53 protein-coding genes and 2 tRNA genes are annotated in these 55,502 nt (G+C 67.6%); 18 read left to right on the plus strand and 37 right to left on the minus strand.

Translation table 11 applies throughout. The annotated features are described in order from the left end of the window. Nucleotides 1–1,367: 1,367 nt before the first annotated feature. The 3 genes from AC07PF_RS28275 to AC07PF_RS28285 all read right to left on the minus strand — a co-directional run bounded on the left by AC07PF_RS28275 (nucleotide 1,368) and on the right by AC07PF_RS28285 (nucleotide 3,163). The gene (locus tag AC07PF_RS28275) at nucleotides 1,368–1,958 is read right to left on the minus strand and encodes a hypothetical protein (protein ID WP_494614107.1); all 591 of its coding nucleotides are present in this window, start codon (nucleotides 1,956–1,958) and stop codon (nucleotides 1,368–1,370) included. A gap of 139 nt (nucleotides 1,959–2,097) precedes the next feature. Next, the gene (locus AC07PF_RS28280; RefSeq protein WP_494614108.1) at nucleotides 2,098–2,376 is read right to left on the minus strand and encodes a hypothetical protein; all 279 of its coding nucleotides are present in this window, start codon (nucleotides 2,374–2,376) and stop codon (nucleotides 2,098–2,100) included. Nucleotides 2,377–2,401: 25 nt separating this feature from the next. After that, on the minus strand, nucleotides 2,402–3,163 hold the full coding sequence (locus AC07PF_RS28285) for a hypothetical protein (protein ID WP_494614109.1): 762 nt from the start codon (nucleotides 3,161–3,163) through the stop codon (nucleotides 2,402–2,404). Between the two features lie 159 nt (nucleotides 3,164–3,322). On the opposite strand from AC07PF_RS28285, the gene AC07PF_RS28290 reads away from it, so the two are divergent. Beyond that, complete coding sequence (locus AC07PF_RS28290) at nucleotides 3,323–4,825, plus strand: MATE family efflux transporter (protein WP_494614110.1); 1,503 nt, start codon at nucleotides 3,323–3,325, stop codon at nucleotides 4,823–4,825. Nucleotides 4,826–4,828: 3 nt separating this feature from the next. Here AC07PF_RS28290 and AC07PF_RS28295 read toward each other — a convergent pair whose 3' ends face one another. The 15 genes from AC07PF_RS28295 to AC07PF_RS28365 form a co-directional block, all read right to left on the minus strand. Continuing rightward, on the minus strand, nucleotides 4,829–5,398 hold the full coding sequence (locus AC07PF_RS28295; protein WP_494614111.1) for a hypothetical protein: 570 nt from the start codon (nucleotides 5,396–5,398) through the stop codon (nucleotides 4,829–4,831). Then, on the minus strand, nucleotides 5,379–6,374 hold the full coding sequence (locus AC07PF_RS28300; protein ID WP_494614112.1) for an aldo/keto reductase: 996 nt from the start codon (nucleotides 6,372–6,374) through the stop codon (nucleotides 5,379–5,381). Before AC07PF_RS28300 ends, AC07PF_RS28295 begins: the two co-directional genes overlap by 20 nt. Before the next feature lie 147 nt (nucleotides 6,375–6,521). After that, entirely contained in the window at nucleotides 6,522–7,361 is an 840-nt protein-coding gene (locus AC07PF_RS28305; RefSeq protein WP_494614113.1) for an SDR family oxidoreductase, read from the minus strand. A 17-nt stretch (nucleotides 7,362–7,378) separates the two neighbouring features. Continuing rightward, nucleotides 7,379–9,040, minus strand: coding sequence for an AMP-binding protein (locus AC07PF_RS28310; RefSeq protein WP_494614114.1), 1,662 nt, complete (start codon nucleotides 9,038–9,040; stop codon nucleotides 7,379–7,381). A gap of 39 nt (nucleotides 9,041–9,079) precedes the next feature. Continuing rightward, entirely contained in the window at nucleotides 9,080–9,781 is a 702-nt protein-coding gene (locus tag AC07PF_RS28315; RefSeq protein WP_494614115.1) for an ABC transporter ATP-binding protein, read from the minus strand. Then, nucleotides 9,782–10,594 carry an ABC transporter ATP-binding protein gene (locus AC07PF_RS28320; protein WP_494614116.1) on the minus strand — a complete coding sequence of 271 codons (813 nt, stop codon included), beginning with the start codon at nucleotides 10,592–10,594 and terminating at the stop codon, nucleotides 9,782–9,784. Continuing rightward, complete coding sequence (locus AC07PF_RS28325) at nucleotides 10,591–11,919, minus strand: branched-chain amino acid ABC transporter permease (RefSeq protein ID WP_494614117.1); 1,329 nt, start codon at nucleotides 11,917–11,919, stop codon at nucleotides 10,591–10,593. Before AC07PF_RS28325 ends, AC07PF_RS28320 begins: the two co-directional genes overlap by 4 nt. A gap of 15 nt (nucleotides 11,920–11,934) precedes the next feature. Then, on the minus strand, nucleotides 11,935–12,825 hold the full coding sequence (locus tag AC07PF_RS28330; RefSeq protein WP_238541935.1) for a branched-chain amino acid ABC transporter permease: 891 nt from the start codon (nucleotides 12,823–12,825) through the stop codon (nucleotides 11,935–11,937). A 94-nt stretch (nucleotides 12,826–12,919) separates the two neighbouring features. Continuing rightward, the gene (locus tag AC07PF_RS28335) at nucleotides 12,920–14,173 is read right to left on the minus strand and encodes a branched-chain amino acid ABC transporter substrate-binding protein (RefSeq protein WP_494614118.1); all 1,254 of its coding nucleotides are present in this window, start codon (nucleotides 14,171–14,173) and stop codon (nucleotides 12,920–12,922) included. Nucleotides 14,174–14,238: 65 nt separating this feature from the next. Beyond that, nucleotides 14,239–15,426, minus strand: a complete 1,188-nt coding sequence (locus AC07PF_RS28340) for a fumarylacetoacetate hydrolase family protein (RefSeq protein ID WP_494614119.1) — start codon at nucleotides 15,424–15,426, stop codon at nucleotides 14,239–14,241. Between the two features lie 116 nt (nucleotides 15,427–15,542). Then, nucleotides 15,543–16,784, minus strand: a complete 1,242-nt coding sequence (locus AC07PF_RS28345; protein WP_494614120.1) for a sensor histidine kinase — start codon at nucleotides 16,782–16,784, stop codon at nucleotides 15,543–15,545. Next, nucleotides 16,775–17,482, minus strand: a complete 708-nt coding sequence (locus AC07PF_RS28350) for a response regulator transcription factor (RefSeq protein ID WP_007861198.1) — start codon at nucleotides 17,480–17,482, stop codon at nucleotides 16,775–16,777. Before AC07PF_RS28350 ends, AC07PF_RS28345 begins: the two co-directional genes overlap by 10 nt. A gap of 224 nt (nucleotides 17,483–17,706) precedes the next feature. After that, entirely contained in the window at nucleotides 17,707–18,324 is a 618-nt protein-coding gene (locus AC07PF_RS28355; RefSeq protein WP_494614121.1) for a TetR/AcrR family transcriptional regulator, read from the minus strand. Nucleotides 18,325–18,338: 14 nt separating this feature from the next. Then, entirely contained in the window at nucleotides 18,339–18,947 is a 609-nt protein-coding gene (locus AC07PF_RS28360; RefSeq protein ID WP_494614122.1) for an NAD(P)H-dependent oxidoreductase, read from the minus strand. Between the two features lie 121 nt (nucleotides 18,948–19,068). Further along, nucleotides 19,069–19,332: a DUF2024 family protein gene (locus AC07PF_RS28365; protein ID WP_145698808.1), complete on the minus strand. Its 264-nt coding sequence runs from the start codon at nucleotides 19,330–19,332 to the stop codon at nucleotides 19,069–19,071. Between the two features lie 208 nt (nucleotides 19,333–19,540). On the opposite strand from AC07PF_RS28365, the gene AC07PF_RS28370 reads away from it, so the two are divergent. Further along, nucleotides 19,541–19,891: a hypothetical protein gene (locus AC07PF_RS28370; RefSeq protein ID WP_494614123.1), complete on the plus strand. Its 351-nt coding sequence runs from the start codon at nucleotides 19,541–19,543 to the stop codon at nucleotides 19,889–19,891. Between the two features lie 18 nt (nucleotides 19,892–19,909). Here AC07PF_RS28370 and AC07PF_RS28375 read toward each other — a convergent pair whose 3' ends face one another. Continuing rightward, complete coding sequence (locus tag AC07PF_RS28375) at nucleotides 19,910–20,263, minus strand: hypothetical protein (protein WP_494614124.1); 354 nt, start codon at nucleotides 20,261–20,263, stop codon at nucleotides 19,910–19,912. 213 nt (nucleotides 20,264–20,476) lie between these two features. Between AC07PF_RS28375 and AC07PF_RS28380 the strand changes: the two genes are divergently transcribed. Continuing rightward, the gene (locus AC07PF_RS28380) at nucleotides 20,477–21,283 is read left to right on the plus strand and encodes a flagellar brake protein (RefSeq protein WP_494614125.1); all 807 of its coding nucleotides are present in this window, start codon (nucleotides 20,477–20,479) and stop codon (nucleotides 21,281–21,283) included. A 138-nt stretch (nucleotides 21,284–21,421) separates the two neighbouring features. Here AC07PF_RS28380 and AC07PF_RS28385 read toward each other — a convergent pair. The 6 genes from AC07PF_RS28385 to uvrC form a co-directional block, all read right to left on the minus strand. Next, nucleotides 21,422–21,497, minus strand: a tRNA-His gene (locus AC07PF_RS28385). 51 nt (nucleotides 21,498–21,548) lie between these two features. After that, a complete protein-coding gene (locus AC07PF_RS28390) occupies nucleotides 21,549–23,477 on the minus strand; it encodes a SurA N-terminal domain-containing protein (RefSeq protein ID WP_494614126.1) in 1,929 nt (642 codons plus the stop codon). A gap of 62 nt (nucleotides 23,478–23,539) precedes the next feature. Further along, a tRNA-Val gene (locus AC07PF_RS28395) sits at nucleotides 23,540–23,615 on the minus strand. A 22-nt stretch (nucleotides 23,616–23,637) separates the two neighbouring features. Then, nucleotides 23,638–23,910 carry an HU family DNA-binding protein gene (locus tag AC07PF_RS28400; RefSeq protein ID WP_007858657.1) on the minus strand — a complete coding sequence of 91 codons (273 nt, stop codon included), beginning with the start codon at nucleotides 23,908–23,910 and terminating at the stop codon, nucleotides 23,638–23,640. Between the two features lie 390 nt (nucleotides 23,911–24,300). Continuing rightward, entirely contained in the window at nucleotides 24,301–24,867 is a 567-nt protein-coding gene (gene pgsA, locus AC07PF_RS28405) for a CDP-diacylglycerol--glycerol-3-phosphate 3-phosphatidyltransferase (protein ID WP_007858658.1), read from the minus strand. A gap of 267 nt (nucleotides 24,868–25,134) precedes the next feature. After that, nucleotides 25,135–27,171 carry an excinuclease ABC subunit UvrC gene (gene uvrC, locus AC07PF_RS28410; protein WP_494614127.1) on the minus strand — a complete coding sequence of 679 codons (2,037 nt, stop codon included), beginning with the start codon at nucleotides 27,169–27,171 and terminating at the stop codon, nucleotides 25,135–25,137. A 195-nt stretch (nucleotides 27,172–27,366) separates the two neighbouring features. On the opposite strand from uvrC, the gene AC07PF_RS28415 reads away from it, so the two are divergent. Both AC07PF_RS28415 and AC07PF_RS28420 read left to right on the plus strand, forming a co-directional pair. Continuing rightward, nucleotides 27,367–28,188, plus strand: a complete 822-nt coding sequence (locus tag AC07PF_RS28415) for an NADPH-dependent oxidoreductase (RefSeq protein ID WP_494614128.1) — start codon at nucleotides 27,367–27,369, stop codon at nucleotides 28,186–28,188. Nucleotides 28,189–28,466: 278 nt separating this feature from the next. After that, entirely contained in the window at nucleotides 28,467–29,480 is a 1,014-nt protein-coding gene (locus AC07PF_RS28420; RefSeq protein ID WP_494606369.1) for a hypothetical protein, read from the plus strand. 133 nt (nucleotides 29,481–29,613) lie between these two features. On the opposite strand, the gene AC07PF_RS28425 is transcribed toward AC07PF_RS28420, so the two are convergent. Then, nucleotides 29,614–30,570: a LysR family transcriptional regulator gene (locus AC07PF_RS28425; protein ID WP_494614129.1), complete on the minus strand. Its 957-nt coding sequence runs from the start codon at nucleotides 30,568–30,570 to the stop codon at nucleotides 29,614–29,616. Nucleotides 30,571–30,692: 122 nt separating this feature from the next. Here AC07PF_RS28425 and wrbA point away from each other — a divergent pair, with 122 nt between their 5' ends. Continuing rightward, nucleotides 30,693–31,319 carry an NAD(P)H:quinone oxidoreductase gene (gene wrbA, locus AC07PF_RS28430; protein WP_494614130.1) on the plus strand — a complete coding sequence of 209 codons (627 nt, stop codon included), beginning with the start codon at nucleotides 30,693–30,695 and terminating at the stop codon, nucleotides 31,317–31,319. Further along, on the plus strand, nucleotides 31,319–32,497 hold the full coding sequence (locus AC07PF_RS28435) for an MFS transporter (RefSeq protein ID WP_494614131.1): 1,179 nt from the start codon (nucleotides 31,319–31,321) through the stop codon (nucleotides 32,495–32,497). The genes wrbA and AC07PF_RS28435 overlap by 1 nt, the downstream gene beginning before the upstream one ends. Nucleotides 32,498–32,504: 7 nt before the next feature. On the opposite strand, the gene AC07PF_RS28440 is transcribed toward AC07PF_RS28435, so the two are convergent. Together AC07PF_RS28440 and AC07PF_RS28445 are read right to left on the minus strand one after the other, a co-directional pair. Then, entirely contained in the window at nucleotides 32,505–33,215 is a 711-nt protein-coding gene (locus AC07PF_RS28440; RefSeq protein WP_494614132.1) for an alpha/beta fold hydrolase, read from the minus strand. Between the two features lie 2 nt (nucleotides 33,216–33,217). Then, nucleotides 33,218–33,646 carry an SPRY domain-containing protein gene (locus tag AC07PF_RS28445; protein ID WP_494614133.1) on the minus strand — a complete coding sequence of 143 codons (429 nt, stop codon included), beginning with the start codon at nucleotides 33,644–33,646 and terminating at the stop codon, nucleotides 33,218–33,220. 206 nt (nucleotides 33,647–33,852) lie between these two features. Here AC07PF_RS28445 and AC07PF_RS28450 point away from each other — a divergent pair, with 206 nt between their 5' ends. From AC07PF_RS28450 to AC07PF_RS28470, 5 genes are all read left to right on the plus strand, one after another. Beyond that, entirely contained in the window at nucleotides 33,853–34,728 is an 876-nt protein-coding gene (locus tag AC07PF_RS28450; RefSeq protein WP_494614134.1) for an IclR family transcriptional regulator, read from the plus strand. After that, nucleotides 34,725–35,885 (plus strand): thiolase family protein, encoded by a 1,161-nt coding sequence (locus tag AC07PF_RS28455; RefSeq protein WP_494614135.1) that lies wholly within the window; start codon nucleotides 34,725–34,727, stop codon nucleotides 35,883–35,885. Before AC07PF_RS28450 ends, AC07PF_RS28455 begins: the two co-directional genes overlap by 4 nt. After that, nucleotides 35,882–36,259 carry a Zn-ribbon domain-containing OB-fold protein gene (locus AC07PF_RS28460; protein ID WP_494614136.1) on the plus strand — a complete coding sequence of 126 codons (378 nt, stop codon included), beginning with the start codon at nucleotides 35,882–35,884 and terminating at the stop codon, nucleotides 36,257–36,259. Before AC07PF_RS28455 ends, AC07PF_RS28460 begins: the two co-directional genes overlap by 4 nt. A 61-nt stretch (nucleotides 36,260–36,320) precedes the next feature. After that, on the plus strand, nucleotides 36,321–37,313 hold the full coding sequence (locus AC07PF_RS28465) for a tripartite tricarboxylate transporter substrate binding protein (RefSeq protein WP_494614137.1): 993 nt from the start codon (nucleotides 36,321–36,323) through the stop codon (nucleotides 37,311–37,313). Nucleotides 37,314–37,351: 38 nt separating this feature from the next. Further along, entirely contained in the window at nucleotides 37,352–39,466 is a 2,115-nt protein-coding gene (locus AC07PF_RS28470; RefSeq protein ID WP_494614138.1) for an acetate--CoA ligase family protein, read from the plus strand. A 44-nt stretch (nucleotides 39,467–39,510) separates the two neighbouring features. Here AC07PF_RS28470 and AC07PF_RS28475 read toward each other — a convergent pair whose 3' ends face one another. Further along, nucleotides 39,511–39,786, minus strand: coding sequence for a hypothetical protein (locus AC07PF_RS28475; protein WP_494614139.1), 276 nt, complete (start codon nucleotides 39,784–39,786; stop codon nucleotides 39,511–39,513). 52 nt (nucleotides 39,787–39,838) lie between these two features. Beyond that, nucleotides 39,839–40,669, minus strand: a complete 831-nt coding sequence (locus AC07PF_RS28480; protein ID WP_494614140.1) for an RNA polymerase sigma factor — start codon at nucleotides 40,667–40,669, stop codon at nucleotides 39,839–39,841. A 108-nt stretch (nucleotides 40,670–40,777) separates the two neighbouring features. Here AC07PF_RS28480 and AC07PF_RS28485 point away from each other — a divergent pair, with 108 nt between their 5' ends. From AC07PF_RS28485 to AC07PF_RS28505, 5 genes are all read left to right on the plus strand, one after another. Next, nucleotides 40,778–41,386, plus strand: coding sequence for an ATP-dependent Clp protease proteolytic subunit (locus AC07PF_RS28485; protein WP_007848369.1), 609 nt, complete (start codon nucleotides 40,778–40,780; stop codon nucleotides 41,384–41,386). 220 nt (nucleotides 41,387–41,606) lie between these two features. Further along, the gene (locus AC07PF_RS28490; protein ID WP_007848367.1) at nucleotides 41,607–42,242 is read left to right on the plus strand and encodes a hypothetical protein; all 636 of its coding nucleotides are present in this window, start codon (nucleotides 41,607–41,609) and stop codon (nucleotides 42,240–42,242) included. 45 nt (nucleotides 42,243–42,287) lie between these two features. Continuing rightward, the gene (locus tag AC07PF_RS28495) at nucleotides 42,288–43,328 is read left to right on the plus strand and encodes an RNA polymerase subunit sigma-70 (RefSeq protein ID WP_494614141.1); all 1,041 of its coding nucleotides are present in this window, start codon (nucleotides 42,288–42,290) and stop codon (nucleotides 43,326–43,328) included. A gap of 107 nt (nucleotides 43,329–43,435) precedes the next feature. Then, nucleotides 43,436–44,041 carry a dihydrofolate reductase family protein gene (locus tag AC07PF_RS28500; RefSeq protein WP_494614142.1) on the plus strand — a complete coding sequence of 202 codons (606 nt, stop codon included), beginning with the start codon at nucleotides 43,436–43,438 and terminating at the stop codon, nucleotides 44,039–44,041. Nucleotides 44,042–44,472: 431 nt separating this feature from the next. Then, entirely contained in the window at nucleotides 44,473–45,069 is a 597-nt protein-coding gene (locus tag AC07PF_RS28505) for a GNAT family N-acetyltransferase (RefSeq protein WP_035201923.1), read from the plus strand. A gap of 98 nt (nucleotides 45,070–45,167) precedes the next feature. On the opposite strand, the gene AC07PF_RS28510 is transcribed toward AC07PF_RS28505, so the two are convergent. From AC07PF_RS28510 to AC07PF_RS28540, 7 genes are all read right to left on the minus strand, one after another. Beyond that, the gene (locus AC07PF_RS28510) at nucleotides 45,168–47,120 is read right to left on the minus strand and encodes a putative glycosyltransferase family protein (protein ID WP_494614143.1); all 1,953 of its coding nucleotides are present in this window, start codon (nucleotides 47,118–47,120) and stop codon (nucleotides 45,168–45,170) included. Between the two features lie 137 nt (nucleotides 47,121–47,257). Then, on the minus strand, nucleotides 47,258–48,367 hold the full coding sequence (locus tag AC07PF_RS28515) for a hypothetical protein (RefSeq protein WP_494614144.1): 1,110 nt from the start codon (nucleotides 48,365–48,367) through the stop codon (nucleotides 47,258–47,260). A 307-nt stretch (nucleotides 48,368–48,674) separates the two neighbouring features. Then, on the minus strand, nucleotides 48,675–49,769 hold the full coding sequence (locus AC07PF_RS28520; RefSeq protein WP_494614145.1) for an acyltransferase family protein: 1,095 nt from the start codon (nucleotides 49,767–49,769) through the stop codon (nucleotides 48,675–48,677). Between the two features lie 261 nt (nucleotides 49,770–50,030). Next, nucleotides 50,031–51,179, minus strand: coding sequence for a hypothetical protein (locus AC07PF_RS28525; protein ID WP_494614146.1), 1,149 nt, complete (start codon nucleotides 51,177–51,179; stop codon nucleotides 50,031–50,033). Between the two features lie 802 nt (nucleotides 51,180–51,981). Next, nucleotides 51,982–52,422, minus strand: a complete 441-nt coding sequence (locus AC07PF_RS28530) for a hypothetical protein (protein ID WP_494606406.1) — start codon at nucleotides 52,420–52,422, stop codon at nucleotides 51,982–51,984. A gap of 349 nt (nucleotides 52,423–52,771) precedes the next feature. Further along, entirely contained in the window at nucleotides 52,772–53,419 is a 648-nt protein-coding gene (locus AC07PF_RS28535) for a HEAT repeat domain-containing protein (protein WP_494606408.1), read from the minus strand. Between the two features lie 449 nt (nucleotides 53,420–53,868). After that, nucleotides 53,869–54,789 (minus strand): alpha/beta fold hydrolase, encoded by a 921-nt coding sequence (locus AC07PF_RS28540; RefSeq protein WP_494606409.1) that lies wholly within the window; start codon nucleotides 54,787–54,789, stop codon nucleotides 53,869–53,871. 161 nt (nucleotides 54,790–54,950) lie between these two features. Here AC07PF_RS28540 and AC07PF_RS28545 point away from each other — a divergent pair, with 161 nt between their 5' ends. Continuing rightward, nucleotides 54,951–55,397: a winged helix-turn-helix transcriptional regulator gene (locus AC07PF_RS28545; protein ID WP_494614147.1), complete on the plus strand. Its 447-nt coding sequence runs from the start codon at nucleotides 54,951–54,953 to the stop codon at nucleotides 55,395–55,397. The last annotated feature ends 105 nt before the right edge of the window (nucleotides 55,398–55,502 follow it).

A 55,502-nucleotide genomic window follows, 5' to 3' on the forward strand; every position in this document is an offset into this window, starting at 1 on the left:
CTAGTGGAAAATGAGGCTCAGTGCTGCGAGATGGGGCTGGCCCGTATGCTCGTGGGTGTTTCCACACAGCCTCGGCCCGAAGCGGACATTGGCTGCTCAATCAATCAACCCAACCGACCTTCGTACCAATCTGGCTCCACACACCACGCAGGACACTAGAGTCTTCCGATGTAATGACGATCAGCGATAACAGATGGTCTGAGTTAAAAACTGTCTTCACTCCACCTACCAGGTAGACGACCTCTACAAAGTCCTCACCCTCGACAAACGGAGGCGATGGCATCCCCTTAACGATGTGACCTTGATTCGCAACTTCGCCCACAAAATGCTCGACGCACGGGCGCCACTCAGAATTTGTGAACGAGTCTCCCCATTCGTACAAAAGCCATAGGGCATCAGGGTCGTGATGCACCGAGCCCAAGCGGTACAGCGCGTACATGTTTCCTAGCTTCAGGTGAGTTTAGAACTGTCGCCAGTGTCGCCTTCTGGCCGATAGCTGAAGTCTAGCTGCTCACGCCAATTTACTGTATCACCCAAGAAGGCGACGGCGAGGCTGACGGTACCTCAGATCAGGGGTCCGGGTGTCCGCGGCAGCAGAACTGTCTGTCCCGCTCTCGCCTTTTCCTGCGGTTCATGCCAGCTCGACACCAGTGTCCAGTAACGATCTTGTACGCAGCCTGTATTGCGCAGTCAGGAAACGTACCCCGCCTCTTTCAGGTAGTGGGCAATCAAAGCATCTATATCCTCATCGCACACTTCGTACTCCTTTCCCGGACTTAGCCATCTGCGGACAGTCATCGACGCTGCCGGGCTGATGTCCGGGTACTCAAGCGTAAGAACATTCCCAAGTTTTCTGGCATCCATCGAAGAGTCAATTTGCATCAAGGACCTAAACACCACCGATGCTCGCACTCCATTTGCACGATCTTCCATCATTGAGGCACCTTAGATTCTTCCATCGTAAGCTATCGAAAATTGGCCCAGATCATCGCAGTTGAGGCCGCACGAAAGAGGATGCGTGGCGCCTGAATGGCTGCTTCTGGCCGATAGCGGAAGTCTAGCTGGGCGCAGCAGTGCCCTGTATCACCCAAGAAGGCGACTAGACGAGCCGAACAGATGCTCATCGTCAGCGACCTGGAAATGCACACGAGAGCCGATCTCTGTGTCCAGTTCCCGCCGTTACCGCTGTCCAGGTCAATTCGCCCCCACTGTCCAGCAGCGACCGAAATACGCACCTGCCGGACTCCCATTGCGGGCCGTGCCATTGGCGCGCTCCTCCCCCACCACACCGGGCCTGGTGCCATCCATCACACGGCCTCGGCATTGGTTGGAGGGCATTCCAGGTAGCTGCCCATGCCCGCATGGGGTCAGAACGCCCTGGCCAACTCCAGGCCGCTGAACTTCTGCGACGACATCGCCTTGGCCACCGGCGCTGCACAGAGAAACATGGGGCGCACCCCCAGGATCGACTCGGACCAGACTGCGGGCGAAAAAATGGCCCGTTCATCCGGCGGCTTCTCGATGCTCTCGCACAGGGGCCCGACCGTGGTCTCCCGCCACCTTGCGCACAGAACACAGCGCTCGCCATGGGTCACCATGCCCGCCGTCGGCTCGTCCACGCTTGCACGAGCGGTTGGCAACACGACGAAGTAGCCCTGTGGCGAATCCAGAGGAAGATACGCCAGACCGGTGATGCCTGCGGCCTCGAGCCCATCGATGAATCGCTGGTTGCACAGCTTGAAGTCGTCCGAAGTGGAGACGACATTCCTGCCCGAGCTGAACTTCATCTGCGGCACCCCGGCCTGCGCCAGCGCATGGAGCTCATCGACTTTTCCACACCTCGGACAGACGAACGGCCTGTACTGCTGGCGCACCACGCGCCTGCCACGAGGGTCGTCCTCGGAGAACAGGGCGCAGCTCAACTGAGGATCTCTGGCGATGAGTTCGTAATAGACCATTTGCGATTGTCTTCACAGGGAATGGACGGGGATTGTGCGGCGACCCCATCGGATTGCTGCACCGATCAACATGGCTGCAGGCACCCGGCGGCCAGGCAGCGCAGCCCCCTGTCGGAATAGCAGCAAGCTGTGGCTTGCCTCACGTGGATGGAGGAGCCTCTTGAGCCCACTTGCTTGCCTTGAGCCGATGGCTTGCACCATCCGCGATGACGAACCGGGCCAGGCAGGATTTGCAGCGATGGATGCTGAAGGCTTCTTCCGCATGCAGACGGCCGTAGCGAAGGAAGTGCGACCTTCGGCTGTGACAGACAGGGCAGCGCTTGAACTGGAAGCCGGACCAGAAAGTGATGGCGATGGTGGCACAGTAGCCCAGCGCGAGCAGCGCGGCTGCAGCCAGTGTCCAGAGGAGCCATTGCATGGAAAGCATCGCAAACCACTGCGCACTAGGTGCGGGGCACCTGGACATCAACGGCCCCGGCCCTGGCGCGGGCGATCGCGTCTCGTCTGGCTTCGCCCAGCATGCGCCGGATCGCCTTGGCTGCTTCGGCTGCCGGCCGTGCGACCTGGCCATGGCCGTCCTCGGCCAGGCGGCTGGCCAGGGCTTCGTATGCAGGACGGGCGTGGCGCCTGAGGAACAGGGCCACGTACTCGCGGATGTAGAAATCGGTGTCCGAGGCGAGCGCTTGCAGCACAGGCAGGTTGTCAGGATTGAGCTGGGGCAGTAGCAGCTCCACCGTGGCGGCTGCGTCGGCGTACGCTTCCTGGTCCGCGCGGGGCGCCATTGCGCCCAGCAGGCGCGCCACGACTTCGGCCTGCCGCGCCGAAGGCGGAATGGTGGCCGGCACCAGGTCTTCGATGTGTGTGCCGCCTGCCAATGCCGCCCGCAGGGCCGATGCAAAGGCGGCAAGGCTCGGGTAGCGCAGTGATTGCCCGTCCACGCGATTGAACTGCAGCACCATGCCGGCCGCAGGGCCGCGCACCACATAGCAGTGCGGCATGGAGTTGTTGGCGTCTTCCAACGCGACCAGGCCCAGGGCTTCGCCCCACGCCGTGCCGCGCACGGCCCGCGAGTATTCACGGCAGGCGTCGCGGCCCAGCACCGCAATGCCCAGCGGTTGGGACTGCAGGCTGGCCGCCTGGTCCAGAAACGCCAACAGCTCCGCTGGCGCATCGGCCAGCGGGTCATCCAGGTTCGTTGGGGCCATGGGCTGCATCTCCTCCTCGTGGGCGCAATCTACCTCAGCCCGCGCGCGCCACCAAGAAGCCCCCGGGGCAGAGGCTTGCCTGTGAGCCATGGCGGCGCCGTCCTACCCAAGGTGGCGCGCCAGCACGTAGACTGCCCGAACGCCACACCACGCCCCGCCATGAACACCCCACCTCCCCGCCGAGCCCCGCAACGCGACCTGACCCAGGGCCCCATCGCCCGCACGCTGATCGCCTTTGCGCTGCCGGTGCTGGGCTCCAACGTGCTGCAGTCGCTCAACGGCTCGGTCAACGCGATCTGGATCGGCAACCTCCTGGGGGAGGAGGCGCTCACGGCCACCTCCAACGCCAACCTGGTGCTCTTTTTGCTGCTGGGTGCGGTGTTCGGCGTGTCCATGGCGGCCACCATCCTGATCGGGCAGGCCTATGGCGCGCGCGACATCGAGCGCGCCAAGTGCGTGGTGGGCACGGGCGCCACGTTCTTCCTGGCCGTATCGGCGCTGATCGCGGCGGCGGGTTGGGTCTGGACGCCCGAGATCCTGGGCCTGCTCAAGACGCCCGAAGCCGCCCTGCCCTCGGCCGTGGCCTACCTGCGCGTGATCTTCGTGGCGGTGCCGATCATGAACTCGTTTGCCTTCGCGATGGCCGTGCTGCGCGGCTCGGGCGACTCGCGCACGCCGTTCTGGTTCATGGCCCTGTCGGTGGCGATCGACGTGGCGCTCAACCCGCTGCTGATCCGCGGCGCGGGGCCGCTGCCGGCCATGGGCATCGCGGGCTCGGCCCTGGCCACGCTGCTGGCGCAGGGCATCAGCTTTGCCGGCCTGCTGGTGCTGCTGGCGCGGCGCCAGCACCCGCTGCTGCCGGGCCGGCACGAGCTTGCGCACTTTCGGCCCCGGCCGCAGCTGTTGCGCACCATCGTGGTCAAGGGCGTGCCCATGGGGCTGCAGATGATCGTGATCTCGTCGGCGGCCCTCGTCATGATGGGCCTGGTCAATGGCTACGGCGTGCACACTGCGGCGGCCTATGGCGTGGCTGCGCAGCTGTGGACCTATGTGCAGATGCCCGCGCTGGCCACGGGCGCCGCCGTGTCGTCCATGGCCGCGCAGAACGTGGGCGCGGGCCGCTGGGACCGGGTGGAGCAGATCGCGCGCGTGGGCGTGCTGTTCAACCTGCTGCTCACGGGTGCGCTGGTGCTGGCGCTCTACGCGGCCGACCGCGCCGCGTTGGGCCTGTTCCTGCCGGGCGACAGCGGCGCCGTGGCCGTGGCGGTGCACATCAACAATGTGGCGGCCTGGTCCTTCGTGCTGTTCGGCGTGACCATCGTGCTCTTCGGCGTGGTGCGGGCCACGGGCGCGGTGCTGCCGCCGCTCATCATCTTGTTCATCTCCATGCTGCTGGTGCGTGTGCCGTTCGCCAGCGCACTGCAGGGCACCTGGGGCGCCGAGGCGATCTGGTGGAGCTTTCCGCTGGGCTCCATCACCTCGGTTCTGCTGGCGGTGCTGTACTACCGCTACGGCGGCTGGCGCAAGGCCTCGCTGGCAGCGCGCAAGGAGCCATCGGAAGAACCCGCCACCGGCACCGCGGCCGACACCGGCGTGGCCATGCCGGCCATGGACCGTGAGGCGAACTACGACGGGCCGGCCGCTGTGGTCACCAAACCCTAGAGCTCAGAGCCCGCCCAGGCAGGCCTTCAGCGCCTGCGCATGCGCCGCCCTGCCCTCGGCGGGCGTCCTGTCCACCACCGGCAGGCCGGGGCGGTCGCGTTCACCCGTGACCAGCACCGCAGACACCCCGCGGAACACCCAGCGCCGGTCCTGCCAGGCAAAGTCCAACGTCTCGACGATGCGCGTGCCGAACTTGGCCTCCTCGGCCTGCGCCTGCGCATCCGCGGGTGGATCCTTGAGCACCAGGGCGTAGCGCAGCATCACCCGGCCCAGGAGGGGCCGCACCGGGTGCGAGGTCATCACCAGGTCGTGCGACATGCCCGCCAGCGCGTAGGTGGCGGGCGCGTCGTCGCCCTTGAGCAGCATCACCCGCTGCAGCGGCCGCAAGGGCTGTGTGTAGATGAACCGGCAGCGCGCCACGATGCGCTCGAACCCGGCGCTCACCACGGGGTCGATCCAGGGCCGGACCGGCTCGGCCGGCACGCCCCCATCGGCAGCGTGCGCGCCGCCGGTCACCATGGCCAGAAGCAGTGCCGCCGCATGGCGCACCACATCACCCCTCAATGCCGACAAAGCCGGCATCCGGGTAGCGCGCGCCAGCCACCTTGGAGGGGTCGAACAAGCGGTCCAGCTCGGCCACCTCGGCGGGGCTCAGTGCCACCTCGGCCGCATGGGCGTTGCTTTCCAGGTACGCAATGCGCCGCGTGCCCGGGATCGGCAGCACATGCGGGTGGCTGACCAGCAGCCACGCCAGCGCAATCTGCGAACTGGCCAGCCCACGCGCCCGTGCAAACGCATCGAGCGCCTGCACCAGCTGCCGGTTGGCGGCCGCGGCATCGCCCACGAAGCGCGGGTTGTTCTTGCGAAAATCGTTGTCCGCCAGCGCCTTCACGTCCACGGTGCCGGTGAGGAAGGCGCGGCCCAAAGGGCTATAGGCGACAAAGGCCGTGCCCAGCTCGGCGCACAGCGCCAGCATGCCGTCCTCGGGCCCGCGGCTCCACAGCGAATACTCGCTCTGCAGCGCTGCAATCGGGTGCACCGCATGGGCGCGGCGCAGGCTGTCGGCAGACACTTCCGACAGGCCGATGGCCCCGACCTTGCCGGCCGCCACCAGATCGGCCATGGCGCCCACCACCTCCTCGATGGGCACATCGGGGTTGCGCCGGTGGCAGTAGTACAGGTCGATGCGCTCCACGCCCAGGCGCTTGAGCGACGCCTCGCAGGCCGATCGCACATAGGCAGGCGAGTTGTCGATGCGCCGCTCGTACTGCCCGGCCTGGCGCACGATGCCGAACTTGGTGGCCACCTGCATGCGCGCGCGGGCTGCAGGGCCAGCATTCGTGATGAAGCGGCCCAGCAGCGATTCGTTGTGGCCCAGGCCATAGGTGTCGGCGGTATCGAAGTGGGTCACACCCAGCTCCAGCGCACGCGCCAGGGTGCGCAGCGAGCTCTCGTCGTCGCTCGCGCCGTAGAACTCGCTCATGCCCATGCAGCCCAGGCCGATGGCGGAGGTCAGGGGCCCATGGGCTCCCAGGTGGCGTTGTTGCATGGCAGGGGTCCTGTCGTCGGTGGGGGGTGCGGCCGCGCTCTGGCAAAGTCTGCCCGCGGCGCCCGCATGGTAACGGCAGGCGGGCTTTTCTGCAGGCCCTCTTTGCAAGCGCCTGCAACGCAGCGGCCAGGCCCTGCCCGGCACCCCCTACAGCGCCTGCTGCGCCTCACGCACCGAGTCGCGCAGCATCTGGCCGGAGGCCAGCGAGCCCAGGCAGCTGAATCCGCCGTCGATCGGGATGATCACCCCATTGATGTACTGGGCCGACGGGCTGGCCAGGAACAGCGCCAGGTCGGCGATCTCCTGGCGGCTGGCGCCCCGGCCTGCGGGAATGCCCTCGAGCAGCCGCGCCCAGCTGGCCTGGCCATGGGGCGCGAGCTTCTCCATGCCCACCGTATCGGCCACGGGCCCGGGGGCGATGCCCACGCAGCGGATGCCTTGCTCTCCCCACTCGACCGCCAGGGAGCGCACCAGCATGTCGATGCCCGCCTTGGCGGCACACACATGGGCCTGCGCATAGGTCGGCAGGGTCGATTGCACGGCAGAGATGGCCAGCACCAGCGCGCTGGGCTTGCGCAGGAAGTCGTGGGCCGCGCGCACCGTGTTGAAGGTGCCCACCAGGTCGGTGTCCACCACGGCGCGAAAGCCGTTGGCGCTCATGCCCGTGGCCGTGGCCACAAAGTTGCCTGCCGCGCCCGCCACCACGATGTCGAGCGGCCCGGCCCATGCGTGGGCCTGCTCGGCCACCGCACGCAAGGCATCGTAGTGGCGCACGTCGGCCGCCAGCCCGATGGCGCGGCCCCCTGCGGCCTCGATCTCGCGCGCGGCCCGGGCGGCCTTGTCGCCATCCCGGCCCACGATGGCCACGGCCGCGCCAGCGGCGGCATAGGTCGCGGCAATCTGCCGGTTGATGCCGCTGCCGCCCCCGGTGATCAGCGCGGTCTTGCCGCGCAGCAGGTGGGGCTGGAAAGTGGTGTTGTCGTGCATGGAAAAATCCTCTTGCGTCATTCAGGTTCTGCAGTGGGGTGCTTCAGCAGCAGGGCTGGTGGATCGGTCTGCGGATCGGTCTGCCATGGCGCCGCCCGCAGCCGTGCGCGCAGCACCTTGCCCACGGGCGACTTGGGCAGCGCCGGCACGAAGCGGATGCGCTTGGGCACCTTGTAGGCCGTGAGCCGTGCACGGCAGTGGGCGATGAGCTCGTCGGCGCCGGGCGCCGGGTTGCGCGCGACGACAAAGGCCTGCAAGGCTTCGCCCGTGGCCTCGTCCGGCACGCCGATCACCGCGACCTCGGCCACCGCGGGGTGCTCGGCCATGGCGTCCTCCACCTCGTTGGGGTAGACGTTGAACCCCGAGACCAGCACCATGTCCTTCTTGCGGTCGACGATGTGGATGTACCCGTCCTCCCCGATCACCGCGATGTCGCCGGTGCGCAGCCAGCCACCGGGGTCCAGCGCGCCCTGGGTCTCGGCGGGCGCATCGAGGTAGCCCTGCATCACGTGCGGGCCCCTCACCAGCAGCTCGCCGGGCTGGCCGGCCGGCAGCGCGCGGCCATCGGCATCCACGGCCATGACCTCGCTGCCCGGCAGCGCCAGCCCCACCGATCCCGCGCGGTAGGGCTCGGCCGGCGGGTTCATCGCCACGATGCAACTGGTCTCGGTGAGGCCATAGCCCTCCAGCACCGGGCAGACGCTGGCGCGCCAGGCCTCGCCCGTGGCCGGCCGCAGGGCCATGCCGCCCGACATGGCGTAGCGCAGCGTGTGACGGTGCGCGCGGAACCAGGGCTCGGCCAGCAGGCCGGCGTACAGCGTGTCGACGCCCGACATCCAGGTGATGGGAAAGCCCTCGAACGCCGGCCGCAGGTTCGCCAGCGGCCGCGGGCTGGCCACCAGCACGGCGTGCGCACCCGCGCGGTAGAAGCTCAGGAAGTTCATCACGAAGGCGAAGATGTGGTACATCGGCAGCACCGTGAGCACCGTGTCCGACGGGCGCAGCCCGATGCCCTGCGACTCCATGAAATCCCCGGTCATGCGCAGCACGGCCAGCAGGTTGGCATGGGTGAGCGCCGCCCCCTTGCTGCGCCCGGTGGTGCCGCCGGTGTACTGGTACAGCGCCACGCGGCTGCGCCGCCCGGTGCGCAGGCCGGCCGCGCGCCCCTGCTCCAGCGCAGCCACGAAGGAGCCGGGTGTCGGCGCCGCCGACGCCGCCGCGGGCGCGGCCACGAAGAAGTCGTGCGCACCCGCCACCAGCAGCTGCACGCCCAGCGCCTGGGCCACGGCAGTAGCACCGGCCAGGGCCGGCTCGCCGGCCACCAGCACCTTCGCCCGGCAGTTCTCCAGCTGGGCCTGCAGCTCGCGCGCGGTGTACAGCGGGTTGACATTGCTCACCACCATCGCGGCCTTCCAGGCCCCGAGCACGGCTACCGGGTAGTGCAGCAGGTTGGGCAGCTGGATCGCCACCACATCCCCCGCGCGCAGCAGCGGGTTGCCCAGCAGCCAGGAGGCAAACGCGTCCGACAGCGCCTGCACCTGCGCATAGGTCAGCCGGGCGCAGGCCCCGTCCGCCCGCAGTGCCGAAAACGCGGTCGCGCCGGCATGCGCCAGGCCCGCAGGTGCCAGGGCCTGGTCCACCGAGTCCGCTGCACTACCGCTGCTCCATTGTTCTGCCATGGTGTCTCCGTCGTGTAAATCGTGGATGCCGTGCATGCCCTAGACCTCCAGCCATTCCCTGCGCACCAGGGCGTTGGCCTGCAGTTCGGCGGGCGTGCCCTGGTAGACGATGGCGCCGTGCCCCATCACGCAGACGCGCGTGGCGATGCGCAGCGCAATGGCCAGCTTCTGCTCCACCAGCAGCACGGCCAGGCCGCGCTCCTGCAGGCGCCGCAGGTAGCCGGCCACCTGCTCGACCACCTGGGGCGCCAGCCCCTCGGTGGGCTCGTCGATCATGATCAGCGCCGGGTCGCCCATCAGCGTGCGGCACAGGGTCAGCATCTGCTGCTCGCCGCCGGAGAGCACGCCGGCCGGCGTGGCCCGGCGCTCGTGCAGGCGGGGGAACATGCCGTACATGTCCTCCAGCGACCAGCGCTCCGATGGCCGGCCGCGCTTGCAGCCCAGCAGCAGGTTCTCCTGCACGCTGAGGCTGGCAGAGACGTCGCGCGTCTCGGGCACGTAGCCGATGCCCAGGTGCGCGATGCGGTGCGGTGCCAGGCCCCGCACCTCGGCTCCGCGAAAGCGCACCGACCCCGTGGCCCGCACCTGGCCCATGACGGCCTTGACCAGGGTGGAGCGCCCCACCCCATTGCGCCCGAGCAGGCCGACGATCTCGCCCGGCGCCACGCACAGGTCCACGCCGTGCAGCACATGGCTCTTGCCGTAGTAGGCGTGCAGCGATTCGATCTCAAGCAGCGGCATTCAGGCCTCCGTCGCGATGGTGGTTGCCGCGGCGCCCGCGGCAGCGGTGGCAGGCGTGCCCAGGTAGGCCTCCTGCACGCGGGGGTTGTCGCGGATCTCAGCCGGGCTGCCACAGGCGATCACCTCGCCATACACCAGCACGGCAATGCGGTCGGCCAGGCCGTAGACCACGGCCATGTCGTGCTCCACCATCAGCAGGGTGCGCCCACGCGTGACCTCGCGGATCAGCTCCACCGCGGCTTCGGACTCCCAGCGGCTCATGCCGGCCGTGGGCTCGTCCAGCAGGATCACCTGGGCGCCCCCGGCCACGGTGAGCCCGATCTCCAGCGCGCGCTGCCCGGCATAGGTCAGCTCGCCTGCCAGGGTGTGGCGCTGCGGCGCCATGCGTGTCAGCTCCAGCATCGCCTCGACGCGCTCGTGCACCTCGCGCAAGCGGTGGATGCTGCGCCAGAACGCATAGCCCTGGCCGCTGGACCACAGCACCGCGCAGCGCAGGTTCTCGTACACCGTCATGCGGTGGAACAGGTTCGACACCTGGAAGCTGCGGGCCAGCCCGCGGCGGTGGATCTCGAAGGGCGGCAGCTGCTGGATGGGCCGGCCATGCAGCAGGACTTGGCCCGACGAGGCGGCGAGCCGGCCGCTCACCAGGTTGAACAGGGTCGACTTGCCCGCACCGTTGGGGCCGATGATGGCAAAGCGCTCCCCTTCGTTCACCGCCAGCGACGCGCCGCGGATGATCTCGGTCTTGCCGAAGGCCTTGCGCAGGTCCCTGAGCTCCAGCACGCATTGGCTGTTGCTGTGGTTCGTGCTCATGCGCCCTCCCCGCTTGCGCGCGCCGCGCCGGCCGCCTCGCACGCCAGGGTTTCGCGCAGCGCCGCATGGGCACGCGCCACCGCGAGCAGGCCCAGGGCCAGCGCGGTGCCGATGGCGATCCAGCCGGCCGGCCCCTGCAGCGCCGCCAGGCCCCTGGGCAGCGCGCCCATCGGGCCCAGCGAGGCCTGGTACACCGTCTCCACCAGCGCCACGAAGGCCGTGGCCAGCCAGGCCAGTGCCGCCAGCAACAAGGCAAAGGCCGGCCCGGTGCGCCGCCAGCTGCCCCCCGCCAGATGCCGGCCCATGCCGGCCAGCAGCTCGGCCGCGCCCCCCGGCACGAACATCACCGTGAGGATGAAGAACACCCCCAGGTAGAGCTGCCAGGCCTGCGTGACCTCGGACAGCAGCACCGTGGCGGCCACGCCGATGACGGCGCCCAGCACCGGACCGAAGAAATAGCCCACCCCGCCGATGAAGGTGAACAGCAGGATCGCCCCCGAGCGTGCGGCGCCCACGTTCTCGGCCGTGACGATCTCGAAGTTGATGGCCGACAGCGCCCCCGAAACGCCTGCGAACAGGCTGGAGACCACCAGCGTGAGGTAGCGCGCCCAGCGCGGGTCGTAGCCGATGAAGGCCACGCGCTCGGGGTTGTCGCGCACCGCATTGATGATCTTGCCCAGCGGCGACTGGGTGAAGCCGTACATCGCGGCCGCGCACACGAACAGCCAGGCCCCCGCCAGGCCATACACCTGCAGCTGTGGCGCGAAATTGAGCCCCAGCGGCGCCGCGCCGTACACGCGGTTGGTGGAAACGCCGCCTTCGCCCCCGAAAAAGCCCGGGAACATCAGCGCGCAGGCGAACACCAGCTCCACGATGCCCAGCGTGATCATCGAGAAGGTGGTGCCCGCCTTCTTGGTCGACAGGTAGCCGAACAGCAGGCCGAACACCATGCCCGCCACGCCGCCGACCAGTGGCACGGCCACCACCGGCAGCGGGATGGTGCCAGCCGCGCCCAGGTTCATCGCATGCGCGGCGACATACGCGCCCAGGCCCGCATACACCGCATGGCCGAAGGAGAGCATGCCCCCCTGCCCCAGCAGCATGTTGTACGACAGGCCGAACAGCGCCACGGTGGCCATCTGCGTGAGCAGCGACAAGGCCACCGGGCCGCGCAGCAGCAGCGGCGCGCAGACCAGGGCGGCGGCAAACAGCAGCCAGGGCAGCGGCAGGCGCCATGGCAGCCTGGGGGGTGCACGCAGGGCGCCAGCGGCCACAGGGGAGACCGGCGGTGCGGTGGGGGTGATGGGGGTCGAAAACAAGGCCATGTGGAATCTCCCGGGTCACAGTTCGCGGGTGCCCAGCAGCCCCCGGGGCCGCACGACGAGCACCAACACCAGCAGCAGGTAGGGCAGCACGGGGGCCAGGTCGGACACGGTGGTGCGCAGCACGGCATGGGCCGGGGTGGAGGCCTGCACCGTGTAGCCCACCGCGGCCAGCAGCGTGGCCGGCGAATGGTCGATGGACACGGCAAAGGTCTGCACCACCCCGATGAGCAGCGACGCCAGCAGCGCGCCCGCCAGCGAGCCCAGCCCGCCCACGACGACGATCACGAAGATGATGCTGCCCACCGTGGCCGCCATGTGGGGCTCGGTGATGAAGGCATTGCCGGCGATGGCACCGGCCAGGCCGGCGAGCGCACAGCCGCCGGCAAAGGCCGCCATGAACACGCGTGGCACGTCGTGGCCCAGCGCCTGCAGCATCTGCGGCTGGGACAGCGCCGCCTGGATGACCAGACCGAAGCGCGTCCTGCGCAGCCCCAGCACCAGCGCCAGCATCATCAGCACGGCCACCAGCATCATGAAGGCCCGGTAGGCCGGGAAGCTGGTGTTGTAGACCTTGAACAGCGCGCCCTGCAACGCATCGGGTATGGCATAGGGCACGGCCGCGCGCCCCCAGACCAGTTGCACCGCCTCGACCACCACGAAGGACAGGCCGAAGGTCAGCAGCAGCTCGGCCACATGGCCAAAGCGGTGCACCGCGCGCAGGCCGAAGCGCTCGACCAGCGCCCCGAGTGCGCCGGCCAGCAGCGGCGCCAGGCCGAGGGCGGCCCAGAACCCGGCGCGCCGGCTGATCTCGTAGGCGAAGTAGGCCCCCAGCATGTAGAAGCTGGCGTGGGCGAAGTTGAGCACGCCCATCATGCTGAAGATGAGCGTGAAGCCGGCGGACAGCATGAACAGGATCAGGCCGTAGCTCAGGCCGTTGAGCAGGGTGACGAGTGCGAACTCCAAGGGACCTCCGGGCGGGTGCGGGGTTGGGCCGGCCGCGTCAGCCGGCACGGGCCGGGCGGCGCATCTGGCAGGAGTGCGGCTGCGAGGCGACGTAGGCGTCGAGCCGGGCATCCAGGCGCCAGCCGTGGCCGGTCTTCTCCTGCTCCACCTGCACCTTCTTGCCGTCCACCCTGGACCAGGTGGAGATGTACAGCGGCTGCAGCAGCTGGTGGTCGCCCGCGCGCATCTCCACCTCGCCATTGACGGCCTTGAACTTCATGCCCTCCAGCGCGTAGGCGATGCGCAGTGGCTCCAGGCTGTCTGCGCTGCTGATCGCCCGGGCCAGCATCTGCACCATGGTGTGGATGCCGATGGCGACCAGGTCGTCGCCGTGCTGGCGGCGAAAGGCCTCGGCTAGGTCCTTGCCGGCAAAGGTCTCGTTGTTCGGTGTCCAGTAGGAGATCTGCCGGGTGCTGCCCGCGGCCGCCGAGCCCATGGCCGTGGGCACACCCGAGGAGGCCGCGTAGTAGGTGTAGAGCTGCGCCTTCAGGTCCGACTCCAGCGCCGCCTTGATCAACAGCGCCAGGTCGGTGCCCCAGTTGCCGGTGATGATGGTGTCCGCCCCCGAGGCGCGGATCTTGGCCACGTAGGGCGAGAAATCCTTCACCGTGGCAATGGGGTGCAGGTCGTCACCGACGATCTGCACATCGGGCCGCTTGCGCTTGAGCAACTCCTTGGCGGCCTTGGTGACCTGGTGGCCGTGCGAGTAGTTCTGGTTGATCAGGTAGACCTTGCGGATGCCAGCGTCCCTGGCCATGTAGGAGGTCAGCGCCTCCATCTTCATGTCCGAGTTGGCATCGAAGCGAAAGTGCCAGAAGCTGCAGCGGCTGTTGGTCAGGTCCGGGTCGATGGCCTGGTAGTTCAGGAACACCACCTCCTTGCCCGGGTTGCGCTCGTTGTGCTTGTTGACCGCTTCGATCAGCGCCGCTGCCACGCCCGAGCCATTTCCCTGCGCGATGATGCGAAAGCCCTGGTCGATGGCCAGCTTGAGCTGCACCAGCGACTCCTGGGGGCTGCCCTTGCCGTCGAAGGGCGTCACCTCGAAGCTGTGCCTGCCCGCCCAGCGCTGGGCGTTGGCCATCTCGGTGGCCATGCGCAGGGTGCTCAGCTGGTTCTGCCCCAGGGGTGCAAAGGCCCCCGAGAAGGTTTCGATCATCGCAATGCGCACCGTCTCGGCGTGGGCGGTGGCACACATCAGCAGCCCGGCCAGGGTGGCGGCGGCGGCGCGGGTGATCCAGCGGCGAAAGTTCATGGTCTTGTCTCCTGCGTTGTTCTTGGATGGACCGGGGCAGCGGGCCCCGGAGTGCGCCCGGGGGCTCAGGGCACGATGGGGTTGGCCAGAAAGCCCAGGTAGTCGGCCCGCATCAGCACGGTGTCGCCGGGCTGCAGGTGGGTCTTGTCGTTGCGCGCCTCGGTCAGCGAGCGCTCGACCACCAGGCGCGGGTTGGCCCAGCGCAGGCTGGCCAGCCACTCCACCACGCCGATGAACAGCTGGCGGCCCGAGGGCGGGCGAAAGGCCACGCCGTCCGTGGTGCCCGACAGCACCAGGGTGCGCGCCGGGATGCCCTGCTCGCCGATGGGCAGCCGGGCCTGGCCCTCGCCGTAGCGGTACAGCCGGTTGCGGCGCGAGAACGACTCCTGCACCATCTGGTCGATGTCCCAGGTGAGGTCCTTGGGCAAGGCGATCTGCCGCAGCCGGCCGTTGACGTACAGGCGCATGTCCAGCTTCTTGTAGAAGCTGCGCAGGTCGCGCGGCACCACGAACAGCGCCCCCACGGGCATGGGCGCCAGCGACTTGGCGCGCGAGAAGCCTTCGCCCGAGTGCGTGTCCGACAGGTCGATCTCGCGCAGCATCACCGCGCGGTCGGTGTAGTCCGATGCCAGCACCAGCCCATAGCTCTCCTTGCTGGCCCCCTGCGCCACCGGGCGCAGCGCGACGAAGCCCAGCTCGATCTCGTAGTCCAGCAGCGCCCCCGCCACCGGCACGGGCGCATTCCAGGGCTGGGCCGGCCGCAGCTTGGGGAAGACGAAGGGCTTCTCCAGCGTGGTCTCCTTGGCATGCTCGCGGTAGGTTCCACCCATGGCGATCTGGGCCTCGGTGCCGTCAAAGGGCAGCACCAGCTGCGCAGCGTCCAGCGACGCGGCGGGCCCCGCCTGGCTGGCGATGGCCTCGTAGCTCGACTGCGCCCACAGGGTGATGGGGTCGGGCACGCTGCCGGGCTTTTGCAGGGCGCTGATGTCCACCCCGGTGACCTGGCCGTTCTCGTAACGCTCCACCCGCACCAGGCGCAGGCCCTGCGGCGTGCGGTAGCGCGCAAAAGTCAGCGCCTCGCTGGCTGGCGCCACGGCCACGGCGCCCAGGCGCGCGCCTTCGATGCGCTCGTTCATCTCCAGGTAGCGCGAAGTCGCGGGCGGCTCCTTCTGGCTGATGGCATAAAACCATGCCAGGAAGGTCAGTACCAGCAGCCCGCCCAGGGCCGCGCCAATGATCTTGCGTACGCGCATTGCATCCACCTCGTGTTGAAACAGGGGTGGATTTCAGCAGCGTGTGCGTGAAGCAACCGTGAGCCCTGCACGCGGGCTGCCTGCAGGCCTTGCGCGGGCCCGGCGCCGGTGCGCGCTCAGCGCAGGGATGCGGGCACCGGCAGCGCCGGCACGGTGACGCGGGCCAGCGCGGACTGCGGCCCGATCTGCAGCACGAAGGCCCAGCCGAAGCGATCGCAGATGCGCTGCGCGATCAGGCAGCCCAGGCCGAAGCCCTCCTGCGGCTCGGGCGCCAGCGTGTTCTCCACGGTGATGGCGGTCGCGCTCAGCGTGACGGCGATGGGCGGCTCGCCGCCGTGCGCCACGGCGTTCTTGAGCAGGTTGCCGACGAGCACGTGCAGCACGGTCTCGGGCGCCGCCAGGTGCAGCGGGGCGAGCTCGTTCACGGCGATCCGCCCGGCCTTCTCGGGCCCGTAGAAGTGCGTGAACAGCTCCGTGACCCAGGCCTGGTCCACCACCACGGGCGCAGCAGCCGTGGCACCCGCACCCCCCGCTTCCAGCGAGAGTTTCAGGAAGGTCTCGATCAGGGCATTCATGTCGCGCAGTGCCCGCTCGCCGCGCTGCAGGGCGGTCTGCTGGCGTTCGCTCGCCCCGTCGGCCAGGCGCTCGAGCACGGCCTGCATCACCGCCGCGGGCGTGCGCAACTCGTGGCTCGCAAAGCGCGCAAAATTGCGCTCGCGCTCCAGCACGTCGGCCGTGCGCTGGAAGGCACTGTTGAGCTGGCCCACCAGCACCGCCAACTCGTGCGGCGCGCCCTCGGGCAGCGGCAGAGGCTCCAGGCTCTGCGGCGGCCGGGCATCGACCTGCATGCCGATCTGCGCGATGGGCGCCGCAATGCGCCGTGCCACGCGCGCGCACAGCCACAGCAGCAGGCCGGTGAAGGGGATGATGCCCATGGCGTACCACGAGAACACCTGCCACTCCAGCGTCTCCTGCGGCTTGACCTCGGAGTGGTTCTCCACCACGTAGAAGGGCTCGCCCGCGGCCTCCTGGTGGGCCAGCACGAAGTAGTCGCGCGCGCGCGGCCCGAGCTCGAAGATGCCGCGCTCACCCGGTGCCAGCATGGCCCGGATCTCCTGCGGCAGCAGCTCGTAGCGCGGGTAGAAGAAGGTCACGGGGTCGATCTGCACGGGCTCGGTGGCCGGCCCCTGGGCCGCCCAGTACTCGCCGATGCGCGCCAGGCGGCGCTCGGTCTGGGCCTCGCTGCCCAGCTGCAGCGTGGCGGTGACGAGCACGGCGTTGACCACGAAGCTGGCCAGCATCAGCCCGACCAGCGTGTGCCACATGCGGGTGAAGAGCGTGCGCGCCTTCAGTCGCATGCCGGCGCCTCGATGCAGTAGCCGCGCTTGCCCTGGGTCTGGATCATGCCGCCAGCGCCGGCCTTGTCCATGAGCTGGCGCAGCTGGTAGATATGCGCCCGCAGCGCGTCGGCCGAGGGGCGCTCGTCGTCGCTCCACAGGGCCTTCTCCAGCTCATGGCGCGTGACGACGCGGGGCGCGTGGCGCAGCAGCATCTCCAGCAGCCGGGTCTGCAGCGGGGTGATGGTGAACTGGCCGCCGCTGCGGGCCACCGAGACCTGGTGGCGGTTGAGGTCGAGCGTGAGCGCGGGCGAGCGCACCACGCCCGCATGGTCGGGCATGCACAGGTAGCGGCGGATGCCGGCGCGCACGCGGGCGATCAGCACCCGCATCTCGAAGGGCTTGACGATGTAGTCGTCCGATCCGCCTTCGAGCCCGCGCACCACGTCCTCGGCGCAGCCCTGCGCGGTCATCATGAGGATGGGTGCGCGAAAGCCCTCGCCACGCAGCCGCGCGCACACGTCAAAGCCGTTGATGCGCGGCAGGCCCACGTCCAGCACCACCGCGTCGTAGGGCGGCGATGCGCTGCGCGCCAGCCTGAGGGCTTCCTCGCCGTCGGCCGCATGGTCGGGCTCGAAGCCGGCATCCTCCAGCGCCTCGTACACCAGCGCCGCCAGATCACGGCTGTCCTCCACCAGCAGCACCCGTTCATTGCCCATATGTGCCCTTGCCGAATCACCCGGGTGCGCATCCCCGCATGCCTGCCGATGGTCTCCTGGCGGGATGCTCCCATCCAGCGCGCGGACCCTGCGTTGTTGTCTGCCCCCTTGCACCCGGTCGATGGCTGCAGCCATCGCAGATTACGCCACGGCGACCGTGAAGCAATCGTGAGAACCCCCACCGAGCCGATCCGCCGCGCCCTCGTGCCGTCCAGCGCCATCGGTCACCGGCTGCGCCGGACCATCGCCACGATGGTCTCGAACAGCTCGGCCTGCGCCGCCTCGGCACCGATGTCACCGCCCACGGCGGCATCCGACAGCGCATCGGCCGCGCCCAGCACGGCCCACATGCCGGCGCGCGCCAGCCCCCCGGCCCCTGCGAACGGCGACAGGATGTCCAGGCACCTGGCGATGAAGGCCTCCTGGTACTGGCGCTTGACGGCCGCCATCTCGGGCGAGCCCTGCAGCGCCGCCAGCACCTGGGGGATCTCGCGCCCCTGGGTCAGCACGCAGCGCACATAGGCCGCGGCAATCGCGCCGGCCTTGTCCTTGAGGGTGGGCCGCGCGGCGGCGATGGCGGCGTCCATCACCGCCGTCTGGCGCACATCGAAGTCCTGGTACAGCGCGGCCAGCAAGCCCTCGCGCGTGCCGAAGTGGTCGTATACCACGGGCTTGGTCACGCCGGCCTCCTCGGCCAGGCGGCCCAGGCTGAGCGCGTCGGCGCCCTCGGCACGCAGCAGCGCCCAGGCCACATCGAGCAGCTGGCGCGCGCGCTCGTGCCGCGCCATGCGGCGGCGGGGTGCGGGCTCGGGCGGTGGTGCGGCAGGCGGCGTGCGGGGCATGGGCTCCAGGGAACTTACGGAGATGGGGCGAACAGGACGCGGCCCAGCGCCTGCGCTGCCGTGAGGTGCGAGGCCGCGAACTCCTTGTCGTGCGACTGTAGCAGCAGCCTGGAGCTGGCCACGCGTGCGCCACAGTAGCCGAAGATGCCGTGGTCGATCTGGGTGGCCATCGCGCCCGCATAGCCGTGCCGCTCGTAGGTGCCGTCACCGGCCCCGCCGATGCCCAACAGGTGCACCTGCAGATGGCCGAGCTTCTTGGTGAGCTGGCCGTCCTCCCCTTCCTCATAGGCATAGCCCTGGGTCAGGACCCGGTCGCTCCAGCCCTTGAGCAGTGCCGGAAAGGACCACCAGTACACGGGGTACACCAGCACCAGCGCATCGGCTCTGTCCAGCCGCAGCTGCTCGGCCGCCACGTCGGCGGGCGCCGGGGCCTGCTTCAAGTGCAGCGCCAGGTCGGCAGCGGTGAAGCGCGGGTCGAACCCCTCGGCCGCCAGGTCGGCGATCTCCGTGGTGTGCTGCGGGCCGGGCTGGCCCGCGCTGGCAACGCCCTGCGCCACCTGGGCGGCCACGGCATGGGTCAGGGAAGCGGGATGGGGGTGCGCGACGACGATGAGTGCGTGCATGGTGAAACTCCATTGGATTGCTATATACCCATGGTAACTTACCATTGGTATATAAAGCCGTCCACGGAGTTTCGCCCCAACGCCTCCACGGGTATCGCAAGGGGCGGCAGCAGGCGATCGATCAGCCGCAGTGCTCCAGCTCCAGGATCGCAAAGCCGATGGATTCGATCTCCTGCTCGACCGCCGGGCTGGCCGATTGCATGTGGCAAAAGCTGCACTTCTCGGCCTTCAGGTCGCTGGCCGCCAAGCCTTTTGCCGCCAGGTAGCGCCGCCCGTACTGCAGCACCTGTTCATGGTCGCCGACGGTGGCAGGAACGAGGATGTCGAAATGCATGCGCAGCCCGTCGGGGCGCTGCACATAGGTGTCGTAAACGGAGATCTGCATGGTGCAAACAGGGGGTGGGTTCAGGGAACCCCAGTGTCGCCAGCCCGCCGCCGCCGGGGTGCGCCAAGCGTCCAGGACAGATGCCAAATCGTCCACGGCCTGACCCGGGGGCAAGATGTAACCGACGTGTCCGTTCGCCACAAACGCCGCCCGAACGGGCGTTTGCGCCTGCGCCGCTGCTACATTGCGCCGAGGAGCCCCCCCATCCATGCACAGCAAGCCCGCAGCCGCCACCCAGGCCATCGCCAGCCCCCACGCCCCCACGGTGGTTACCAGCTACCTGCGCCAGCCCGCCGTCCAGATCGCCTGCCTCATGGTCTTCGCCCTGGCCCACCCGGCCATCTTCGACGACCGCCAGCCCGTGCTGGCCTGGGTCTCGGCCTGGGCCATCCCCATGGCGTTCGCGCTGTCCGCCTGCGCGCTGCATGCAGCCCTGCGCCAGCGGCGCTCGCCCGCCGCCTGGCCCGGGCGCTTTGCCGCCGTGGCCTGGGTGATGATGGTGCTGTCCATGGCCGCGCCGTGGACGCAGCAGTGGGGACAGCGGCTGCAGGGGGCCTGAGCCGGCCGCCTGTTTTCGCTACAACCCGATCTTCGCCTCGTTGAAGCACTGCACCTCGCCGCGCTCGCGCTGCCGGCCCAGGGCCGTTTCCGCATCCTGGGGCAGCTCGCAGCCCGTGGCCTGCCCGAGTTTCTGGCAGTGGTCCGCCTTGCGGGCCCGGGCACCCGAGCCCACGGCCTCGAGGCAGCGCGCATAGCTGACGGTGCGGTCCACCTCGCGGGCGTGGACCTCGGCGCGCTGCTGGGCGTCCAGGGTGTCCAGGTGCGCCTGCTCGGCGGGCAGGACCACCGCGTAGCGGTAGAGCGCACTGCCCCCGGCCACCACCGCGAAGCCCAGCGCCACCACCGTGCAGACGACCATCCTCGTGTTCACGCCTATCACCCCCATGAGGGGCTCGCCCCTCTGTTGAGAAGCACTCTAGCATCGGGCCCGCGGCGGCGCCATGACCCGAAAAGGTGGCTGGCGCGGGCGGCGGGTGGATGCGGCTATCATCCTCGCACGCCGGCTTGCGCGGCGCAGGCGGCGCCCGCAGCCCGCCTGCCCGACGACCAGCCCGTGTCATGGCCCCACATGAACATGGCAGACATGCTTCCATTCCTCAAGAAAAATCCCGCCCCCCTGCCCCGCGCCGAATCGGCCCTGCCGGTGATCGCACCGATTGGCGCCGATGTGGACACCCGGCCCTTTCGCGTCACCGACCCGCACTACATCGCCATGGCACTGCAGGCCCTGGCCGATGACGGGGACCTGGTGTGCTTGTACCCCTCTGCGGGCGAGGCCTTCCTGTCCGGCCGCATCACCGAGGTGCGGCCGCAGGCCGGCGAACTCGTGATCGAGGTCAAGGGTGCGCGCGCTCCCCAGCCGGAGCCGGGCTCCGTGCTGCTGGTCTCCATGCCCCTGGGCATTGCGCTGCAGTTCCGTGCCAGCGGCCGCTGGGCCGACGCCGCACCCGGTGCCCCGCTGCAGCTGGTGGCCGCGCTGCCGGACCAGATCGTGCACCTGCAGCGGCGCCGCTTTCCGCGCCTGGAGACCCCGCTCGGCCAGCCCTTTCGCGCCGAGTTCATGCTGTACGGCGAGAGCTTCTCCATGGGCGTGGACGACGTGTCCATCGGCGGCCTCGGCCTGCGCTCCTCGGCGCACGAAGGCCGCCTGCTCATGCCCAGCCAGCAGCTGCGGCGCGTGCGTGTGGAGCTGGGCCACGGCGCCAGCCCCCTGGTGGTCGACCTCGAAGTGCGCTCGCGCCGTGCCTTCCGCTCGTTCCTGGCGGGCGAGCAGCTGCATTTCGGCTGCAGCTTCATGGACCTCACACCCGCCGACCACGAGGCGCTGCAACTGCGCCTGGGCCGGCTCGATGCGGAGAGGACCCGGGTGGCACCGCCCAGGCTGGGCTGACAGCAGCGCTTGGCGCCCAGCGCCTGACCGTAAAGCGGCAGGCGCGGCGGCGGCCCTGGGCATGCGCAGCTTGCTTGCGGGCGGCGCCCAAAGACAAAACCCGCCAGCGCTTCGCAGCACTGGCGGGTTTGTTTTATCTGGGGTGGCTGATGGGGCTCGAACCCACGACAACAGGAATCACAATCCTGGACTCTACCAACTGAGCTACAGCCACCGTTTGAGATTCAAATTATAACCCGGGTTTTTACCCCCGGCGCCAAATTCTTCAATTTTCTGTCTGGGTGACGCTGAACTCCGAGGGACGGGCCACCTTCATCTCGACCTTGAAGCGCTCCTTGAGCATCTCGTAGTAGGCCACGCCCTCGGCCGTGCTCCACCACTGCATGAGCTGCATGCGCTCCTGCTGGGCGCGCTGCGCCTCGGGCTTGTCGCGCGGCACGATGCGGTTGACCTTGACCACGGCAAAGCCCTGGCCGGCGCCCAGGTCCACGCTGGTCCATGCGGGCAGCTTGTCGGCGTTGGCACGCAGGGCGGCGTCGATCAGGGGGCGCGGGAAGTTCATGGGCGTGTCGCGGGCGATCACGGCGGGGGCGGTCAGGCCGCTGGCAGTGTCGGGCTTGGCGGTGTACTCGGCCAGCCTGGCCTCGCCTTCCTTGCGGGCCAGCTCGGCGGCCTTCTCGGCCACGTACAGCGTGCGCACCTTGTCGCGCACCTTGTCCAGCGGCAGGGTCTCGGCCGGGGTGTACGAGGCGATGCGGCCCGATGCCATCTGGCTGGGGCCCACTTCCACGGCTTCGGTGTTGCGCTTGTTCTGCACCGAGTCGCTGGAGAACAGGGCTTCGAGGAACTTGGCGTTGGCAAACGGGCCGGTGGCGCCGGGCACGGGCGTGCGCGTCACGCCATTGGCGGTCTGCACCTTGAGCTTGAGCTTCTCGGCCACGGGGGCCAGGCTGTCGGCCTGCTCGTACACGCCGTTGGCGAACGATTCGGCGACTTCGGCGTACTTGCGCTGGGCCTGCTGGGCCTTGAGGTCCTTCTCGATGGCGGGGCGCAGTTCTTCGAACGGCGGCACGCGCGAGGGCTTGATGTCGGTGGCCTGGATGATGTGGTAGCCGAAGTCGGTTTCCACCAGGTCGCTGATCTCGCCCTTCTTGAGGCCGAACGTCGCATCCTCGAAAGGCTGGACCATGTCTTTCCTGCCGAAGAAGCCCAGGTCACCGCCTTGCGCGGCCGAGCCATCCTGCGAGTTCTTCTTGGCCACGTCGGCAAACGTGGCGGGCGCCTTGCGCACTTGGGCCAGCAGTTCGGTGGCGCGTGCCTTGGCCTTCTCGCGGTCGGCGGCAGGCATGTCCTTGCCGGCCTTGATCAGGATGTGGCTGGCGCGGCGCTCTTCCTTGGAGCCCAGGGTCGCTGCGTTTTCCTTGTAGTAGGTGCGCAGGTCGTCTTCATTGAGCGTGATGCTGTCGCGCACGGTGTCCAGGCTCAGCACCAGGTACTCGACGTTGGCCGATTCGAGCTGCTTGAACTGGGCAGGGTGGGCCTTGTAGTAGGCCTCCAGGTCGGCGTCGGTGGGCGACACCTTGGCAGCGAAGTCGGCGGTGTTGAAGCGGGCCACCTGGATCTCGCGGCGCTGGTAGAGCGCGTCGAGCGACTGGGCGATCTGCGCATCGGTCACAAAGGCCGAGCCGACCACGCCACCCAGGATCTGGTTGACCGACAGGTCGTTGCGCACGCGCGCCTCGAAGCCGGCGGGCGTGAGGCCCTGCTGGGCCACCAGGGCGCGGTAGCCTTCGGTGTCCATGGTGCCGTCGGGGCGCTTGAGCGCGGCGATCTGCGGAATCTCGGCCAGGCTGCGCGCCAGGCGGGCATCGCTGGTGATCATGTGCATCTTCTGCGCAGCGGCCGCCAGCACGCGTTCGCGCACCATGCGCTCGAGCGTGGCGTAGCGGGCGCCGGCCGAATCGAGCATCTTCGGGTCCATGGTGGGCTGCTGCGCGCGGATGCGGTCGCTCTCGACGCGGTGCGCATTGTCCCATTCGGTCTGCGTGATCTTGTTGCCATCCACACGGGCAACCACGGCACTCTTCTCGGAGAAGTAGTTGCTGTCGATGCCTACCAGCACAAACGAGGGAATGACCAGCAAGAACAACAAGAGCATCATGATCTTGGAGTGCTTGCGGATGGATTCAAACATGATCGAACTTTCAATGACAAAAAACAAAAAGGCGAACTTGCGTTCGCCTTCGTGTTCGGTGGTGGTGGGTCCTGACGGTCTCGAACCGCCGACCTACTCCGTGTAAAGGAGCCGCTCTACCAACTGAGCTAAGGACCCCGCCTCAACAACAAACGTGTCTTCAGTTCAAGGCGTCTTTCAGAGCCTTGCCTGGACGAAACTTCGGCACTTTAGCAGCTTTGATCTTGATCGTATCGCCCGTACGGGGATTACGGCCGGTGCGGGCAGCGCGCTTGCCCACGGCAAAGGTGCCAAAACCGACGAGCGAAACGGTACCACCCTTTTTCAGGGTCTTCTTGACGGCCTCGATCGTGGATTCCAGGGCACGCGCTGCAGCGGCCTTGGAGATGTCGGCGTTGTTAGCGATGTGCTCGATCAGTTCGGTTTTGTTCACAAGAAGCCTCTCGGGAAAAGCGTTGATGAATGAAGTGTGTCTTGGGTATCTGGTCTTCACACGTCAGAAGGCACAACCGGTGAGGGCTGGGTGTCTGCAGACGGGGGAATGACTGGCGTACACAGCAGGGGCTGCTGCATCAGATTAAAGCCATCGACTTTCAAGGTGTCAATACAACACGCTGCATTGCCACAGCGATGGATTGAATTCTAGTCGTATTTCACACCCTGTCTGGGCTTGCGGCGCGCTTTTGTCTCAAACGCGCCGTATGCGCGCGATTCCCGATTGACAGCCGCGGCCCCTGTCAGCAAGGCCTCGGCGCGCGCCCCAGAACGGGGCATGCGCCCCTGCAGAGCCATGCCGGTTTGCGATTTCGGATAGACGAAAAAATCACTTCACACGGGCACGGATTTCGGGCAACGCCTTTTGCAGGTAGTAGACCATGGACCACACCGTGAGCACGGCCGAGGCCCAGATCAGCCAGGTGCCCCATACGCCCGTGTCGATCACCCCGAGGATGCGCCCGTCGTACAGCAGGAAGGGGATGGCGACCATCTGCACCGTGGTCTTGACCTTGCCGATCATGTGCACGGCCACGCTCTTGCTGGCGCCGATCTGCGCCATCCATTCGCGCAGGGCCGAGATCGCGATCTCGCGCCCGATGATGATCAGCGCCACGAACACGTCGGCGCGCTGCAGGTGCACCAGCACCAGCAGCGATGCGCACACCAGGAACTTGTCGGCCACCGGGTCCAGGAAGGCGCCGAAGGACGAGGTCTGGTTGAGCTTGCGCGCCAGGTAGCCGTCGAGCCAGTCGGTGGCGGCGAACACTACGAACATCACCGTGGCGATCAGGTTGCGCGTGGCCGGCTCCACCGGCGCATAGAACACCCCCACGATCAAAGGTATCGCGACAATGCGCGTCCACGTCATCAAGGTGGGGATGGTCCAGAACATGCGCCGATTGTGCACCACTGCAGGATAGCCTTCGGGGCCGCAATGGCGCTTCATGGCGATAGCCATTCTCGGGCCAACTGGCCAGGTTCGGCGCAAGCTACCTCAGCGCTTCATCGCACGGCATGCCGGCCACGGCGCGTGAAACTGGCGCGGCCCAAGCCAGTGCTCCCGTGCAAGGGCCGCCCCGCCGCACTGGGAGCGTCCCCCTCCCGCATTGCGCAGCAATGCGAGAGAGGGGTGAAGGCGCGAAGCGACTCAGGGGGTGCTTCATCTCAATGCCCGGTAGATCTCTTCCGCCAGATCGCGCGAGATGCCGTCCACCGTCGCCAGGTCTTCCACGCTGGCGCTGGCCACACCGCGCACGCCGCCAAAGCGCTGCAGCAGGCGGGCGCGCTTCTTGGGGCCCACGCCGGGGATCTCCTCCAGTTGGCCACCGCCCACGCGCACCTTGGCGCGCGCAGCGCGCATGCCGGTGATGGCAAAGCGGTGGGCCTCGTCGCGGATCTGGGCCACCAGCATCAGCGCGGCCGAGTCCTTGCCCAGGTAGACCTTCTCGCGGCCATCGGCAAACACCAACTCTTCGAGGCCGACCTTGCGGCCCTCGCCCTTCTCCACGCCGACGATGCGGGTCAGGTCCAGCCCCAGCGCAGTGAACACCTCGCGCGCCACGCCCACCTGGCCCTTGCCGCCGTCGATGAGCACCAGGTCGGGCAAGCGCGCCACGCCCTTGGGCTTGACGGCCCCCTCGGCGTTCTCGGTGTCGGGCGGCGGTGCGGCAGCAAAGTCGATGCCGCCGGCCTCGCGCGCGGCCTCCACCACCTTGCTGTAGCGGCGCGTGAGCACCTGGCGCATGGCGGCATAGTCGTCGCCGCCGGTGATGCCTTCTATCTTGTAGCGGCGGTACTCGCTGCTCTGCATCTTGTGGTGGTGGAACACCACGCACGAGGCCTGGGTCGATTCGCCCGCGGTGTGCGAGATGTCGAAGCACTCGATGGTCAGTTGGTCCAGGTCTTCGGGCGGCAGGTCCAGCGCCTCGGCCAGGGCGCGCGTGCGCGCCTGCTGCGAGCCCTCCTCGGCCAGCAGCCGGGCCAGTTGCAGGTCGGCATTCTTCTGCGCCATGTCCAGCCAGGCACGGCGCTGCTCGCGCGGCTGGTGGAGGGCATTCACGCGCACGCCGGTCTGCTCCGACAGGGCCTCCATCAGCGCCTTGTCCACCGGCTCGCTGCACACCAGCACCGGCGGCACGGGCACGCCGATGTAGTGCTGGGCGATGAAGGCCTCGAGCACCAGCGCCTCGACGCGGCGCGTGCGTACAGCAGGGGCAATGCCGCCCTCGCCGGCCCCGGCGTCTTCTTCCTCTGCATGGATGGCCGCGGCGTCCTCCACATGCACCGGAAAGTAAGGCCGATCCCCCAGGTGCCGCCCGCCGCGCACCATGGCCAGGTTCACGCAGGCGCGGCCGCCCTGCACGCGCACGGCGAGGATGTCCACGTCCTTGTCGTCCGCGGTCTCGATGGACTGTTGGTGCAGCACGCGCGACAGCGCCTGCATCTGGTTGCGCACATCGGCCGCCTGCTCGAACTCGAGCTTGTCCGAGTGCGCCATCATGCGCACCTCCATGGCCTTGAGTACTTCCTGCGTCTCGCCGCGCAGCAGCGCCTCGGCGTGCTGCACATCGGCCGCATAGGCCTCGGGCGAGACCAAGTCCACGCACGGGCCCGAGCAGCGCTTGATCTGGAACAGCAGGCAGGGCCGCGTGCGGTTGGCGAACACCGTGTCCTCGCAGGTGCGCAGGCGAAACACCTTTTGCAGCAACTGGATCGACTCCTTCACCGCCCAGGCGCTCGGGTAAGGCCCGAAGTAGCGGTGCTTCTTGTCCACCGAGCCGCGGTAGTAGGCCATGCGCGGAAACACCTGCGAGGGCGAGCCCTGCCCCACCGCCGTGCCCGGCGCGCCGGTGATCTTCAGGTAGGGGTAGCTCTTGTCGTCGCGGAACAGGATGTTGAACTTGGGGTTCTGCGTCTTGATCAGGTTGCTTTCAAGCAGCAGCGCCTCGGCCTCGGAGCGCACCACCGTGGTCTCCATGCGCACGATCTTGCTCACCATATGGCCGATGCGCGTGCCGCCATGGTTCTTGGTGAAGTAGCTCGACACCCGGCGCTTCAGGTGCCGCGCCTTGCCCACGTAGAGCAGCGCGCCCTGCGCGTCGAAATAGCGGTACACCCCCGGCAGCGGCGGCAGCGCGGCCACCTGGGCCAGCAGTTCTTCGGAATGGGCTCGCAGTGCTTCTTCGTCTTCGGACATGGGGGCTATTGTCATGGCAATGCGAAGCGCCCTGCCCGGCACCGCGTATCGCCAGGCCGGGCGCCCTGGCGTGGGGGGGATGCCCGGACTCCGGCGCCGGCCGCACAGCGCATAGCCATATGCGGTTTTCATGCTTCGCGGCGGGCCGCGTGGTGCTACCTTTGCGGCCAGTTTCCACACAAACGCCCGCGCCCCATGACCTACACCCCTACTTACCTGCAGGCCCGCTACGGCGCCCAGGCCGCCGCCTGGCCCGTTCCCCGCCACCCGGTGGTTGAGCACATCCTGTCGCACCGCTCGGTGCGCAACTTCCTGCCCGACGCGCTGCCAGCCGACACCGTGCAGACCCTGGTGGCCGCTGCCCAGTCGGCCCCCAGCAGCTCCAACCTGCAGACCTGGAGCGTGGTCGCCGTGCACAGCCAGGACAGCCGCAACCGCCTGGCCGAGCTGGCCGGCAACCAGGGCCATATCCGCACCGCGCCCCTGATCCTGGTGTGGCTGGCCGACCTGTCGCGCATCGCCCGCATTGCGCAGTACAAGGACCAGCCCGCCGACGGCCTGCCCTACCTGGACACCTACCTCATGGCCGTGATCGACGCCGCCCTGGCCGCGCAGAACGCGGTCGTCGCGGCCGAAGCCCTGGGGCTGGGCACCGTCTACATCGGCGCCCTGCGCAACCAGCCCGAGGCGGTCGCCCAGGTGGTGGGCACACCCGCTGGCGTGTTCCCCGTCTTCGGCCTGGTCGTGGGCCACCCCGATCCCGCCCGCCCCGCCGCCATCAAGCCCCGGCTGCCGCAAGCCAGCGTGCTGCACCACGAACGCTACACCGCACCCGCCAGCCTGGCCGCCGAGATCGGCGACTACGACGCCCAGTTGCGCGACTTCCAGGCCAGCGAAGGCCTGCCCGAGGTGGACTGGAGCGATCTGGTGCTGCAGCGGCTGGCCAATGCCGACTCGCTCAAAGGCAGGCACCGGCTGGTGGATGCGCTCAAGGGGGCGGGGTTCGCGCTGCGCTGATCCATCACGCGCTTGGACGCGCAGGACAATCCGTGTAAATTCCTTCCAGGAAAGCGGGAGGGACGTAATCCATGGGCGACAAGTACGCCAGCACATCGCCAGCAGGCTCACGAAGAGCTGACGAACGCTTTCCCACCCCTACCGCGCCGACAGCTACACCCGCCTGATGACGCAGCCAGGCCGCCCGGTGCCGCCGGGCGCCACGGCGCTCAAGGACCGCGCGCGGTTGCGCTGCGCAGCCGGACCAGACTCCTTACCATGAAAGAGAGAGGGACCGCATGAACCGATCCGTCACCCGCCTGGCAACCCTGGCCGTGGTGCTGACCCTGTCGCTGCTGGGCGGGGCAGGCAACGGCGCCCACGCTGGCGAAATCGACGAACGCAAGCAGATCATGGAACGGTTCACAAGGCTGTTTGCAGCCGGCGACTACGCCGCGCTGGATGCCTGGTACGACAAGGCGCTGCAACAGGACACACGCACCGCCGGCGGGCACCGCCTTGCCAACCGGCTGGTGCGCTCCATCGCCTTCGGCCCGGGGCCAGGCCAGTCTCCTGCAGACGAGCCTTACTGGCAAGCACAGCAGCACCAGGCTACCCGGTGGCTTGCTGCGCGCCCCCAGTCCATCCTGGCCACCATCGCCCTGTCGAAGGTCTACGCCTACCAGGCCTGGAGCCTTCGGGACAGCGACGCGGGCAAGTCCCTGGAGCTCAACCGGCAAGGCCAGAAGCTCTTGCTCGCCCAGTCGGAGCGGGGCCGCAAGGACCCCAATTGGTGGGCCGTCCTGCTGACCCAGGCGCATAACACCCGCATGCCCGCAAAGGAACAGCGCCAGCTGGCCCAGGACGCCATAGCCGCCTTCCCCCAGCACCCCGACATCTACACCAGAATCGCCACCACCCGCGTTCCGCAGGAGGGCGGCAGCCACAAGGCGCTGGCCGACCTGGCCGGCCAGGCGGTGGAGAACACCAAACCGCACGAAGGGCAATCCCTGTACGCGCTGCTCTACTGGAGCGTGCAGGACCAGTTGGCCCCAAACGGCCAGGCCGCCTTCACCCACCGGCAGGTCGACTGGCCGCGCATCCGCGCCGGTTTCGACGACCTGGTGCAACGCCACCCTGATCCTTACAACATCAACACCTACGCCCGCCTGGCCTGCGTGGCCGCCAAGGACAAAAAGGCCACGGCAGAGGTGCTGCAGCGCATGGGAAACAACATCGTCCAGCAAGCTTGGTCCAGCCGCGAAGAGTTCATGGGCTGCCAGGCCTGGGCGGGGGGCGCTGCTGCCCGGTGATGCCGCCTTGTGCTGCCGCGCCAGCGCAGCGCGGATGCACGCGAAAAAAGGGGATACCTGCTGGTGGATGCGCCCAAGGGCGCAGGGCTTGCACTGCGGCAGCATGCGGCGTTTGCGCGCGGCCGCACTCCACTCATGCGGCGGTGCCAGCCCGTGCAGTGGCTCGCCCCCGCGCACCCGCCGGCTCGGCCCGCCGCTGCAAGGCAGCGCGCAACGCCAGCGCCGCCACACCCAGGGCCCGGTCCGTGCGCCAGGCCAGGTAGGTCTGCATCTGCGCCACGCCCTGCGGGCCCAGGGCCGTGGCGGGCAGGGGCAGCAGTTGCCCTTCGGCCAGTTCGCGCTCCACGACCCACTGCGGCAGGCGGCCCCAGCCCACGCCGGCGAGGATCAGGGCACGCTTGGCGTCCTGCGTGCCCACGCGCAGGGTCTGGGGCGACAGCACGCCGAAGTCGCGCCCTTCGGACAGCGCGCTCGGGTCCTCCAGCACGATCTGCAGGTGGTCTGCCAGGTCCGCGCCCGCCAGGGCCTGCCTGCTGCGCCCACGCCTTGCCAGAGGGTGGCCCTGCGCGGCCACGGCCACGATGGGCACGGCCTGCAGCGCCTCGGTCTCGATGCGCGGGTCGCGAAAATCCTCGCCCGCCATGATGGCCAGGTCGCAGGCCTCGTCGCGCAGCGCCTGCAGCGTGCCGCCCAGCGGCGCAGTGGCCAGGCGCAGCCGCACCGAGGGCAGGGCCGCGCGCAGCTCGCCCAGCGCGGCGGCCGCCAGGGGCAGCGGGTAGAGCGTGTCCACCATCAGCGCCAGCTCGGTCTCCACGCCTTCGCCCAGGCCGCGGGCACGCGCGCGCAGAAAGTCCACCTTGAGCAGCACGGCGCGCGCATCCTCCAGCAGGGCGGCGCCCGCTGCCGTGAGCGTGGGCCGGTGGCCGCTGCGATCGAACACAGCCACGCCCAGTTGGTTCTCCAGGTTGGCGATGGCATGGCTCACGGCCGACTGGGCGCGCAGCAGCCGTGCGGCGCCCGCGCGAAAGCTGCCGGCCTCGGCCACGGTGACGAACATGCGGATCTGGTCGAGGGTGAGGGCGTCGAGCATGGAGGGCCTTGTTGATCTGTTTCATAGATCAGGATGGCCTGAATTTTATGGCTTCCGTAGATCACTCCATGTACCGATACTTGGCTCCATCCCGATCCCAGAAGAAAGACGTTGGCGCCACCATGACCCAGGTTCTCGTTCTCTACTATTCGTCCTACGGCCACATCGCATCCATGGCCGCCGCCGTGGCCGAGGGCGTGCGCAGCCTGGGCAGCGGCACCGAGGCCGTGGTCAAGCGCGTGCCCGAACTGGTGCCCGAGCAGGTGGCGGCCAAGGCCGGTTACCAGACCGCCTCGGATGTGCCCGTGGCCTCGGTGGCGGAGTTGGCCGACTACGACGCCATCGTGATCGGCACCCCTACCCGCTTCGGAAATATGGCCGCGCAGATGAAAAACTTCCTCGACCAGGCCGGAGGCCTGTGGGCGCGCGATGCACTGGTCGGCAAGGTGGGCAGCGTCTTCACCTCCACTGGCAGCCAGCATGGCGGGCAGGAGTCGACCATCCTCTCCACCCACACGGTGCTGCTGCACCTGGGCATGGTGATCGTGGGCCTGCCCTACAGCTTCAAGGGCCAGTTGCGCATGGACGAGGTCACCGGCGGCTCGCCCTATGGCGCCAGCACCCTGGCCGACGATGGCCACGGCGGCGACCGCCAGCCCAGCGCCAACGAGCTCGAAGCCGCCCGCTACCAGGGCATGCACGTGGCGCGCATCGCCAGGGCGCTCGGGTTTGCGCAAGGGGTGGCGTGATGCAGGGCAGTGCACCACCACCCGCCCTGCCCTCCACCGACTGGCGCGCCGTCGCCGTGGTGGTGGCCGCCGGCGTGGCCGCGTCCTTCCACCTGGGCAAGGTGGCCATTGCGGCACCGCAGCTGCAGGCCGGCCTGGGGCTCAGCCTGTCCATGCTGGGTGCCCTGGGCGGCACCTTTGCCATGCTGGGTGCCGTCGGCGGCGTTCTTGCGGGGTCGGTGGTGGCACGCGCAGGCGCGCGCCGCATGCTCGTGCTGGGCCTGGCGGCCACGGTGCTGGGCACCCTGCTCGCCGTGCTGTCCGCCAGCTATGCGGTGCTGCTCGCCTCGCGTGTGGTCGAGGGGCTGGGCTTCGTGCTCATCACCGTGGCCGGGCCCACCGTGCTCGCGCGCCAGGTGCAGGCCGCCGACCGCAGCCGTGCCATGGCGCTGTGGAGCTGCTTCATGCCCACCGGCATCGCGCTGGCCATGCTCACCGGGCCGTGGTTCGGCGGCTGGCACAGCCTGTGGACCGCAGCGGCTCTGGGCTCGGGCGCCATCGCGGTGCTGGTGCTGTGGACCGTGCCCCGCGCCATGGACACGCATGGCGCGGCCGCCGGGCCGCGCGCACGCATTGCCGAGGTGGGGCGCGGCCCCGCGCTGGCCTTGGCCACCACCTTCCTGCTTTACAGCCTGATGTTCTTCGCGCTGTTCAGCTTTCTGCCCGTGCTGCTGCAGCAGCGCCTGCAGGTGGACGCCAGCACGGTGGGCCTGCTCGCGGCGCTGGCCAGCGCGGCCAACATCGTGGGCAACCTCGCCGCCGGCGCGCTGCTGCCGCGGCTGGGCCGCACGGTGCTGGGCACGGCCGCCGCGGCCGCCATGGGGCTGTGCGCCCTGGGCATCTTCGTGCCGGTGCTGCCCCCATGGGCCGCCTTTGTGCTGTGCCTGGTGTTCTCGGCAATGGGCGGGCTGGTGCCGTCCAGCCTGCTGTCGTCGGTGCCGCAGGTCACGTCGACACCCGCCCAGGGCGCGCTGGCTGTGGGCCTGCTCATGCAGGGCAGCAACCTGGGCCAGGCCCTGGGCCCGCTGCTGGTGGGCAGCGCGGTGGACCACCATGGCTGGTCGGCTGCGGCGGTGTGCGTGGTGGCAGCGGCGCTGGCGATGGCCTGCACCGTGCGCTGGCGCCGCACGGGCACGTAGCGCCGCGTCAGGCCGCCCCTTCAAGGGTCGCCAGCACCCGGCGTGCCACCCGGTCGAACTCCGCCGGGCGCTCCTTGAGCCAGGCATGCAGGTGGTGGCCCGCGCCATCGAGCCGCAGCACCTCCACATTGCTGGCCTTGCGGGCGCGCCGGACGTACTGGTCCTCCACCTGCCGTGGAATCACCGCATCCTCGGCACCCAGCACCAGCAGCAGCCGACCCTCGAAGCGTTCGAGCGCGTCGAATGCGGGTGAGGCCGCAAAGTCGATCGTCGCGCGGATCACTTGCTGGAACGCAGGGCCGAAGGGCACCTTCAGCGCCGCGGCCTCGTACGCGGCCGGGCAGTACAGCACCAGCGCGGGCGGTGCCAACGCATCGATCAGCGAACACGCGACATGCCCGCCCATGCTGGAGGCGATCAGCGATACCGGCCTGGGCACGCCAAGGTGCTCCACCACCGCCAGGGCCTGTTGCGCCCGGTCGCTCAGGCCCGAGTCGGCCATGCGGCCTGTGCTCTCGCCCTGCCCCGTGAAGTCGAAGGCCACACTGGAATGCCCCTGCCCGGCCAGGAAGTTAAGCAAAGGCTGGTACCCCAGGCGCGACGAGGTGCCGCCGCCATGCAGGGCCAGGGTGCACGGCGCGCTGAGGTATGGGCTGTGGGTGGTGGTTCCGTGCAACTGCGCGTTGCGAAACGGGAACTGGAAATGGGAGTGCGCCATGGTCAGGCAAGCCCCTCCGGTATCTCCCGCACTACAGGCCCACTGCTCGCCAGCACCGAAACACACTCCTGGTACCCCGCAACCAGAAACTCGCGCAACGCGAGTTCGGGCTGGTTGTAGAAATCAGCACGCGTAGCTTCCAGGTCCAGCCATCCCCCGGACTGAACTTCGAACAGCCATGTAGTACGCAGTACCGAGGGATCCGCGCCGGCCCACATGCCAGCCAGGTTCAGCTCATCGAGAACCCTGTGTCCGGCATCGTCTGAGAACTCCACGCGCGCCCGGCGGCCGGACCTTTTGGACACCACATCGATCACCGTGGCACCTGCATCACCCCAGCGAAGGCCCACCACCCTCATCGCGTCGTCGTTGAAGGGCACCGCAATAGGCCGCAGATCGGCAGCACGCAGGCCTGGAGAAGAGTTTGTCATGGCGCACAGCTTACAGAAATGGGTACGCAACAAGTCCCTTGCATGTTGCAACTGCAGCGACTACCTCACCGGGTTAACCCGCAAATGCATACACAAAAGTTTCGCCCATCAAAACTTCGACCGAAGGCTTTGACGGGAAGAACGGCAATCCCTAGATTGCAGGCAGTCCTGTCGTTTCACTCCAAGAAACACCGAGAAGAACTGCCATGCCCTCTGCCGCCCTGCGCCCCAGATCCGTCGTCACCCGAAGCCAGGATGGCGCCAGCACCTCCTCCGTGGAGCGCGCCATGCGCGTGCTGCGCGTCATGTCCGAAGGCGGCAGCACGCGGCTCACCGACATTGCCGCCGCGGCCGGGCTGGACAAGGCCACCGCGCTGCGTCTGCTCGACGTGATGGTGCGCGACGGCTTCGTTGCCCGCGATGCGCAGAGCAAGCAGTTCTCGCTGGGCCCCGAACTCATGGTGCTGGGCGCGGCCGCGCTGCGTAGGTTCGACCCGCGCCAGCTGGCCCAGCCCAGCCTGCTGCGGCTGACCGGCACGTTCGAGGACAGCGCGGTGCTTTCCATCCCGAGCGGCGTGGAGTCGCTGTGCATTGCGGTGGAAGAAGGCACCTACCCCATCCGCGCCAACTACCTGCGCGTGGGCAGCCGCCGCCCGCTGGGGGCGGGTGCAGGCAGCCTGGCGCTGCTGGCCTTCATGCCCGACGCGGAGCGCGAGGCTGCGCTGGAGATACTGGCCGCGCAGCTGCCCGCGCGCTACCCGCGCATCACCGTGGCCCTGCTGCACGAGCGCATTGCCCAGGCGCGCGAGCGCGGCTACGTGGTGCTGCTCGACGTGGTGGTGGAGCGCATGGGCGGCATCGCCGCGCCCATCTTCGACCCCGATGGCCGGCCCGTGGCCGCCCTGAGCATCGCTGCGCTCAGCGACCGCATCCTCGGTCGCGAAGCCGCTTTGGCCCAGGCCCTGCGCCGCGAATCCACGGTGTGCCAGGTGCGCTGGGCCGAGGCCCTGCGGCCCGACCGCGCGCCGCAGGCACCCACCGCGGCAACCACCACCCGCCGCACCAAGGCCGCAGCAGCATGACCAGCACCCACCCCGCCACCGCCTACATCCGCGCCGTGGGCAACACGCCCTTTGGCCGGCACGAGGGGCACAGCGCCCTGGACCTGATGGCCCGCGCCGCCACCCAGGCGCTGGATGGCGCGCAACTGCGCCGCGGCGACATCGACGGCGTGCTGTGCGGCTATGCCACCACCCTGCCGCACCTGATGCTGTCCACCCTGTTCTGCGAGCGCTTTGCCCTGCAGCCCCGGTACGCGCACAGCCTGCAGCTGGGCGGCGCATCGGGCGCGGCCATTCTGGTGCTGGCGCGCGAGCTGGTGCGCGCGGGCCGCTGCCGCCATGTGCTGGTGGTGGCGGGCGAGAACCGGCTCAGCGGCCAGTCGCGCGACAGCGCCATCCAGACCCTGGCCCAGGTGGGCGATGCGGACTACGAGGTGCCCAACGGCGCATCGGTGCCCGCCTACTACGGCCTGCTGGCCTCGGAATACATGCACCGCACCGGCACTACGCAGGCCGACCTGGCCGAACTGGCCGTGCTCATGCGCGCCAATGCCGCGCGCCACCCCGATGCGCACCTGCGCACCCCCATCACCGTGGCCGATGTGCTGGCCGCCAAGCCCATTGCCGCGCCGCTCGGCCTGCTGGACTGCTGCCCCATCTCCGACGGCGCCATGGCCGTGGTGGTGTCGGCCGAACCCGGCGCGCATGCCCGCATTGCCATCACCGGCAGCGGCCAGGCGCACCGCCACCAGCACCTCACGGCCATGGCCGACGTGATGCAGTGCGGCGCGGGCCAGGCCGCGCAGCAGGCATTCGCGGAGGCCGGCCTGGCCCTGGCCGATGTGGACTACCTGGGCATCTACGACTCCTTCACCATCACCCTGGCCATGCTGCTTGAAGAGATCGGCTTTGCCCCGCGCGGCGGCGCGGCGGCGCGGGCGCGTGCGGGCGACTTCGCGCCCACCGGCGTGCTGCCGCTCAACACCCATGGCGGGCTGCTGTCCTTCGGCCACTGCGGCGTGGCCGGCGGCATGGCCCATGTGGCCGAGGCCTGGCGGCAGATGGCAGGCCAGGCCGGCGCACGGCAACTGACCCCGCCGCGCCACGCCTTCGTGCATGCCGACGGGGGCGTGATGTCGTCCCACGTCAGCCTCATCCTGTCGCGGGAGGCTTCATGACCGACACCACCCACCCAGCACTCGCAGTCCCCTTCACCGAGGGCCTGGCCCAGGGCCTCATCCGCTACCAGCGCTGCAGCGCTTGCGGCGCGGCGCAGACCCTCGCGCGCTATGCCTGCCAGCACTGCGGCCACGGCGCGCTGCAATGGCACGACGCGGCGGGCACGGGCACGGTGCGCGCCGCCACGGTGGTAGCCCGCGCCCCGTCGGACGAATTCCGCCCGCTGGCGCCCTACACCCTGGTGCTGGTGCAACTCGACGAAGGCCCGCGCCTCATGGCGCATGCCGCGCCCGGCGTGCGCATGGGCGATGTGGTGCGCGCGGGCTTCTTCGAGCACGCCGGCCGCACCCTGGTGCGCTTTGCCCCGCCCTGAATCCTCGCCTCCTCCGCTTCCTGTTCTCGCATTGCCAACCAAGACCATAAGGAGACAAGCAATGAAAGCACCGAGCACTGCCCGCCGCCACCAGCTCACCGGCCTGCTGGCCCTCGCCCTGCTGTGCAGCACCGGCGCACCGGCCGCCTGGGCGCAGACCTACCCCGACAAGCCCGTCAAGCTCGTCGTGCCCTACCCGCCTGGCGGCCCCACCGACATCGTGGCCCGCGTGGTGGCGCAAAAGCTGCAGGACGCGCTGGGCCAGCCCTTCGTGGTCGAGAACCGCCCCGGCGCGGGCGGCAACCCGGGCGCCGAGGCCGTGGCCCGCAGCGCGCCCGACGGCTACACGCTGGTGGTAGCGACCACCGCGCACGCCATCAACCCCTCGCTGTTCAGCAAGCTCAACTACCAGCTCATGAAGGACTTCGCGCCCATCTCGCAGCTCACCGCGGGCCCCCTGGTCATCGTGGTCCCGCCGGCGCTGCCGGCCAGCAACGTCAAGGAGCTGATTGCGCTGGCCAAGTCCAAAAGCGGCGGGCTCAACTACGGCTCGTCGGGCAACGGCCAGTCCACCCACCTGTCGGCCGAGCTGTTCGGCGCCACGGCGGGTGTGAAGATGTCGCACGTGCCCTACAAGGGCAGCGCCCCCGCCCTCACCGACGTGATGGCAGGGCAGACGGACCTGATGTTCGACACCATGCTCTCGGCCCTGCCGCACGTGAAGGCCGGAAAGCTCAAGGCCCTGGCCGTCACCAGCGCCCAGCGCTCGCCCGTGGCACCCGATGTGCCCACCGTCGCCGAAAGCGGCCTGCCCGGCTACGAAGCCATCGCCTGGAACGGCCTGCTCGCCCCCGCCGGCACGCCCGCGCCCGTGGTCGCCAGGCTCAATGCCGAGCTGAAAAAGGTGCTGGAAAGCGCCGACGTGAAGCAGCGCTTCGAGGCCCAGGGCTTCACCCCCATGTGGAACACCCCCACCGACTACCGCGCCTTCATGCAGGCGGAGGTCGACAAATGGGCCAAGGTCGTGAAGACCTCGGGCGCAACGGTGGACTGACCCTCTTCCCCAACCGACCTCACCCACCCAGCCAAGCCATGTCCCCCTCCCTGCTCTCTTGCGCCCTCAACCCCCAGTCCGTGGCCATCATCGGCGCGTCCGACAACATCCACAAGATCGGCGGGCGGCCCATCCACTACATGCAGCGCCACGGCTTTGCGGGCCGCATCTACCCCATCAACCCGCAGCGCGAGACCATCCAGGGCATTGCCAGCTACGGCAGCCTCGCCGCTTTGCCCGAGGTGCCCGAACTGGCCCTGGTGGTGGTGGCCGGCGACACGGCCGTGGCGGCGGTGGCGGAATGCGCGGCGCGCGGCGTGAAGGCCGCCGTGGTCATCGCCTCGGGCTTTGGTGAGACAGGGCCCGAGGGTGCGGCCGTGCAGCAGCAGATGGTGGCCACGGCGCGCGCGGCCGGCATGCGCCTGTTCGGCCCCAACACGCAGGGCCTCGCCAACTTCGGCACCGGGGCCATCGCGGGCTTTTCCACCATGTTCATCGAGGTGCCGCCGCAAGACGGCCCGGTGGGCATCGTCAGCCAGAGCGGCGGCATGAGCGCCATGGCCTACGGCCTGCTGCGCGGGCGCGGCCTGGGCGTACGCCACGTGCATGCCACGGGCAACGAGGCCGACGTCACCGTGGGCGAGCTGGCCTGGGCCGTGGCCCACGACCCCGACGTGCGCCTGCTGCTGCTGTACCTGGAGAACATCGCCCAGCCCGAGCTGCTGGCCGCCACCGCCGCCTACGCCCGCGAGCGCGACCTGCCCATCATCGCCGTCAAGGCCGGCCGCACGGCGGGCGGACAAAAGGCCGCCTCATCGCACACCGGCTCGCTCGCCAACGAGGACCGCACGGTGGACGCCTTCCTGCGCCACCACGGCATCTGGCGCGTGCGCGACCCGCATGCCCAGGCCCTGGCGGCCGAAGCGTATCTCAAGGGCTGGCGGCCCACCGGGCGGCGCCTGGTGGTCATCAGCAACTCCGGCGCCAGCTGTGTCATGGGGGCCGACACCGCCGACGACGTGGGCCTGCCCCTGGCACAGCTTGCGCCCGCCACCCAGGCCGCCGTGGCCGCCAAACTGCCCGGCTTTGCCACCACCACCAACCCCATCGACATCACGGCCGCACTGCTTAGCAACAGCGGCCTGTTCGGCGACGTGCTGCCCGCCGTGGCGCAGGACCCGGCGGCCGACCTGTTCTTCATCAACATCCCCGTGGCCGGTGCAGGCTACGACGTGGACGCCTTCGCGCGCGACACCGCCGCCTTCGAGGCCGCCACCGGCAAGCCCGTGGCCGTGGCCGCCTGGCAGGACAGCGTGGCCGCGCCGTTTCGCGCCCAGGGCATCGCCACCTATGCCAACGAGGCCCAGGCCCTGGGCGTGCTGGCCCAATTGGCCGACCACACCGCGTTGATGCGCAAGCCATCTGCGCCCACACCCCCGCCCATGCAGGTAGAAGTGCCCGCAGGCCCCGCCGGCTTTCTCAACGAGGTGGACAGCCTGGCCCTGCTGGCGCGCCACGGCGTGCCCACCGTGCCGCTGCGGCTGGTAACCACGGCGCAGCAGGCGCGCGAGGCTTTCGACGCCATCGGCGCGCCCGTGGTCGCCAAGGCCTGCTCGCCCGACGTTCCGCACAAGTCCGAGCATGGCCTGGTTGCGCTGAACCTGGCCAGCGCCGACGAGGCCGCGGCATGCTTCGACCGCTTCTGGCAGAAGATGGCCACCATGGGCGTGGCACGCGACGGCGTCATCATCGCCGCCATGCGCCGCGGCCGGCACGAGTTCATGGTCGGCGCGCGGCACGACCCCGTCTTCGGCCCCGTGGTGGTGGTCGGCGACGGCGGCAAGAACGTCGAGGCCCTGCAGGACTGCGCTGTGCTGCTGCCGCCCTTCAGCACGCAGGACGTGCACGAGGCCCTGCACACCCTGCGCATCGCCCCCCTGCTGGCCGGCGTGCGCGGCGACCCGCCACTGGACGTGGCCGCGCTGGCCGAAGTGGCGGTGGCCGTGGGCACGGTGATGGCGAATGCGAACGGACGCATCGCCTCCATGGACCTCAACCCCGTGCTGGTGGGTGCTGTGGGTGAAGGGGCGGTGGTGGTGGATGCGCTGGTGGAGCGGGGCGGCTCATCTGGCCTTGAAGCACAGAATCGGTAGACCGGTGCGCCGCAGCCCGTCCTCCTGGCAAGCCGGTCCGCGGCTTACCCCAGCATCCAAAGATGCACGCCCGCACCGGCAGACACAACGGCCATGACCACGAACACCCAGTGCAACCCCGGAAACCCCTGTGCACCGCTGTATTTCCGGGGACGGGAAAGCGGCTGCTCATGCGCCAACAAGAGATCCACCTCTGCCGTCCTGCCATCGGCAGGCGGAACGGCCCAGACCTGGTGGCTGGATGAATGGCGAAACCGGGACGCGTCATACGCCAGGTAGCCAAAGAAGATGGAGAGAGCGAAAAGCCAGAGTGCGGACATCGGAGACCCGAGGTGATACCTGTGCGAAATGGATCAATGCATGGTCGCAAGGCTATGCAGCCACAGCCTCCAGGTCCTGCTCGCCTACCGCCCGCACACCCAGAGGAAGCACGCACAGCCGCACACCATCGAGCGTGAGCACAAGACCCAGTTGCCCACCCACCTGCACGATGCCACAGGTGGTGGCGGTAGCCGCCGCACGTGGCGCAGCCGGGAAGCCTGGCACAGATACGGCCCTCACCACCGCACGCACCGGCGGCTGACCCAACATGGCCCACAGGGCCTGCGGGTCGCGCAGCTGCAGCGACCGCAGGTAGACACGGAAGATGGAGTCCTCGCGTTCTCCCGCTTCTTCAAGCTCTTGCCGTGCGCCATCTGGTCCGGGCTGCCTCAAGCGCAGCAGCGCCCGGCGCAATTGCTGGCGGCTGCCAGCCTCGGTCTTGCCGCTGGCCTGGGCCAGCTCGGCATGGCTGGCTTCGAACACCTCGTACAGCAGCACGGCAGCCCCATCGGCGGGCGCCAGGCGTGCTGCAAGGACCCGCAGGGCGCGCTCGGCCTGCTGGGCCTGTGCGGCCTCGGCCTCGGCAGAGGGGCTGGATGACAGCCCCGCATCGCCAGCATCGCTCAATTGCGCCACCCATTGCTGCATCCACTGGCGCCGTCGCAACCGGTCGATGGCCAGGTTGCGCACCACGGTGTGCAGCCAGGCCTGCGCGGCGTTCAGTTCGGACGTATCGGCACCGGACTCCAACGCGCGCACCAGGGCGTCCTGCACTGCGTCTTCGGCCTCGGCCGGGCCCAGCAGGCGCGCTGCGGCGCGCACCAGGCTGCGGCGGGCGGCATGGTCGGTCAGGGTGAGGACGTGGGGGCGGTCATCGTGCATGCCAGCCATCTTGCCATGGTGGGGTGGATCCTGCAGGACCCGTGTCACGAAACCCGGGCCCCGTTCGTCAAGGCAGTTCATCCATCTCCACTGAAGGACTGTTTCTCCATGTACCACGCCGCAGACGACACCCCTCCCCCACCCTCCAGCGCCACCGAGCCGCGCACCTCCTACCTGGAGGAAAAGGCCTTCAAGGCGCGCACCCTTCTGATCTTCGGCACCGTGACCGACGTGACCGCCGCCGATGTCACGCGCCGCCTCATCGCGCTCGATGCCGAGGGGCCCGAGCCCATCGACATCATCGTCAGCTCGCCCGGCGGCCACCTCGAATCGGGCGATGCCATCCACGACATCGTGCGCTTCATCGCCGCGCCGGTGAACATGATCGGCACCGGCTGGGTCGGCAGCGCCGCCACCCACCTGTACCTGGCGGCCCCGCGCGAGCGGCGCTTTTGCCTGCCCAACACGCGCTTTCTGATCCACCAGCCCAGCGGCGGCGCCGGTGGCCAGGCCACCGACATCGCAGTGCAGGCGCGCGAGATCGTCAAGGCGCGCGAGCGCATCGCCCGCACCATCGCGCGCGAGACCGGCAAGCCGCTCGACGTGGTGCTGGCCGACATCGAACGCGACCACTGGCTCTCGGCCGAGGAAGCGGTGGAGTACGGGCTGGTGTCGCGGGTGATCGAGCGCAAGGCGCAGCTGCACCAGGGCGGATGACGCCGGGCGCCCGCAGGGCCGACGGCCCGCGCTGGCGCCAGGCGACCGCCCCACCGCTTCCCGCAGAAACCTGCGTGCCGATCCATCTTGCGCCCTGGGCCGGCACACGCCCGCCAGGGCCATGGAATGCCCGCATGGCGCCCGGCGGCGCAAGCGGTATGCTTGTCGGGGTTCACACCGGCGCTCCTGCTCCTTCCTTTTACCTGGCGGCTCATCATCCATGGCAACAGATCTATTCGTGGTCATTCTGATCATCGCCGCCCTTGCGGGCTACGGTGCGCTCGGCTGGAAGCTGTACGAGCTCAGGGAGGGATCGAACTTCGTGCGGATGCGCTACGAGCAGCATCTGGCCCAGGTGCGCACCGCCCTTCAGGCCTCCGAGGCCAAGCTGGCGCTGCTCAAGGAGGTGTTCGAGGCCCCCACCGGGGTGGCCGCCCGGGTCGGCGCGCAGCAGGAGCTGGGCGAGGCCATCCGCACCTACGCGCCGCACCTGCCCAGCCGGTACCGGCACACGCTGAGCTCCCTGCAGGCCAATGAAAAGTTCTTTCTCAGCGTGCACAAGGCGATTCCCGATTTCTTTTCGGACACCATCAAGGCGCGCCTGGACAAGCACAAGCCCATGGGCAATGACTTTTTCGCGTCGGAAAAGAACGACCTGCTGGCCGAGGCGGGGGTGCTGCTGCTGCGGGCCAAGGATGTCCTGGAGTCGGCCGACGTAAGCCCCAGCATGGACCCGGGGGCCAAGCACATCATCGCGGCCATCTCCCAGGGCCTGCAGATCGGCACCAAACGCAGCCCCAAGCTGGCCGAGATCATGGAAGCCTGGAACGTGCAGCTGGAGGCCGACGCGGCCTAGGGCCGGGGCGCGCACCCTGGCGCCAGGCCTGCGCCAGAATGCTCCATGCCGCACCTGCCCGACGACCCCAGCGCCCGCGCCGACTGCCTGGCACGCGCGCAGGCCGGCGACACCGCCGCCTTCGACCGGCTGCTGGCCCCACACCGGCGCACCCTGCACACCCACTGCTACCGCCTGCTGGGCTCGCCCTTCGATGCCGACGACGCTCTGCAGGAGACCTTGTTGGCCGCCTGGCGCGGCCTGGCCGGCTTCGAGGCGCGCAGTGCCCTGGGCACCTGGCTGTACCGCATCGCCACCCACGTGTGCCTGCGCATGATCGCGCAGCGCCCGCGGCGCATCACCTCGCCCGACCATGCTGCACCGCTGCAGTCCACGGCCGAGCTGGGCGAGCCGGTGACCGGGCCGGTATGGCTCGAACCCCTGCCCGATAGGGAATGGGCCAGCGCCACCAGCCACGAAGACCCGGAAAGCACGCTGCAGCGCCGCGAGCATGTGGCGCTGGCCTTCGTCGCCGCGCTGCAGCACCTGCCCGGCACCCAGCGGGCCGTGCTGCTGCTGCGCGAGGTGCTGGAATATTCGGCCGCAGAAACGGCCGAGCTGCTCGGCACCTCGGTTGCCTCGGTCAACAGCGCGCTGCAGCGCGCGCAGGCCACGGTGAAGCTGCGCATGCCGGCTGCGCAGCCGCTGCTGCAGCTGCAGCCACCCCCGCCTGCGGCGCCGGGACTCGAAGACCTGCTCGCGCGTTTCGTCGCCGCCTGGGAGCGCCGCGACATCGCCGCCATGGCCAGCCTGCTGGCCGAGGACGCATGCTTCACCATGCCGCCACTGCCCTCCTGGTTCAGCGGCCGCCCCATGGTGCTGGCCTTCTTTGCCGAGCGCGTGTTCCAGACCCCCTGGCGCCTGCAGCCCCTGCACGGCAACGGCCAGCCGGGCTTTGCCTGCTACATGCAACAGGCCGGCGACGACCGCTTTCGCCCCGGCGGCGTGGTGCTGCTGCGCCTGGAGGGTGGACTGATCGGGTCCATCGACAGCTTCATCGACCCGGTGGTCTGCCGCCGTTTTGGCATGCCCGAAGAGCTGGCTTGAAAAAGATGCTGGCGGACCGATGAGTTGGCACTCTGGAGTGTCTCCAAAGGAATGACACGCCCCGGATGGTCCGGGCACGTGGTTCACCACGCAAGGAGATCTTCCCCATGGCCCGACTCATCGTCAGCATCCTCAGCTCCCTCGACGGCTACTGCGCCGGCCCCGGCGGCGCGCTCACCGGCCTGCCCATGGGCGCCGCGTTCGACGTCCACAACCTCGAATGCCTGCGCCGCGCCGGCACCCTGCTCTTCGGCGCCACCACCTACCCCATGTTCGAAGGCTACTGGCCCCAGGTGGACCGCGGCCCCGGCAGCGACCCGGTGCAGCGCGAGATCGCTGAGCGCGTGGAGGCCGCCCGCAAGCTGCTGGTCAGCGACCACCTGCGCCTGCGCCCCGATGCCCCCTGGGTCGGCACCACCACCGTGGTGCCCCGCGCACTGGCCCATGCGCACATCCGCCAGCTCAAGGCCACGCCCGGCCCCGACCTGCTGGTCTACGGCAGCCACCTGCTCTACTGCGACCTGCTGGCGCATGGCCTGGTCGACGAACTGCACCTGCTGGTGGCCAATGTGCTGCTGGGAGGGCTGGGAGGGCTGGGTGGGGGTGTGCCCACCTTCGAGCCCGGCCTGGCGCAGCACTGGGCGCTGCGCGGCCAGCGCCGTCTGCCAGGGTCGGACATCGTGGCGCTGCACTACGACTGCCTGCCGCGCTGAACGCGCGGCGCAGGTTCTGCGTATGTCGGCCACTGCCGGGCAGTCGGGGCGAGTTCAGTGGGACGGCAGGACCGGTGTGAATGGAACCCTTCGATCGGCTCTCCTAGACGACTCCCAGGTCGCTGGCGATGAACATCTGTTCAGCTTCGCTGGTTCGCCTTCTTGGGGGATACAGGGCACGGGCGCTACCAGCTAGAGTGCGCTATCGGCCAGAAGCGATCGTTGCCGCCAACGGACACATGCGCGCCTCAGCCGAACGGCGGCCGGCGGTTTCGTCGAAATCTGTTATCCCTGTACGTTCATGCGGTACATCGCTCGAAGGCATTGACCATGAAAGACATTCAGGCGTTCTGCCGCCAATGTGATCCCGCAGGCGATCTACAAAGTCCCCAGAAATGCGGGACACATCAAAGTTGGAGCACAGGTAGCTGATGGTCGATTTTCCAGCGCTGGCGACATCCCGACTCACGCTGCGTGAGATCGTGGAATCGGATGCAGAGAATATCCTTCGAATTCATGGCGACGCCGAGCACATGAGATGGTTCGGATCGGATCCGATTGGCGATCTTGACGGCGCCGCGAAGTTGGTCGCTACGTTTGCCAGTTGGCGCAAAGAGCCGGTTTCCGGTGCACGCTGGGCCGTGGAGTTGAGAGACCAGCCAGGACTGATCGGTACATGCGGCTTGTTTCGCTGGAATCGAAACTGGAGATCCTGCACCATCGGCTACGAAATCGCGCCGGCGCATCAGGGCCGCGGGTACGTGAAAGAAGCTCTCAAAGCAATCATCACCTGGGGTTTTCGAGAGCTGCAGTTGAATCGAATCGAGGCGCAGGTACACCCGGACAACACGGCATCTCTGGCCTTGCTCGAGACGCTCGGGTTCCTGCAAGAGGGGCGGCAGCGGGAAGCAGGGTACTGGGCGGGCCGGCACCACGACCTCCTGCAGTACGCTCTGCTCAATGCGCAGTGGAGTACAGCGAATGCGGTCTCACCTTTTGCTGCAGCGGATGGCTTTGCCCACCGCTGACCTTGCACCTTGAGCGTCTGCTTTCGGACCCGCCCGGTGGCTGCCACAAGCCGACATTGGGAGGTCTGGCAATGCACTTCAAATTTGAGCCCGCCCTGCTAGCGCAGCCGCCGCAGCCAATAGGCCGCAGCCAGCAAAAGTGCCAACCCAATTGCTACGTTGCGTTGCGTTGAACCGGGCGGGCCATCGTAGTGTGCAGTAATCGTGTGTTCGCCAGCAGCCAATCGAACCTGCATTCGGCCATCCGGCAACAACTGCTCTTCGATGGTCGTTGCGGCCAACGCCAAACCGTCCACCTGTACTGACCAGCCTGGCAGGTAGATTTGCTGGATCACCACCACACCCGGATTCGTGCCTGCGAAGCGGTAGTTGAGCGCGTGCGGCGAATGCCCGGGCTGGGGGCGCCCCCGCCAATGCGGTGAGTCACTGGTCATCCAATCCAATGTGGACCGGTTTGAAAACAGGTCAACTCCTAAATTTCCAGTCAAGGCCGCACGGTGTCTCGCCAGTTGTGCTTCACATGTTGGACTGACAGGCGTATGTCGTGCCGTTTCGAGCGGATTTTTGGCGAATCTTGCCGGCAACCACTCCCTGGCGTCCAGAGTAGCCAAATTCGTGTAGGGTCGGGCCAGGCTGGGATAGATCTTGATGCAGTCGAGTTGCGCACCGGCAACGGGCTCGCCTAACACGTCCAGTGCGCGAAAGTCATGGTACTTCCATGCCGACCAGGTCAGCGCCAGCAGTCCGAGCGTCAAGCCCAGCCACCGCAGGACCGGGTAGCGATTGCTGCCTTGCCAAAAGCCAAGCGCACAAACCACCTGTAGCGCGGGCGCAAACACCGCCAGCCGCCAGGGAAACTGCATCAATGAAAAGGGGTAAAGATGCCAGAACCAGCCGCCGGTCGGCAGCATGGCGAGAAAAAGTACAAGGTAGACCAGGCCTGCGGCGCGGATCAAAGGGTGTCCACGACCTTGCCAGGCACCGAACAAAGCCAACGCCACAAAGGGTGCGGCCAGAAATGCCTGGTCGTCAAACAGCAGGTCAGACAGAGAGGAGACGTTGCGCCAGGTCTCCCAGGCGCCGGTCGAAGCGATCTGGGCATTGACCAGAGGCTTGAGTTGCGCAACCGTGAACCAATAGGGCGAAGCCAGTGCCAGTGCCAGCAACAGGGCACCGCCCAGTTCAAAGACGCTGCGCAGTCTGACCGCCAGCGGTGCTTGGTGCTCGGTACCGGCCAGCGTCAGTAGACCCAGCAGAGCGACGACCAATGGCAAAAATAGCACTGCAATCGGGTGGCTATAAAAGCTTGCCGCAAGGACCAGTGTGAGGCCGCTCCAGCACAGCGCCCGTCTCCCCATACCCATTGTTGCGCGCTGTACTGGCGCCAGCAGGCACCAACTCCAGTGCAGCACCCATGGCAACAGTTGAATCACCATCCATTCACTCAAATCACCGCGCACATACAGGTTGAAGTGAACATAGGGCGCCGCCTGAAACAACACCACAAGGGCCAGAGCGGGGAGGCGGTCCACAAAAGTCCGTGCAAGTCGGTACGCACCAAGCCCGCCAATGAGGCACAGCGTACCCAGTGTCAGCAATTGACGCCATAGCAAGTCGTCAGTCAGTACGGCCAGCAAGCTGTTGAGGAAGAAATAGCCGGGTTGGTAAAAGACGAACTCGGGATAGCCGTATCCGGCATTGAACTCGGGTAGCCAGCGCGGATACCAAATGCCGGCGGCCATTGCCTCCTGAAAGTGACTCGACAACACCGCGTAGCGGAAGTAGTCGTGGACGTCTGGCAGCACCGGGTTCAATAGGTTCGACCAAAGCGGCAGCAAGGACAGTACGGGCAGTGCCGCCCAAACGCCAAGCGTCAGCCAATTCCAACGCCTTGCAGGGGTGACGCCAAACGCGCGGGCACCCGTTTGCATGGCGCCCGCGCCAAGCGTCTGGAACAAGGGCATGCCTGCTGTCAACCGCTGCGTTGCGTGGTGAGGTTTCCTCGACTCCGCGCCACGCGCGAGCCCTGCATTGTGTTCGGCTTCATTCATCGGACTTGATCAAGTGGCTGGGATTTGGGGGTGGCTGCAGTCTTCTGGCTTGCGAGAGCAGCGCAGCCGCGACACCCGCCCCGCTGCGAACAGCGGCGGGATCGCGAGTGCGCTTGGTACGGAGCCTGGGCGCGAGGTCAGCGGGGCATGTAGCAGGTGCCCGCGGCAATGGCCGCCGTGACGGCATTGGCCGTGCTGGCCGCATTGGGGTAGGCCGAAGGGGTGGCCGTGTCCTCAAGCAGGCACAGGTGGTTGCCCCTGCGCACCAGCACCACCGGCATGGTGGGGAAGGTCATGCCGTCGCGCACGCCCCAGTAGGCCGAAATGTCGGTGGCGATCTCCTGGCGTGACTGGGTCACCGTGAACCCGCCCACCAACGGGCCTGTCATGGTGGTGCCCACGCCGGTGCACTGCGCATTGCGGTAGCTCACCCCGCCCGCGCCCACATTCACAAAAACGGGCCTGCTCTGCGAGATGCGCCAGCCGTTCTTCAGGCCGATGCCACCCGGCCCCGGAAGGCACTGGTCCTGCTCCCAGAAGCCGGTCACGGAGCCCACAATTGCGCAGCTCACCTGCACCGTGTCCACCGCGGCGGCAGCGACCACGCCCGTGCCATTGCGCACCACGCAGCCCGTCCCCACGGGGGTGGACTTGACCGTGACGGCATAGGCCGCGCCAGCGGCCAGCGGCGTGGGAAAGGTAAAGCCGCCGTCCGCGCTGAGGGGCAAGTCCTGGCCCCCGCTGGTCAGCACCACGATCACCCCGGCCGGAATGCCGCCGATGGTGCCGCCCAGCGTGTTGCGGTCGCCTGGCAGTTGCACGCATTCGACCTGCACCAAGGGGGTGTTGGCGGCCAGTGTGCCCGCGCCCAGCGCCACGGTGCACCGCTGGCCGGTGGGCTGGGTCTTGACTGTGACGGCATAGCTGCTGCCCAGTGGCCAGCTGGCCGCCGTGCGCACGACGCCATTGGCGCCCACGGTGAAGTCATCCAACCCGTTGTTCTGCAACACCACGCTCTGGCCCGCTGCCAGCCCGGTGACCGACACGCCCAGCGTCTGGTAGGTCGGGTCGGGCGTCGGGGCTGGCGCAGGTGCCGGGTCGTCACCGCCACCCCCACCGCAGCCGCCCAACAGGGCGGCTGTGAGGCCCAGGCTCAGGCCCAGGGGCGCGATGCGCCGCACAGCACGGGCTGACCACAGTGGCATGGGACGGGGGGCAGCGCGCGGCGCCAGGGATGGAACGGACATGCAAGTCATCCTCGCGATGCGGTAGAGGCTCACAGTGCATGGCATGCCCCGGCTCCACCTGGTTGGTGTTGCGAGCCAGTGTGCAGGCGAATGGCTTTCACAGCGCGTGACGCCGGTCACCACCTTTGCCAGAGCCCGGCGTTCCACCGCATGCCGCTGCAAGGCCCGTTCATCGACCGCGCGCGAAATGCAGCCGGCCCACTGCAGTGGCCCGCCGTGGGGACGGACGCCAGTGGGTGCACCACTGGTCGCCTTGCGCGTCGGCTCGCTACGAGCGGCGATGGACAGATCAGGCGGTTCAGGCGGTTCAGGCCAAGGTGCCGGCGGGCACGCCAATGGTGACCGTACTCCGAAAGCGTTTGCCAAACTCGATCATGGGTTGCTCCACGGTGGAATACAGCCCGACGCTCAGCAGCAGGGTGGCAACAATGACGGCGAGGTGGGCATCCGCACCGGTCCATTGCAGATTGACATAGACCACAACCATCACCTTTGCGTGGACGAGGTACAGCGAGTAGGAGATCTTGCCGATGTAGCGCACCAGCGCGTCCTGAACAGGCGGCAGCCTGAGCAACAGGATGAACACGCCGGCCAAGCCCACCGCGGCGAGTGGCTGCGGCGCAAAGCCAACGAACCCCTGCCACGGTGACCACAGCACGACAAGCAGCAGCGTTACAGGCCACAGGATGCCGCTGGGAATACGCCAGAGCACCCGCTCGTACCGGTAGATCACCGTGCCCAGCACGAAGAAGTACAGATAGCCCACGATGTTGGACTTGATCAGCGCGAGCTGTAGCGCCGGTGAGAACTCCACGCCGACGCTACGTGCTTGGCCAAGGTACAGGAAGTCCAGCGCTCCGGCGTCGGCAGCCTTGATCCAGCCGACGGACAGCAGCGTGGTGAAGGCCAGCACACCCAGCCAGAAATGCCGCCAGCGCGCACGGTGTGCCACCACAGCCAAAACGACCACGATGCCATACCAGAAGAGCTCCACCGTGAGTGTCCACCCGACATGCACACGATCGAAAAACAGGCTACTCAGCACGGACAGTTGCTGCAGGTTCAGCAGGTTCAACAGGAAATGCGGGTACTCATTGAACATCAACTGGCGGAACTCCGGCACCGCCGTCATCTCGATGAGCACGATGTTCCCGAGGACAACCCAGTACACGGGGAAAATGCGAAAGAACCGTGCCTTGGCATAGTCGCCCAGGCTGTTGCGCTCGGCGCTCTGGATGATGAGGTAGCCAGAGATCACGAAGAACAGCTGCACGCCAATACCACCGCCGTGGCGACCGAACAGCGGCACCGGAATGCCGGAGTAAATCGAGAAGTGGTGCAGGGCAACCGAAAGGATGGCGCAGGCGCGCAGGACGTCGATGTTGTTGTCGTGTTTTACCAATTGGAGTGCTCTTCAATGCATGAAGAATTCATGCTCAAAGGGGGTGTCTTCCTCGAGCCAACGAGGTGTGCGAACGTCCGGCTCTGGCCGGTTGCCGCCATGGCAGCAGTGGACCGGTGTGGGCCCGAAGCGCAGTAGGTCTCTCTGGATAGCAGACGTTCAACTACGGCGTCCGCGGGCAGGCACCAGCCGGGCAGGGTGCGCCGGGGGCCGGCCAGCGCACGCCGGGCCGCCCCCCCCGGCCGGCCTGTCCCCGGTGCCTCAGTTGGGCACCTTCTTGAAGCACCCTACCGCCTTGATGGCCTCGTCCGTGTCCTGCTCCACGCTGGCGATGGTTGGGTAGTCCTTGACGGGGGCGGGCTGGTTGAACGGCTTGCGCGGCAGCTGGCACAGGTAGGGGCCTTTGCGCGCCCACACCACGCGCCGGCTGCCGGTGCTGTTGGTCTGCGTGCCCCAGAAGGCGGTGAGCGAGCCGCTGGTCTCCTGGCGGTCGAAAACGAGGCTTTCCGCCGGCTGGCCGGCCAGCGCATCGCCGCCGGAGTTGCAGAACGAGAAATACCTGGTCACCGAGCCCTGGGTAACGATGAAACGCAACTCTCCTTCACGCACAATGTTCAAATACTCTCGCGTGGTGAGGTCGAAGCCCTGGAAGCAAGACTCGGCAGCCCAAGCGCCCTCGGGCGCAGCCTGGGGCAGGCCGGTGCAGGTGACCTGCACCGAGCGCACGTCGCTGCTGCCCACCGTGCCGCTGGCGTTGGCCACGCTGCAGGTCTGGCCGGCCGGCTGCGTCTGCACCTGCACCGCGTAGGGGGCGCCGCTGGCGACCGCCGTGTTGAAGAGAAAGCGCCCCTCAGCGGTGACGGTCAGGTTGTCGCCCTGGTTGTTCTGCAGCACCAGCGGGCTGCGCGGCACCAGGCCCGTGACCACGCCGCTCAGGTTGCGGGCGCCGGCGGGCAGGCTCGCGCAGGCCACGGACACGTCGGTCATGTTGGCTTGGCCCACGAGGCGCGTTGGCTGCGTCACGCTGCAGCGCTGGCCTTCGGGGTGCGAGGCCACGGTGACGACTGCAATGCTGGACCTCTCGAAGCGGCGCCCCATCACGAAGCTGCCGTTGGCGGCAACGGTCAGGTCGTCTGCGCCCTGCACCTGCAGTACCAGGTTGCGCCCCTCGCCCAGGCCTGCGACGGTACCTCCCACGGTGTAGCCGGTGGCGGGCGGCGTGACGGGCGGCGGGGTCACCGGCTCCGCATCGCCATCACCGCCACCGCATGCCACCAACAGCAACAGCGGCAGTGCCGCCAGCGCCAGGCGGGCCGCAGGTGCACGGCCACTGCGGGGGTGCTGTTGACGCTGGCGCGGGGCGCGCGAAGGGCTGGACATTGGGGGGGCGATGGTGGTCGTCACTGGCATGGTCGAAACCCTCTCGGTTCAAATGATAAAAAAGACAGCCCACCTGTGCAGCGCGCGCAGCAGTGCGGCGGTGCAGTGCGGTCCGCACGCAAGGGTGGGGCTGTACCGATCTTTGTCGAAGAAAGGGGATTCGTCGGTGTCGGGTGTCACAAGATGGTGCGCCCACCCATTTGGGTGAGGCTGGGCGATGGACGGGCCAGGCCCGCGCGGCGGCCGTGGTGCGTGCGATCTCTGGACGACTTTTTTTCGGGGCCGCCCTCTGCACTGCCCCGCGGGGGTGGACAGCAGGTGAACCTTCGCTTCCGGCCAGAAGCAGCCTTTGGTGGCAAATTAAAGCGGACGTTCAACGGGAACATGAGTCGCAGGATGTCGGTCTTGACCGTTTTGTTGGGCCTCACCATGCCGCTCCAAACAACGCAGTCTTCGAGTGACTGCACTGAAGAGTGTTGCGGCTGAGCCTTCCGTCAACGACTCCCAAAATGCACATACACCCGTCACTGATTTTGACGGTCGCATCGTTTGCGGCCGAGTGCATGGACAAATTGCTTTGCGTCACGATGGCTTGTACTTGGGACATCTCCATGCCGTCAGCAAACTGTGCACAGGTTAGGACCATCCGCTCAGAAGGTCTTGGACGAAGACTCGGAAAGAAGTCTTCCAAGACCGCATACGAGAAGCCAACGACCAGGAGCGCCAAGACTCCGTGCAGCCACCATTTTTGCAAGAACTTCACTGTGAGGTCCAACGTTTAACATGTGAGGCGGCGCCCGGCTTGCCGGGTGACATCCTCTCAATGGAAGGATTAGGCGTCGGCTTTCGATAGAACATAGGCAATGCGCTGCTTGTCGAAGGCGATCCAAGACGTCCTTCCTTGAAGCATGGCTCCTTGAAGCTCGGCGAGCTTTAGCGTCATCTTCAGGAAATCGACCCACGGCATTCCGACATAGCCATCCTTCAGTGAAGGGTGCGACGGTAGCGTCGCGGCTGAAGACCAAGTTCCGTTACTTGGAATGGTGACGCTCTTCATCACAAGCCGATCGCTGGCTTGAGTTGTGTATGAAACGCCGGGCTTGGCAAAGGAAGGGATTGACGTGGGATCGATTCCGGCAAAAACGTCCCGACCAACCATCATCGTGTACAGAAGATGGAAATCGGAATCACGTTGGTGTTCTGCAATGTCAAAGATTAACTGCTCGAGATCGCGCGGATCTTTCTTCCCCGTCTTTCTTAGAAATGCAAACACGCGTATCTCCGGCGCCTAACCCACTAAGCCGCAGGCCATATCTGGCGCTTGCGGTTTAAGTGGGCACGTAGACAACGCTGCAAGTGGCCTGAAACCTAGCTTTACGGCATGTTTTCTGCATAAAAGTACAGTACTAAATTCAGTCATGCCCCCCCGCTCCTCCTGTATTGCGCACCACACGGTTTGCTGGGTCAGGTCCCGCGAGTGCATTCGTTAAAAACACTATAGCTTGCACGGAGTTGGGCCGCTACATGGTCTGTAGCTCATTGGATGACCGCTTTGCGCACATTAGCTGAAAGACTGCTTCGGGCCCGTAGCAGTCGGTCGATAACATCGGATGCAACACCTGCTAGCGGTCGTTAGCTGAGAAACCATTTGCACGGATCTCCATAGCGTTGCCAACAAGATATTTGCGGCCGTCTTCCTCTGCTCGCTGCAAGTAGTCATTCAGCTTTGACGAAGCTGTATCTTTTAATGCCCATAGCGCAGCGATGCGCTGGTACTCATGGCCAGTCTGCCAAGCGCGCTCCGCAAACGATTCAGTCAAGGCGGACTTCAATTGGCTCAGTGCAAGGAGGGCGCGTCGGCTTACGTACTCGACGTCGTCTTGCACAAACCTGATCAGTAGCGCTTCCGCCTCCCGCTTGTGCTCGTGTAGCTCTCCCAACTTTGCTGCTATCTGCCACTTGGCATCAATCTCAACTGAATGGATGGCTCGAGCGGCAAGGGTTAAAAGCGCGTCGCTTCTACCCAAAAATTGATCGGCAATGTCTTCAATTTCGTTATCGCGTGCTAGCGCATAAAGGAAATCGTCTGTCACGGCGTTGCCCCAGTTCACCGCGGGTACTGTTTCAATCAAGTATTTGGCAGCGGCCCTGAAGCGTTGCCAGTCCGGGTAATCACACTCCCATTCACCTGACCTCGCATCAAGGGGAATTACCGTCGCCCACTGCTTAAAGCGCATGACCTCATCGTGAAGGAATGATGTAGCGTCCATGGTGCGGATTGGCGATTACAAGGAGCGAGTAGCCTACCCTAAAGCGGCCACTCGCCATCGTCCGGTTGTGGCCGACAGCGGAAGTCTAGGGCCAGTTGACACTGATTTCGGGGTCGCGAAGGCCCTAGCCCGCTCGCCAGCTTTCCCTTGAGACGCTTTGGTCAGCCAATTGCGGACCTCGGCTCGCAGAGCCTATTCCTGTGTCCACGGCGCCGAGGCCGCATGCACGCACCGCGGCCCGGCGGGCTGCACCCTTGAGTGGACCTCGTCGTCAATGGATCGTCCCCGGCCAGTTCCTGGCGCCGTGCATATGCTTCGCTTCGCTGACCAGCGTTTTTGGGTGATACGGCGCGCTGGGGGCGCCAGCTAGACTTCCGCAATCGGCCTGGCGCGGAGCCAGCCCGGGCTCGACGAGTGACTGCATCCGCTGCTGCATTGCAGTCCCTGCGTCAGGAGTTATGCAGGAATTCGTTCACGAGTCTTGCGATCTCCGCCGGAGCATCTTCCAGGCTGTAGTGACCAGCGCCCGGCAACCGGTAGATCTGTGCCATAGGAAAGAGCTCCGTAAACAACGGCAGGAAGTGTGTCGCTGCGAGCGTACGATCAGCATCGCCCCAGATGGCCAATGCCGGCTTGGCGCTCAGCGCGAGCCTTGCCGTGACGTCTGGCGACTCGAAGCGGTGCATGCCGGTAGCAAAACCCCCGGCCCATCCAATCGCGCCCAGGCAATCCTCGGGTGCCTTGAAGCGTCCGCCATAGGCCCGCAGCCAAGCGTCGCTGATCACCGCGTGGTTCTCGAAGCCGTTGAGCTTCAGTGTGCTGAGCATATTGAATCCCAGCTCGCCTAATACGCGCTCCAGGCGTCCCTCCGCGTGAGCCTGCGCTATCCACTGGAACCACGGCGAAGACTGCGCGTTGGCGGCCAGTCGACCCCCAAGGCTGGCCTGGCCGAACGGCGTCGGGCCGTTGATGGAGATGACGCGCCGGATGCGATCGAGATGCCGCGCAGCAAAGCCCATGCCCACCGGCCCTCCGAAATCATGCATCACCAGTGTGATGTGCCTGAGGTCCATCCCCAGGACGAAGCGTTCCAGGTTGTCGATGTGATCCTGCAGCCAGTAGCTGCGGTCAGGCGGCGTCGCGCTCTTGCCGAAGCCCATGTGGTCGGGCACTACCACGCGGTGCGTGCCGCTCAGTGCGTTGATCAGGTGCCGAAACAGGTAGCCCCAGGTGGGCTCGCCGTGTAGGCACAGCACAACGTCGGCGTGAGGTTCGCCTTCGTCGACGTAGTGCATTCGGAAACCCGGCGCTTCGCTGAAGCGTGGGGCAAAAAGAAAAGTTCCATCGAAGGTGTCGTCAAAGGCGTGCATGGGAATCCGATGTTGTACCGACTGACGCAAAACGCAGCCAGAAAGTTTGGTTGCAAAATGAAACCATGCGTTTGTACTTGATTTGGTCTTATGATGCAACCGTGCAGCATTTTTGTTCTGCGATGACAGTCAAGCTGTACTGGTCGAACCGATAACGAATCATGGTCAAACGCACAAGCCACAGAGACGCGGGGTGCGCGCTGGCGCGCCCTCTTGATGCGATCGGCGACGGATGGTCGCTCCTGATCGTGCGAGATGCCTTCGACGGGCTGCGCCGTTTCAGCGAGTTTCAGCGCAGCCTCGGACTGGCTCGGAACATCCTGACGACGAGGCTTCGCAATCTCGTGGACCACGGCATCCTGCAAATGGTTGCCGCGGCTGATGGCGGAGCCCATCGTGAGTACGCCCTGACGGAAAAGGGGCGCGGGCTCTTCCCTTTGATGGTGGCGCTGCGTCAATGGGGCGAGGACTACTTCTTCGAAGGCGACCGGCCAGGCGCGATGCTTGTTGACCAAAAAAGTGGCCAAGCGCTGCGGCGACTGGAGGTCCTGGCACAGGATGGCCGCCCCCTCAGTGCCGATGACACGGTGACCAGGGCCGAGGATTGATTTGGCCGGGCTTGCGGCGCGACGGCTGCTCTGCAGCGCCAGCTGCCGCTCGACTCCGACAGCTCCCAGTGTCGGGTTTCAGGCAGCCATTTCGGCAGGGGGAGT

Source organism: Acidovorax sp. GW821-FHT10A04, from assembly GCF_059415825.1.

Bases quoted from the DNA above. Each gene is read 5' to 3' on its own strand.
- AC07PF_RS28525 (WP_494614146.1), bottom strand. From the start codon at position 51,179: ATGCCAGTGACGACCACCATCGCCCCCCCAATGTCCAGCCCTTCGCGC.
- AC07PF_RS28340 (WP_494614119.1), bottom strand. From the start codon at position 15,426: ATGCGCGTACGCAAGATCATTGGCGCGGCCCTGGGCGGGCTGCTGGTA.
- AC07PF_RS28370 (WP_494614123.1), top strand. From the start codon at position 19,541: ATGCACAGCAAGCCCGCAGCCGCCACCCAGGCCATCGCCAGCCCCCAC.
- AC07PF_RS28510 (WP_494614143.1), bottom strand. From the start codon at position 47,120: ATGAATGAAGCCGAACACAATGCAGGGCTCGCGCGTGGCGCGGAGTCG.
- AC07PF_RS28500 (WP_494614142.1), top strand. From the start codon at position 43,436: ATGGCCCGACTCATCGTCAGCATCCTCAGCTCCCTCGACGGCTACTGC.
- AC07PF_RS28420 (WP_494606369.1), top strand. From the start codon at position 28,467: ATGAACCGATCCGTCACCCGCCTGGCAACCCTGGCCGTGGTGCTGACC.
- AC07PF_RS28455 (WP_494614135.1), top strand. From the start codon at position 34,725: ATGACCAGCACCCACCCCGCCACCGCCTACATCCGCGCCGTGGGCAAC.
- AC07PF_RS28450 (WP_494614134.1), top strand. From the start codon at position 33,853: ATGCCCTCTGCCGCCCTGCGCCCCAGATCCGTCGTCACCCGAAGCCAG.
- AC07PF_RS28305 (WP_494614113.1), bottom strand. From the start codon at position 7,361: ATGCACGACAACACCACTTTCCAGCCCCACCTGCTGCGCGGCAAGACC.
- AC07PF_RS28435 (WP_494614131.1), top strand. From the start codon at position 31,319: ATGCAGGGCAGTGCACCACCACCCGCCCTGCCCTCCACCGACTGGCGC.
- AC07PF_RS28470 (WP_494614138.1), top strand. From the start codon at position 37,352: ATGTCCCCCTCCCTGCTCTCTTGCGCCCTCAACCCCCAGTCCGTGGCC.
- AC07PF_RS28445 (WP_494614133.1), bottom strand. From the start codon at position 33,646: ATGACAAACTCTTCTCCAGGCCTGCGTGCTGCCGATCTGCGGCCTATT.
- AC07PF_RS28480 (WP_494614140.1), bottom strand. From the start codon at position 40,669: ATGCACGATGACCGCCCCCACGTCCTCACCCTGACCGACCATGCCGCC.
- AC07PF_RS28535 (WP_494606408.1), bottom strand. From the start codon at position 53,419: ATGGACGCTACATCATTCCTTCACGATGAGGTCATGCGCTTTAAGCAG.
- AC07PF_RS28495 (WP_494614141.1), top strand. From the start codon at position 42,288: ATGCCGCACCTGCCCGACGACCCCAGCGCCCGCGCCGACTGCCTGGCA.
- AC07PF_RS28545 (WP_494614147.1), top strand. From the start codon at position 54,951: ATGGTCAAACGCACAAGCCACAGAGACGCGGGGTGCGCGCTGGCGCGC.
- AC07PF_RS28320 (WP_494614116.1), bottom strand. From the start codon at position 10,594: ATGAGCACGAACCACAGCAACAGCCAATGCGTGCTGGAGCTCAGGGAC.
- wrbA (WP_494614130.1), top strand. From the start codon at position 30,693: ATGACCCAGGTTCTCGTTCTCTACTATTCGTCCTACGGCCACATCGCA.
- AC07PF_RS28325 (WP_494614117.1), bottom strand. From the start codon at position 11,919: ATGGCCTTGTTTTCGACCCCCATCACCCCCACCGCACCGCCGGTCTCC.
- AC07PF_RS28440 (WP_494614132.1), bottom strand. From the start codon at position 33,215: ATGGCGCACTCCCATTTCCAGTTCCCGTTTCGCAACGCGCAGTTGCAC.
- AC07PF_RS28355 (WP_494614121.1), bottom strand. From the start codon at position 18,324: ATGCCCCGCACGCCGCCTGCCGCACCACCGCCCGAGCCCGCACCCCGC.
- AC07PF_RS28275 (WP_494614107.1), bottom strand. From the start codon at position 1,958: ATGGTCTATTACGAACTCATCGCCAGAGATCCTCAGTTGAGCTGCGCC.
- pgsA (WP_007858658.1), bottom strand. From the start codon at position 24,867: ATGTTCTGGACCATCCCCACCTTGATGACGTGGACGCGCATTGTCGCG.
- AC07PF_RS28425 (WP_494614129.1), bottom strand. From the start codon at position 30,570: ATGCTCGACGCCCTCACCCTCGACCAGATCCGCATGTTCGTCACCGTG.
- AC07PF_RS28330 (WP_238541935.1), bottom strand. From the start codon at position 12,825: ATGCTGTCCGCCGGCTTCACGCTCATCTTCAGCATGATGGGCGTGCTC.
- uvrC (WP_494614127.1), bottom strand. From the start codon at position 27,171: ATGTCCGAAGACGAAGAAGCACTGCGAGCCCATTCCGAAGAACTGCTG.
- AC07PF_RS28280 (WP_494614108.1), bottom strand. From the start codon at position 2,376: ATGCAATGGCTCCTCTGGACACTGGCTGCAGCCGCGCTGCTCGCGCTG.
- AC07PF_RS28315 (WP_494614115.1), bottom strand. From the start codon at position 9,781: ATGCCGCTGCTTGAGATCGAATCGCTGCACGCCTACTACGGCAAGAGC.
- AC07PF_RS28490 (WP_007848367.1), top strand. From the start codon at position 41,607: ATGGCAACAGATCTATTCGTGGTCATTCTGATCATCGCCGCCCTTGCG.
- AC07PF_RS28365 (WP_145698808.1), bottom strand. From the start codon at position 19,332: ATGCAGATCTCCGTTTACGACACCTATGTGCAGCGCCCCGACGGGCTG.
- AC07PF_RS28345 (WP_494614120.1), bottom strand. From the start codon at position 16,784: ATGCGACTGAAGGCGCGCACGCTCTTCACCCGCATGTGGCACACGCTG.
- AC07PF_RS28300 (WP_494614112.1), bottom strand. From the start codon at position 6,374: ATGCAACAACGCCACCTGGGAGCCCATGGGCCCCTGACCTCCGCCATC.
- AC07PF_RS28515 (WP_494614144.1), bottom strand. From the start codon at position 48,367: ATGTCCGTTCCATCCCTGGCGCCGCGCGCTGCCCCCCGTCCCATGCCA.
- AC07PF_RS28380 (WP_494614125.1), top strand. From the start codon at position 20,477: ATGCTTCCATTCCTCAAGAAAAATCCCGCCCCCCTGCCCCGCGCCGAA.
- AC07PF_RS28415 (WP_494614128.1), top strand. From the start codon at position 27,367: ATGACCTACACCCCTACTTACCTGCAGGCCCGCTACGGCGCCCAGGCC.
- AC07PF_RS28460 (WP_494614136.1), top strand. From the start codon at position 35,882: ATGACCGACACCACCCACCCAGCACTCGCAGTCCCCTTCACCGAGGGC.
- AC07PF_RS28350 (WP_007861198.1), bottom strand. From the start codon at position 17,482: ATGGGCAATGAACGGGTGCTGCTGGTGGAGGACAGCCGTGATCTGGCG.
- AC07PF_RS28285 (WP_494614109.1), bottom strand. From the start codon at position 3,163: ATGGCCCCAACGAACCTGGATGACCCGCTGGCCGATGCGCCAGCGGAG.
- AC07PF_RS28465 (WP_494614137.1), top strand. From the start codon at position 36,321: ATGAAAGCACCGAGCACTGCCCGCCGCCACCAGCTCACCGGCCTGCTG.
- AC07PF_RS28360 (WP_494614122.1), bottom strand. From the start codon at position 18,947: ATGCACGCACTCATCGTCGTCGCGCACCCCCATCCCGCTTCCCTGACC.
- AC07PF_RS28540 (WP_494606409.1), bottom strand. From the start codon at position 54,789: ATGCACGCCTTTGACGACACCTTCGATGGAACTTTTCTTTTTGCCCCA.
- AC07PF_RS28335 (WP_494614118.1), bottom strand. From the start codon at position 14,173: ATGAACTTTCGCCGCTGGATCACCCGCGCCGCCGCCGCCACCCTGGCC.
- AC07PF_RS28475 (WP_494614139.1), bottom strand. From the start codon at position 39,786: ATGTCCGCACTCTGGCTTTTCGCTCTCTCCATCTTCTTTGGCTACCTG.
- AC07PF_RS28505 (WP_035201923.1), top strand. From the start codon at position 44,473: ATGGTCGATTTTCCAGCGCTGGCGACATCCCGACTCACGCTGCGTGAG.
- AC07PF_RS28485 (WP_007848369.1), top strand. From the start codon at position 40,778: ATGTACCACGCCGCAGACGACACCCCTCCCCCACCCTCCAGCGCCACC.
- AC07PF_RS28310 (WP_494614114.1), bottom strand. From the start codon at position 9,040: ATGGCAGAACAATGGAGCAGCGGTAGTGCAGCGGACTCGGTGGACCAG.
- AC07PF_RS28290 (WP_494614110.1), top strand. From the start codon at position 3,323: ATGAACACCCCACCTCCCCGCCGAGCCCCGCAACGCGACCTGACCCAG.
- AC07PF_RS28390 (WP_494614126.1), bottom strand. From the start codon at position 23,477: ATGTTTGAATCCATCCGCAAGCACTCCAAGATCATGATGCTCTTGTTG.